This window comes from Litoreibacter sp. JB4-2 (genome assembly GCF_055693445.1).
In genome coordinates this window covers 906,587-962,542 of the sequence record NZ_CM146334.1, presented here as the reverse complement: position 1 = coordinate 962,542, position 55,956 = coordinate 906,587, and the positions used below count along the sequence as shown (strand labels likewise).

Sequence of the window (55,956 nt, the reverse complement as noted above, 5' to 3'; positions counted from 1 at the left end):
GGCCTTGTCATCGCACCCACATGTCAATCAAATCGTCTTCACCGGCTCCGTGCCCTCCGGTATTGCAATCGCCACGGCGGCTGCGCAAAACGTCGTGCCTTGCGTGTTGGAACTGGGCGGTAAGTCCGCCGCAATTGTTCATAATGACGCCGATCTCGACGCATTTGAGAATGACATCCGCAGGGGTATCTATTTCAACGCGGGGCAGGTCTGCTCTGCCATGTCGCGCGTCATTGCGCATGACAGCATCCATGATGCGTTGGTGGAGCGTATGGTTTCCGTGGCCAAGTCGCTGACGGTGCTGCCGGGGGTGGAACAGCCCGAATTCGGCCCGACCATGGGCGCGATGGTGTCCGAGGCACAGCGCGACCGTGCCGCAAACATGGTCAGCGCGGCGCAAGCCGAGGGAGCAACCGTCGCGACCGGCGGGCGCAAGCTCAACATCCCCGGTGCGTTTCTGGAGCCGACTGTGATCAAGGACGTCACGCCGGGCATGACCATCGCGCAGCAAGAGGTCTTTGGGCCCGTCTTGTCGGTTCTAAAATTCAGCTCCGATGCCGAAGCAATCGAGATCGCGAATGGGACGCCCTACGGGCTGGTCGGTGGCGTGTTCACGCGCGATCTGGACCGCGCAACCTCAACTGCACGCCATCTAAAAGCCGGGCAGGTCTTTGTGAACGAATGGTTCGCAGGTGGCGTCGAGACGCCGTTCGGCGGATACGGCAAGTCCGGCTATGGCCGCGAAAAGGGTCGGGAAGCGCTTTGGAACTATGTGCAGACAAAAAACGTAGCAATTAAGCTTAGGGGGTAGAACATGAGCATTTTTGACGAGGACCTATTCCTCAAAGGACTGGAGCAACGCAAAGCCACACTAGGCGCGGAATATGTCGAGAAAAACCTCGCCGCTGCAGATGATTTTACCCTACCGTTTCAAGAAGCGATGACCGCTTGGTGCTGGGGCTTTGGTTGGGGCGACGACGTGATCGACGCCAAAACCCGCTCCATGATGAACCTTTCGATGATTGGTGCGCTGGGCAAGATGAGCGAATGGGAAATTCACTGTCGCGGCGCGATCAGCAATGGGGTCAGTCAAGACGAAATCCGCGCGATCATTCATGTGATCGGCATCTATTGCGGTGTCCCCCAAGCGCTGGAGTGTTTCCGTGTCGCGAGCAAAGTGCTGGCTGAAGCGGAATAGGCTGGAAGTGCCACGTCTAACTGATTAACAGCCCCGGTCATGACCACTTTCCTTGCGGGCTACGCGCTCGGCTTCTCTTTGATACTGGCCATTGGCGCGCAAAATGCATTTGTGTTGCGGCAAGGATTGCGCCGCAACCACGTCTTTGCGGTATGTGTCACCTGTTCTCTATCTGAGGTGGTGCTTGTCAGCATCGGGGTTTTCGGGTTCGGGCGCATTGCCGATTTAGCGCCGTGGTTCTCAACAGCTATGTTGTGGGGCGGGGCGCTTTTCTTACTTGTCTATGGCGCGTTCTGCTTTCGCTCCGCCTGGCGCGGGTCGGACGGGCTGAAAGCCTCAGACGGCGCAGAGATGAGCTTGAAGGCCACCATTTTGGCTTGCCTTGCATTCACTTGGCTCAACCCGCATGCGATCCTTGATACGGTGGTTTTGCTGGGCGCGCTTTCGGCGCAATATGGTGAGGCGCGCGGTATGTTCGGGGCAGGGGCGATTGCTGCAGCCGCAAGCTTCTTTTTCATGCTGGGGTACGGCGCGCGCTTGCTTGCACCGTTCTTTTCAAAGCCTGTCGCGTGGCGGGTGCTCGACACGCTGGTCGGTATCACGATGTGGTCAATCGCATTGGCGCTGCTGTTGCGGCATTGATATTTTCCTGCGGCGCACGATTGGGCTTGCGGCTGGCGCGCGCAGGCGATCATCTGGCGCTATGAACCCCCATGCGCAAAACCCGGTCCTTGGCGTCTTTTGGATGTTTGTTACTGGCGTGCTGTTCGTTGGCGTGACGGCTGTTGTCAAATATGTGGGCGACGGGCTTCCTGCGGCGGAGGCTGCTTTTTTGCGCTACCTGCTGGGGTTGGTGTTTTTGATCCCGATGATCCCCGCGATGCGGCAGGCCGTGTTTACCAAACGGATCTGGACGATCTTCGGGCTGCGTGGCATCGCCCATTCGCTGGGCGTGACCCTATGGTTCTTTGCGATGACCCGGATCTCCATTGCGGAAGTCACGGCAATGAACTTCCTGAACCCCATCTACGTGACAATTGCCGCCGCATTGTTTCTGGGTGAGAAGCTCGCCCTTCGCCGCATCCTTGCGATCGCCGCGGCTTTTGTGGGCGCTCTGATCATCTTGCGCCCCGGCTTTCGTGAGCTGTCCCCAGGGCATATCGCCATGATTTTCGCGGCATTGTTTTTTGCGGGCTCCTACCTGAGTGCCAAAGTGATGGCAGATGAGGTGTCCCCCGCCGTAGTGGTCTTCATGTTGTCGGTCACGGTGACAATTGGTCTGGCGCCCATGGCCTGGGCGGTTTGGATCACGCCCACTTGGTCGCAAATAGGGTGGATGTTCGTGCTCGCTGCGTTGGCCACGGGCGGGCATTACACCATGACTTTGGCCTTTGCCGCCGCGCCATTGACGGTGACGCAGCCGGTGTATTTTTTGCAACTGGTCTGGGCGGTACTTCTGGGCTGGCTGGCCTTCAACGAGGCGGTCGATATTTACGTGGTACTGGGGGGTGTCCTGATTGTCGGTGCGGTCAGCTTCATCACCTGGCGCGAACATCAGCTCAAGAAGCGCCAGATCACCCCCACGGCGTCGGCGACCAAAGTATAGACGTCGCGAACGGCGTTGACCGTTTATGGTCCCGCGCGCGATTTTGTCCCAAATTCCTACAGCGGAGCGCGTCATGTCCCAGCCCAACATCCTGATCATCATGGTCGACCAGCTCAACGGCACGCTTTTCCCAGATGGCCCGGCGGATTGGCTACATGCGCCCAACCTTAAGAGGCTGGCGGCACGCTCCACACGGTTCAAAAACAGCTATACCGCGTCACCGCTCTGTGCCCCAGGTCGCGCAAGCTTCATGTCTGGGCAGCTGCCGTCGCGCACAGGCGTTTATGACAACGCCGCAGAGTTTTCCTCCGCCATTCCGACCTACGCCCACCATTTGCGCCGTGCGGGTTACCAGACCTGTCTGTCGGGCAAGATGCATTTCGTGGGGCCTGATCAATTGCACGGGTTTGAGGAGCGGCTGACGACGGATATCTACCCGCCAGATTTTGGCTGGACGCCGGATTACCGCAAGCCGGGCGAACGGATTGATTGGTGGTACCACAATATGGGCTCCGTTACTGGCGCTGGGGTAGCCGAAATCACCAACCAGATGGAGTATGATGATGAGGTCGCCTATCACGCGACGCACAAACTCTATGACCTGTCGCGTGGCCATGATGCGCGGCCCTGGTGCCTGACTGTCAGCTTCACCCATCCGCATGACCCCTACGTGGCGCGCAAGAAATACTGGGATCTGTATGAAGATTGCGAGCACCTGATGCCGGAAGTCGGGCCAATCCCATACGCCGATCAGGACGCACACTCGCAGCGCATTCTCGATGCCAATGATCGCGACAATTTTAACATCACCGACGAGCACATCCGCCGTGCCCGACAGGCCTACTTTGCCAATATCAGCTATCTCGATGACAAAATGGGCGGGGTGCTGCAAACGCTGGAAGACACCCGCCAAGAGGCCACAATCCTCTTCGTCTCCGACCACGGTGACATGCTCGGGGAGCGCGGGCTTTGGTTCAAAATGTCATTCTATGACGGCTCCGCCCGCGTGCCGCTTATGGTGTCCTCACCTACGATGGAACCGGGTTTAGTCGAGACGCCCGTCTCCAACATCGATATCTGCCCGACGCTATGCGATCTGGCAGGCGTGGATATGTCAGAAGTGATGGAATGGACTGACGGCGAAAGCATCGTGTCGCTGGGCCAAGGCGGCGGCCGCGACACGCCTGTCGCCATGGAGTACGCGGCTGAAGGCTCCTACGCGCCGCTGGTGTCACTGCGCTACGGCAAGTGGAAGTTCAACCGCTGCGCGCTGGACCCCGACCAGTTGTTCGACATGGAGGCCGACCCGCATGAGCTGACCAATTTGGCCGCAGAGCCTGCCCATGCAGGTACTTACAATTCGCTTTCTGCCAAGGCCGATGCGCGCTGGGATCTGCCCCGGTTCGACGCTGATGTGCGCCATTCCCAAGCGGGTCGCTGGGTGGTCTACGAGGCACTGCGTCAGGGCGGCTACTTCCCGTGGGATTACCAACCGCTGCAAAAAGCCTCCGAGCGCTACATGCGCAACCATATGGATTTGAACGTGCTCGAAGAAAACCAGCGGTTTCCGCGCGGTGAATAGGTTTTGGGGTTTCGACGCGCTTGGCTTGTAAAGCCGTGTGTTATTCACGCACGCTTAGCTGCACAAGTCGATGCTCACACACAAAGCCCGCATTCTCCAACGCAGCTTTTGAGGCTAGGTTTCCTTGCGCGCAGCCGCAAATCGGTCTTTTGCCCTCGCGCTCCAGCTGGTCTGCAAGCTCACAGATGATCAAACTGGCGAAACCCTTGTTTCGCTGGTCTGGACGAACAACCATCCCGACATCGACCACCTTGCCTGATCTATCAATCGGCAATGCCGTTCCGCTGCCAACCAACTGCCCGTCGTAACGGGCTATCCAAAGTCCGCTTTGGTGAAAAAGCTGTTTGATCTCTGCTTGGCTGTCGTAGAAATCCAGACCTGTGTCCCAAGCTGCGCTCAAGTCTGAACATTGGGCATGCGCCAGCTCAAAACGAGCGGGCTTTTGCAAAGAAACCGCGACGCGTTTGCGAAACAAGAACGCGGTGTCAGTCCTGTCCCAACCCAGCGCATGGGCGGCTTCCATCAGGCCTATATCAAAAGACTTGGCCAATGCGCTGCTGAACGGGCGCTGCGCGATCAGGTCGCGCAGAAGCGAGGCGCTATCTGGGCGGTTCTGCGCATAGAACTCGACAAGCCTGCCCTCATGAAAGACCGCATATCCCGCGTCGTCAGCTTGCAAGACCTCGCCTACAAGGACCAGCTCCTCCAGAAACCATTCCTGTGGCTCTGGCAGGGAGGCCAAATATGCGTTCCGCAACGATGCTGGCAGCTTTGAAACGTGGGCGAACTTAGCCACGGCGCCTGCTCCCCGTCACACCACCAACCGCCCCAGCATGATACGTGCTTGTTGCCGCGCCGCACCTGGATCACATGCCCCCGATTGTGCGGCTTCCAGCCAGACGCCATCCATATAGGCTTGTACCGTGGCGGTGACTGTTTGAAGTGCGTCCGTCGGCACCAAGTCACGCAGCGCCGCCTGCAGGTGGCTGTGCACGCGGGAACGGTTGATACGGTGCAGCCGTGACAGGCTGTCGGAATAGGGTGCGTTCGACCAGAACTGCACCCAGAGCGAGCATTGGGCGGGCGTAAACAGGCGGTCGTCGAAATTGGCCTCAACTAATGCTTGGAGCCGCGCATGCGGACCTGTCGCATCGGTCAGACGCTCCAAAGCGGCCTGTCTCAACACGCCTAGAAGCCGGCGCATTGTGGCTTCCATCAGCTTTTCTTTGGTGCCGAAGTAGTAGTTGATCGATGCGGCTGAGGCATTTGCTTCAAGTGCGATGTCGTTCATCGTGACCTGCGCATAACCATGTAGGTGCACTGCACGGATTGCGGCGGCGGTCAGTTCCTCATTTCGGATATCGCGGATGCGGGACATGGGGCAGCTATTGCAGGTTCCAGGCGAAATTGCAAAACTTGTATGACCATACAAGTTTTCTTGCTGGCTTGAACAAAAGCTGATACGAACACGTGTCATTCTATGCAGGAGAGTCGCCATGCGCGCCCAACCCACCGCCAGCCATTTCATCAACGGTGCCTATGTCGAGGATACTGAAGGCGCCGAAATTGAATGCATCTATCCTGCAACGGGGGAGGTCGTGGCAAAGCTGCATTCGGCAACACCTGCGATCATCGAACAGGCATTGGAAAGCGCCAAGGCAGGGCAGAAAATCTGGGCGGCGATGACCGGCACGGAACGCGGACGCATCTTACGCCGCGCTGCGCTGATCATCGAAGAGCGCAATCATGAACTTTCGGTTTTGGAAACGCTCGATACTGGCAAGCCTTTGTCCGAAACGCTCTATGTCGATGCCACTTCGGGGCGCGAAGCTTTGGAATATTTCGGCGGGCTGGCAGGAAGTCTGACGGGGGAGCATATCCAGCTGGGCCAGGACTGGGTCTATACGGTGCGGGAGCCCTTGGGCGTTTGTGTAGGCATTGGCGCGTGGAACTACCCCACCCAAATCGCCTGCTGGAAAGGCGCGCCCGCGCTTGCCTGCGGCAATGCGATGATCTTCAAACCGTCTGAGACGACGCCGATTTGCGCCCTGAAAGTCGCGGAGATTTTGCACGAGGCGGGTTTGCCCGCAGGCGTTTACAATGTCGTGCAAGGCTACGGCGATGTGGGTGCCGCTTTGGTGGCAGACGTCCGCGTCAACAAGGTTTCCCTCACAGGGTCGGTGCCGACAGGCCGAAAGGTCTACGCGGCCGCCGCCGAAGGCATGAAGCATGTCACGATGGAGCTGGGCGGCAAATCCCCGATGATCGTTTTTGATGACGCGGATCTTGAAGACGCGGTAAGCGGTGCGATCCTAGCGAATTTCTACTCCTCCGGGCAGGTCTGTTCGAACGGTACGCGGGTGTTTGTCCAGAAAGGCATAAAGGAGGCCTTTCTAAAGCGCCTTAAAGAGCGGACTGAGCAAGCCGTCATCGGCGATCCAATGGATGAGGCTACAAATTTCGGGCCCATGGTGTCGGCCAACCAGATGAACATTGTGCTGGGCTACATCGATAAAGGCGTTGAAGAGGGGGCCAAGCTGATCACCGGTGGAAAAATGGCGCAGCGCGACGGGTTTTTCATCGAGCCCACAATTTTTGCAAATGTGACCGATGACATGATTATTGCGCGTGAAGAAATCTTCGGCCCGGTGCTGTCCGTGCTGGATTTCGAGGATGAGGAAGAGGTGCTAACCCGCGCCAATGACACGGAATTTGGCCTTGCTGCTGGGGTGTTCACCAAAGACCTTACTCGTGCCCATCGCGTCGCAGCCGCGTTCGAGGCTGGGACTTGCTACATCAACACCTACAATCTCGCGCCGGTTGAAGCGCCCTTTGGCGGCTCCAAAGCCTCAGGTGTCGGGCGTGAAAATTCCAAGGAAGCCATTAACCACTACAGCCAGGTCAAATCGGTCTATGTTGCCATGGGCCCGGTCGAGGCCCCGTTCTGAGATGAAGGCCGACTACGTTATTGTTGGGGCAGGCTCGGCGGGCTGTGCCATGGCCTACCGCATTGCGGAGGCGGGGCGATCCGTCATCGTCATTGAGCATGGCGGCTCCGATATTGGGCCTTTCATCCAAATGCCCGGCGCGCTCAGCTTTCCGATGAACATGGCGCGCTACGATTGGGGCTACCGCTCAGAGCCTGAGCCGCATTTGAATAACCGCCGCCTCGCCACCCCGCGCGGCAAGGTCATTGGCGGGTCCAGCTCTATCAACGGGATGGTTTATGTGCGTGGCCATGCAGGTGACTTTGATCACTGGGCCGAGATGGGGGCTGACGGGTGGTCCTATGCCGACGTGCTGCCCTATTACAAACGCATGGAAAGCTGGAGCTCTGGAGGGCGCGGCGGCGACCCGGCGTGGCGCGGCACGGATGGGCCTTTGAACGTCTCACGCGGGCCGGGGAGTAACCCGCTGACGCAGGCCTTTATCGATGCGGGCGTGCAGGCGGGCTACCAGATGACGCCGGACTATAATGGTGAGCAGCAAGAAGGCGTCGGGCCATTTGATGCAACCATCAAGAACGGCCGCCGTTGGTCTGCGGCGAATGCCTATATGCGGCCGGCAATGAAGCGTGAAAACTGCTCTCTTATCAATGCATTCGCACGCAAAGTTGTTATAAAAAATGGCCGCGCCACTGGGGTTGAGGTCGAACGCGGCGGCAAGATAGAGGTGATAGAGGCGGGCGCAGAGGTGATCGTGTCGGCATCTTCCATCAACTCCCCCAAGCTGTTGATGCTTTCGGGTATTGGTCCGGCCAAACATCTACAAGAGCATGGCATCGACGTCATTGCCGACCGTCCCGGTGTCGGTCAGAACTTACAGGATCATTTGGAGCTATATATCCAAATGGCCGCGTCCAAGCCGGTGACCTTGTATAAATACTGGAACATCCCGATGAAGGGCTGGGTTGGGACGCAATGGCTGCTGGCCAAGCTGGGGCTGGGGGCATCAAACCAGTTTGAAAGTGGCGGCTTCGTCCGGTCGAAGGCAGGGATCCGTTATCCTGACATCCAGTTCCATTTCCTGCCCATCGCCGTGCGCTATGACGGACAGGCGGCTGCTGAGGGACATGGCTATCAGGCGCATGTCGGCCCGATGCGGTCGAAGTCGCGGGGGCATGTGACGTTGAACAGCGCTGATCCAAACGATGCGCCGAAGATTGAATTCAACTACATGTCCCATCCCGACGACTGGGACGAATTTAGAACCTGCATCCGCCTCACGCGGGAAATTTTCGGCCAGGACGCGTTCAAGCCTTATTCAAAGCACGAAATCCAACCCGGAAGTGACATTCAAAGCGACGCGCAACTTGATGATTTTATTCGTGAACATGCTGAAAGTGCGTATCATCCCTGTGGCACAGCTCGGATGGGGCGGCGCGATGATCCGGGCGCGGTGGTGGACCCGCAATGCCGTGTCATCGGCGTCGAAAACCTGCGGCTGGCGGATAGTTCGATCTTTCCCCGGATCACCAATGGCAATCTGAACGCACCCTCGATCATGGTGGGTGAAAAGGCGGCGGATCATATTCTGAACAAGGGCCCGCTGCCCAAAGACAATGCAATGCCTTGGGTTCATCCCAATTGGGAAACGCAGCAGCGTTAGCCGCCGACTTTGTAGGGAAGCGTTCCGCGCAAATTGTGATCGACGCTCAGCTTGCTTTCCAAAGGCGGCACAGAGCGTTGGTGGCAATTCACCCGCTCGCAAATCCGGCATGATACGCCTATTGGTTCAAAGACAGGCCGTTTGGCGGGCAACAAATCATCGGCGTAGACGATCTCGGCGGCATGGCTGATTTCACAACCAAGCGCGATCGCGAAGCGGCGTGTCGGCGCGTGGAAACTGCCGCCGGGCTTGGAAACATCACGTGCGAGCGAGATATATTGCACTCCGTCCGGTGTCTCTGCCAATTGCCGTAGAAAGCGCCCTGGCGTCTCAAAGGCCCGATGCACGTTCCACAAGGGGCAAGCGCCGCCATACCGTGCGAATTGCAGATGGGTCGCCGAATGGCGCTTGGTGATCGTGCCCGCCTGATCGACGCGAACAAAGAAGAACGGAATACCCTTCGCGCCGGGGCGCTGCATCGTTGACAGCCTATGGGCCACCTGTTCGATGGAGGCCCCAAATTGGTTGGCCAGATGTTCCAGATCATACCGGCAGTTTTGGGCAGCTTGTAGAAATCGAGTGTATGGAAGCAACGCCGCACCGGCGAAGTAGTTAGCAAGCCCGATCTTGGCGATTTGACGAGCGGCTTCGGTTTGGAAGCGGGCGAGATCAAGCGTCGCCTCAAGCAGCTCGTCATGTGTGACCAGCGCTACCTGATGCAGAATTTGGAACCGTTGCGTGGCTGGGTCCGCGCGCGCGGACAGGCTCAGCTCACCAAGCTCGGGGTCAAACGCGCGCAATATTTCTGCTTCAACAAACTGAACGCCAAAGGGTAGGGACTGTGTGCGCAGGACGTCACCCACCAGCGTGCTTGCAAAATGCTCGGCGGCACGGTCGACAGCATCAATGTAGTTGTCGCAGTAATGGAAAAAGTCGCGTACTTCCTCCCAAGGGCTGGGTTGCAATGCGGCGTCTTCGCGCCCCAATGCCTCATCAAGCGAAGCAAGGCGTTCGTGATTTTGGCGATATGCGCGGTGCAGTTGCAAGAACGCATGCGCCAGACCCGGTGCGTTTGATGCGGCGAGCTGAAGCTCAGCCAAGGGCGGGCCAAGCTGGTCAAAAACCGGATCGCTCAGCGCTTCGCGCATATCGCTGACCATGCGGCCAGCCTCCCCGGTTCGCAGCTCGGTAATGTCGAAGCCAAATTCTTGCGCCATGGCCAACACAACCCCCGTCGATACCGGCCGGTTATTGTTTTCCATCTGGTTGAGATAGGGCAGGGATACACCCAGCTTGGCCGCAAAGGCTTTTTGCGTCAGCCCGAGTTTGGTGCGTAATTCGCGCAGCTTAACGCCGGCATAGAGCTTTTGTTGGGCCATAGGCTCCTAGGGTTTGCAATTTTGCGATTGCCTTGTGTACGATTTGCAAATTCCAAATTCAAGCCTACTCGGATGTTGCAACCTCCGCCTCACGGCGTTTGACATAGATGATCGCAATAAGGCAGGCGATAGCGCTCAGGAACATGATCCATTGCAGCGGCAGGCTGCTGTCGCTGCCTTCAAGAGCTGCACCAGCAAGTGCTGCCAATGCTGCACCGCCGCCGATCATAATCGCACCGCCCACGCCTGACGCGGTGCCTGCCAGATGCGGCCGCACTGACAGGAGCCCTGCATTGGCATTCGGCAGGACCATCCCGTTGCCCAATCCGACGAAGCTGCAAAGCAGAAAGAAGCTCATCGAGCTGCCAAAGCCAAGCGCGGTTATCAACACAGATGTGGCCATTCCGCCTGCCAAAACCAAGCTGCCGATCCAGATCATCCGATTGATGCCGAGGCGTACAGACAGGCGGCCTGACAGCAAGCTGCCAAAGAAATATCCTAAAGCCGGAATGCCTAGGAACATCCCGACTGCCGCCGCCGGATGGCCGTAAACCGTTGTAGCCACATACGGTGCTCCGCCCAAGAAGGCAAAAAAAGCACCAGATGAAAATGCCGCGCAAAGGGCGTAACCCCAGAACCGCCGAGACATAAAAAGCTCTGGATAGTCAGAGAGTTGAGAAGCGAAGCTCTGACCTTTTGACCTGTTTGTTTCGCCCTGATCGAAATAGCAAAGCGCAAAGATGGCCAAGCCGAACGCCGTCATGAAGACAAATGTTGCTCGCCAGCCAAAAGCTGTGTCCAAAACCCCGCCAATTGACGGGGCGATCATCGGAACCAGTGACATACCCATGGTCACGTAGCCGATCATGGCAGCACTTTGCTCCTGCGGCACGATATCGCGCACGATAGCGCGGCTTAGCACCATTGTTGTCGCAATGCAGGCTTGCAACATTCTGAAAATAAGAAACACTTCAACACTGGTCGACAACATGCAGCCAATGGAAGTCAGCACAAAAATCGCCAATGCACCCAAAATAATCGGGCGTCGTCCATATTTGTCCGAGATCGGCCCGACCATCAGCTGCACAATCGCCGTGAAGGCAAGGTAGAGCGACACAGACAGCTGCATCACGCCATAGGAGGTGCCGAATTCCTGCGTCATCGCGGGCAGAGACGGCAAAAACACACTCATGCTCAGCGCTGAGATGGAGGCAAGCAAAACAAGCGTTAAGATATGAGGCGGGGTGGTGCGGTCCAAAAAACGGACCGGCCGGTTTTCTATCATGCTATGGTTGTAACGCGTGACACAGAGATGTCCATGGACCGCGCCGCACAGGCGGGTTGCGGGAATGCGGATAGTTTGCGAATTTGCAATTTGAATTCGACTGCTGCGAAGATATTTGCAAATTTGCTGTTTTTGGCTTTTTTGCGCTGCAGCATTTCTCTAGGTTGCAGAACAATCAGGAGGAGGACGCCAGATGAAAGATATTCTCAACGAGCTTGAGGCACGCCGCGAGGTTGCCCGCAAGGGTGGCGGACAACGCCGGATCGATGCGCAGCACGCCAAAGGCAAGCTGACTGCGCGCGAACGGATCGAATTGTTGCTCGATGAGGATTCTTTCGAGGAGTTCGACATGTTCGTAGCACATAGGTGCACCGAATTCGGGATGGAGTCAGAGCGGCCGTCAGGCGACGGCGTTATTACGGGTTGGGGCACGATCAACGGGCGCTTGGTTTATGTATTCAGTCAGGACTTTACCGTATTTGGCGGCTCTCTCTCTGAGACACATGCCGAGAAGATTTGCAAAATACAGGACATGGCCATTCAGAATGGCGCCCCCATAATTGGCATCAACGATTCCGGCGGCGCACGGATCCAAGAAGGCGTTGCGTCACTTGCTGGCTACGCGGAAGTGTTTCAACGCAACATCATGGCCTCGGGCGTGGTGCCGCAGATCAGCTTGATCATGGGGCCTTGCGCGGGTGGCGCGGTCTACTCGCCTGCGATGACAGACTTCATCTTCATGGTCAAAGATACTTCCTACATGTTTGTCACCGGGCCTGACGTCGTCAAAACGGTGACGAACGAGGTTGTGACTGCGGAAGAACTTGGTGGCGCGTCCACCCATACCAAGAAATCTTCCGTGGCAGATGGCGCGTTTGAAAACGACGTCGAAGCGCTTGCCGAAGTGCGCCGGCTGTTCGACTTCTTGCCGCTCAACAATCGCGAAAAACCTCCGGTTCGCCCCTTCTTCGATGAGGTGGCGCGTGCCGAGAGCTCGCTGGACACGCTGGTGCCGGATAACCCGAACACGCCCTATGATATGAAAGAGCTGATCGCCAAACTGGCAGATGAAGGCGATTTCTACGAGATTCAGGAAGATTTCGCGAAAAATATCCTGACTGGTTTCATTCGTCTCGAAGGGCAAACCGTGGGTGTCGTTGGTAACCAGCCAATTGTCTTGGCGGGCGTGCTGGATATCGACAGCGCCCGCAAGGCTGCACGCTTTGTGCGGTTTTGTGATGCGTTCGAAATTCCGATCCTGACGCTGGTCGACGTGCCGGGCTTTCTGCCGGGCACCAGCCAGGAATATGGCGGCGTGATCAAACACGGCGCGAAGCTGCTCTTCGCTTACGGGGAGGCGACAGTACCGAAAGTCACCGTGATCACCCGCAAAGCCTATGGCGGCGCCTATGACGTGATGGCGTCCAAACACCTGCGCGGCGATTTCAACTACGCCTGGCCCACTGCCGAGATCGCGGTCATGGGGGCCAAAGGTGCGGTCGAAATCCTATATCGTTCCGAGCTGGGCGATGCAGACAAAATCGCGCAGCGCACTGCCGACTATGAAGAACGCTTCGCCAACCCGTTTGTCGCTGCCGAAAAGGGCTTCATCGATGAGGTCATCATGCCCCATTCGACCCGCAAACGCGTAAGTCGCGCCTTTGCGTCCTTGCGCGGCAAGCAACTGAAAAACCCTTGGAAAAAGCACGACAATATTCCGCTGTGAGACAGTATTTCTGGGAAATCTTGCTAGGCCTCACGGCACTTGTTGTGATCGTCTCAATTGCGTTGATGACTGGTGCATTCGGCTTGATTTCAGACATGTGGCCTGAACGTGGGCGTGCTGGTCCTGACATCGAGGCGTTTGGTCACATCTGGGAAACAGAAATTTTCGAAGGCGAAGGTGATCACAATACGTTTGCCATCTGGGTCAATCTGGATACGACAAAAGGACTTAAGCTGCCTGAAAACGCGATGGAATCAACGCTTGTGCCGTTGTGCAATGCGGTCCTTGAGGCTTTTGAAGATTTTGTGCCCGAGGGCGTTTCATTCGCTGACCTTCACCATGTCGATCTGAATTTCAGTATTGGCGGGGAGGAAGCACTGCCGCATGATGTGACGATCTACGTGCAAGAAGGTTTATGCGTCGATCAAGTCGATTTTGATGTGATCCTGTCCCGTCCAGATACAAAATGGTCCACTCATGAGGCTGGCACCGAGATTGCAGCCATTCTCGCTTCTTGGGGGCTTCAGCGCAACGAAACCACGTTTTCCAATAGCAATGGCAAAAGAAGTCTAGAAATTGAATTTTTGCGGCTTCCGAACTTTAGTCGCCCACCAGAAACGATCAGCCCGCTCGCGCTTTGCGTCTTAACTCTCGTCGAACTTGATAATGATCCCAGCGTTTTCGGTATCAAAATTGAATCCTCAAAATATTCTGAAATGGAAATCTCGGTCGTTGATCGCAGCGGCTTCGGGCTCATGAGTTTCAGCCGTGGCGTTGGTAGCACAACGCTCCCGATCAAAGATGGCAAATGCGACGGGGTGCAGGCATGACGCCTTTGCAGTATGTGCCGTCCGCAGCCCTGCTCATCGGGGCGATTATGTGTTTTGCAAATGCTGCCGACAGTGCAGTGGCTGATAGCGCGATCCATATGCCGTCGGGCCTAGTGGTTGAGCCGTTTGAAACACGCCTCGAGCCCGTTGGCGCACCGACCCATGCGGTGCAGACGGTGCGGTTGCGCTACGTGTCGGAACAGCTGTCGCAGCCGGAGTTTGCGTTTGAGAAAATCGAGGGTGATTTTGCGCATCTTTGTGCGACGGCGGGGTTAGAGACTCGGGCGCGCTCTGCGCCCAAAGCGGCCCAAATTATTATCTCGATTGCGTCAGAACCGAGCGCTTTCGGGGAATTTTCGCCGCAAATCGTCCAGTATTTCGATGCGTTCGATGTCGAAAATGATGCCTGTATATGGGCCGGGCTATGAATAAAATGGTGTGTTTTCATGAAATTAGGCGGAAAGTCGCAAAAAATGATGCATTCGCGTCACATCGTGAATTAGGCAACGCTGGGCGGTATTATTCCGTCACAGATACAGATAGCTTGCATCAAGGTCGCATTTCTGTGACCCATACAACGTGTGTTAATGAAATCCGGGGTGACTCGGGCCAGTTAGCGTATGAACTTAATAGGAGACAGACATGTCGAAGAGCATCAAAGCTATCGTTGCACTTGCCTTCGTTGCGACCATCGCAGCCTGCGCACAGCAAGAAGAAGAAGTGGTTGTTGTTGAGCCAGTGGTTGAAGAGCCCGTATACAGCAAGTTCTAATACCTTTGCGGGGCGCTCAATTTCGCGCGCCCCGCAAAACCCCTCCGCTCCGCTCCGCGCGTTGAGCAACCTTTCCATTACATTGAACTGACCAGCCGTTTAGGGGCGATCTCTGCGCCGTGCTGTGACGGAAGGATTCGTTATGCTTAAGCACAAAGGCTTTCCCGGACGGCTGCCTGGCACCGACTTCCAATTCACCATTCGTCGCGACAACAAGAAAGGCGCTACGCCTTTGATCGCACGAGAACGTTTTGCAGACCGCAAACCGCCGGACCGCCGTGCCGATGAAGGCTTCATGTGGGCGCTTTGGGACTATTTTGGCGATGCACCCTTTGAACGTGGCAATCTGGATGCTGGCAGACTGAGCTGGCTGTTTGGCAGGGAAGTCGTGGCCGCCGAAGACCCGTTTGATCCTGCAAGCTACGACGCACTTCTAAGAATCGATGAAACCCGCGCCCGTGCCTCCTTTCCGGCAGCATTCGACGGGAGCTATGAATGAAAATCGGCGCTTCCATGCTAACGCTCGGTAATTATGGGCAAAAATACGCTCAAACCGCGCGCCGGGTGTCATCAGCCTTTGCGATTGGCGGTGTAGGGCGCAGATTGGCGATGTGGCTCCGCTTCTCCAGCACAGATGCCCAGCCACGTGTACAAAACCGTTACCCTTCCCCTCTGAAGAGGTCCGTTAGCATTGACGGACCTCTTCTTCCTATTGTAGCAGCGGATTTTCGCCGAAAAACCGACTGCGACAACGACGGGGAATCTTTTTCCGCACCGATATGCTTACGTCCTTTCAAAAATCAAAAAGGAGAGCGGGAATGCGGAAAACACTTACAGGAACAGCACTTATCGTCACATTTGGCCTTTTGGCCGCTTGTGATACGGACACGGAACGCGGCGCGGTTGGCGCAGGCGCAGGCGTGGTCGTCTCGAAAGCCCTTGGCGGCGATGCCCTTACTGGCGCATTGGTCGGCGGACTGGCTGGCGTGTTCTGCGACGACGCAGGCGTCTGCAAGTAGGCTTGACCATCAACGGCGGGATTTAGCGCAGCGCGACCTAGGGGTTCGCGCGGCTCATCGCTCAAATACGGATATAGCGCAATTTCTTGTGCAGCTGAGGGACGCGGTGTGGTCACCTACCGCGACCCAATCAAGAGGTGCATCATGCGCAAACCCATTTTCTTCATCGCTGTTCTCAGCGCAACGACATCCTTGGCGGCCTGTGACAATGACTTCGAGCGCGGCGCGCTTGGGGCGGGGACGGGCGCAGCGGTTGCTGTCGCGACCGGTGGCAGTGTTGGAACCGGCGCCTTGGTCGGCGGCGTCGCTGGCGTCTTCTGCGACGATTTGGGCGTCTGTAAATAACACCACCATCACAGCGGCGCACGCGTCGTATCAAAATTATCAGCCGGATGCGCCGTTGGGCGCACCCGGCTTTTTCTATGCGCAGCGGGTAAATCCAGCGCAGCAATACTCGGGGACATGCAAAAATGTTTAAGAAAATCCTGATCGCCAACCGGGGCGAGATCGCCTGCCGCGTCATAAAGACTGCACGCAAGATGGGTATCAAAACCGTGGCGATTTATTCGGAAGCCGACCGAAACGCGATGCATGTCAAAATGGCGGATGAGGCGGTTCACATTGGCCCACCGCCCGCCAATCAGTCCTACATTGTGATCGACAAAGTCATGGCCGCGATCAAAGAAACGGGCGCCGAAGCCGTGCATCCGGGCTACGGATTCCTGTCAGAAAACGCCAAATTCGCTGAGGCCTTGGAAGCCGCCGGCGTTGCTTTCATCGGACCGCCCGTTGGTGCGATTGAGAAGATGGGCGACAAGATCACCTCCAAGAAAATTGCCCAGGACGCCAAAGTCTCGACAGTGCCGGGCCATATGGGGCTGATCGAGGATGCTGAAGAAGCTGTCAAAATCTCGACCGGTATCGGCTACCCTGTGATGATCAAAGCTTCCGCTGGCGGCGGCGGTAAGGGGATGCGGATCGCTTGGAATGATGATGAAGCGCGCGAGGGCTTCCAATCGTCGAAGAACGAGGCCGCAAATAGTTTTGGCGACGACCGCATCTTCATCGAGAAATTCGTCACACAGCCGCGTCATATCGAAATTCAGGTGCTTTCAGACGGGCAGGGAAACACGATTTATCTGGGCGAACGGGAGTGTTCGATCCAGCGGCGCAACCAGAAAGTGATCGAGGAAGCCCCGTCACCGTTCCTTGATGAAAAGACCCGCAAAGCCATGGGCGAAGAGGCCTGTGCGCTTGCTGACGCTGTGGGCTATTCCAGTGCCGGGACGGTTGAATTCATCGTCGACGGAGACAAAAATTTCTATTTCTTGGAAATGAACACGCGCCTTCAGGTGGAACACCCAGTGACGGAACTGATCACCGGTGTTGATCTGGTCGAGCAGATGATCCGCGTCGCTTACGGTGAAAAGCTCAAGATCAAACAAAGCGACATCAAGCTGAACGGCTGGGCCATGGAAAGCAGGCTCTACGCTGAAGACCCGTATCGCAATTTTTTACCGTCCATCGGCCGTCTGACCCGCTACCGCCCGCCTGAGGAAATCAGCAAGAAAAGCATCGTAGTGCGGAACGATACGGGCGTCTATGAGGGCGGCGAGATCAGCATGTATTACGACCCGATGATCGCCAAGCTTTGCACGTGGGGCCCAGATCGGGCCTCCGCGATTGAGAATATGCGCGTGGCTCTGGACAGTTTTGAGGTGGAAGGTATCGGACACAACCTGCCGTTCTGTTCTGCCGTGATGGATCACCCAAAATTCGTATCGGGCAACATCACTACCGCGTTTATCGAGGAAGAATATCCTGATGGGTTCGATGGGGTCGCACTTGATGACGAGGCGTTAGCCCGTGTCGCGTCGGCGGCGGCGGCAATGAACCGTGTGGCTGAGATCCGCCGCGCACGCATTTCAGGGCGGATCGACAACCATAAGCGCAAGGTCGGCAAAAAATGGGTTGTCACGCTGCAGGGCCAAGAGTTTCGGGTGAAGGTGAAGGCCGATTTGGATGGCTCGACTGTTAAACATAAAGGCGGCCCTGCGCATCGCGTGACGTCTGATTGGACCCCCGGCGACAGCTTGGCAGAGTTGGAAATCAACGGGGAGCCGTTGATCCTGAAAGTTGATAAGAAAACCTCCGGCTTCCGGTTGCGCACCCGTGGTGCTGATTTGCGGGTGCATGTGCGCACCCCGCGTCAGGCCGAACTGGCCGCCCTGATGCCGGAAAAAGTGGCTCCAGATACGTCCAAGCTGCTTCTGTGCCCGATGCCTGGGCTGATCGTGAAGCTCGATGTCCAAATCGGCGACGAGGTTCAGGAAGGCCAAGCGCTTTGTACGGTCGAGGCGATGAAGATGGAAAACATCCTGCGCGCAGAGAAGAAAGGCGTCGTGTCCAAGGTCAACGCCGCCGCTGGCGACAATCTGGCCGTTGATGACGTGATTTTGGAGTTCGAATAAGTCGCGATGCTGGGCCTGAACACCATCATCGATCCGCGGGTGCAGCAGGCCATTGTGGCCGGGCTGTTCATTGCGGTGGGTTGGTGGTTCAATGGGCGTCAAAATCGGCAACGGGATCGCAGACGGCGGCTGGAGCGGCAGCAGGACGTTCAAACCGCGCTGATCGCCGAAATCCGGCAGTATGTGCAAACTTTGAAACTGTTCGATCTGAACGCGACTTGGTCACGGATCGTCGGCGCGATGGAGGAAGATAACAGCTACATTCCTGTGGTGCCTAGTGAGCGCAACGACACGATATTTGCAGCGTTGATTTCAGAGATACATGTGCTGCCCGAACCGGTAATTGAGCCGGTAGTCAGCTACTACAATCAGGTCTTTGCAATTGAAGCGATCATTGACGATCTACGTGCAGATCAATTTCGCAAAATGGCCCAAGTTCAGCGGATCGGAATGTATACCGACTATATCGCGTTGAAAAAGGAAGCCCTTGCGCGTGGCGAGATCGCGGTTGCAGCCCTAAAACAGAGCGTTAATAGCCCGGGCGTGGCCCCGTTTGGCCGGTCATAGGGGGCGGTGATTTCGGTGTCGTTGACATATCTCGCTCCTCCGTCGCAGGTGAGGCTGCAAACTGCAGCTTACGCCCATAATATAAAGGCTCAGACGTTACTTTACAATGAAGAATGCCTTTACCCGCCTGTATCTGACGCGTTGCTGCGCCGGTCACGCAATTCCTGCTGGCGCATGGGCATTTTGTCGATGGCTCGCGATAGCTCACGCACCGACCACGGGAAGGGTTTGCGCAGTTTCACATCGCCATCTTTGCCGATCAGCACCAGCATAAAACCGCGGGGCCGCAACTTTTCGCGCAATGCCGACATTTCGTTTGGATCCGTGTCCGTCAGCACCACCACATCGCGCTCTAAAAGGGCCTCGGGCCGGGCGTTTAGAAGCTCCAATTGCCGGATAAACGCAGGGTCGCGTTCCGTGTCAGCAAAGACAACAATGGGTCGGTTTTCCCATAGGAATTCGTTCAGATCGACCTCGCCCATCGCTTGCGTAGAGAGATCGGTCTCAGTCTGTTCAGAGGTTTGCGCCCATGTCGGAGCGATTGCCGTCAAAGATAGTGCTGTCGCGACGCTCAAGAAAAATCTGCTAGTCATTGGAACTCCCGTTCACGCGTATATAGGGGCGCTGAGCGGCAATTCTACGGCAAATCACGCAAATTTGGCGTCCATCTCCGCGATTAACCGCTTTAACAAGGTTTTGTCGCAAAGTCAGAGTTTGAACGGTGCCAAAGGCACATGCAACTCAAGGACAAGTGCATTAATGGAAATTTGTTTGCACATCGGAGCACATCGCTGCGCGTCGACCAGTTTTCAAACCTATTTGCAGGACAATCGGCGGCAATTGGCGCGTGACGGGACAGCATATTGGGGACCTGAGCGGACGCGTGACGGGCTGTTCGCGGGTCTTCTGTCGGATGCTCCGCGCCCGGCGCCTTTGCAGGCCAAACTGGCGCAACGTTCGGTCGGGCGTATCCAAATCGCTTTAGCCGGATTGCGGGCGGACGGGTTTGAGCGTTTGATCGTCAGTGACGCAGGTTTCATGGGCGGGTTGGGTGCGAATTTGCGGGGCGCCCGGTTCTATCCTGATGCCCAACCGCGCCTGTCCCGGATCGCGGCCGCATTTGGCGGGCATGCGTTGCGAGTTGGGCTGACTGTCCGGTCATATGACACCTACTGGGCTTCAGCCCACGCGATGCGCGTTGTGCAAGGATGTGCACTGCCTGACCAAGATCGCCTGGACAAACTCACAACGCAACCGCGCCGCTGGCGCGACGTGATCATTGAGATCGCCCGCGCGATACCTGAAGCGCAAATCGCGGTCTGGAGCTTTGAGGCTTGGGCCAGCCAGCCGTCAAACGCGATGTCAGCTCTGACGGGACGCATGCCGCCAAACGGAATGGTCGATGCAAAAGCGCGCAAACGTCAATCAGCATCTGCGAACAGCATTGCCAAAATAGCGGCGGAGCGCGGTCAGGGCGCGCTCACCAAAGACTTGAGCGCCCGGACGGGCCGCTATCAGCCGTTCAACGCGGCACAAATTGAGAAAATGCGACAGGACTACGCCAAAGATATCGACTGGCTGAACAACGGCAGCGACGGCTTGGCAACTTATTGTGACCCGATTGGCGAAAACGCCGACGGATCAGAAAATGTGAGAGGAAGACGAGATGACCAAGAAGACAGATTGGCAAGACCGCGCCCGCGCCGAATTGCGCGGCCGCTCACTGGATGAACTGACCTGGGACAGCCCTGAAGGCATCCCAATCCAGCCGGTTTACACCGCCGAAGATGCTACAGAGCTCGACCATATGGGTTCCATGCCGGGCGAGGGGCCATTCACCCGTGGCCCGCGCGCGACCATGTATACCGGTAGGCCATGGACGATCCGGCAATATGCGGGCTTTTCAACGGCTGAGGAAAGCAACGCCTTCTACCGCAAAGCTTTGGAAGCCGGTCAGCAGGGCGTCTCAGTGGCATTCGATTTGGCCACGCATCGGGGTTATGACAGCGATCACGAACGGGTTGAGGGTGATGTTGGCAAGGCTGGCGTGGCGATTGACAGCGTTGAGGACATGAAAATCCTCTTTGATGGGATCCCGTTGGACAAGATCAGCGTCTCTATGACGATGAACGGCGCGGTGATCCCGGTGCTGGCGTCGTTCATTGTGGCGGGTGAAGAACAGGGCCACGACCGCGCGGTTCTGTCAGGCACTATTCAGAATGACATTCTGAAGGAATTCATGGTGCGCAACACCTATATCTATCCGCCAGAACCGTCGATGCGGATCGTGTCCGACATTATTGAATTCACCGCATCGGACATGCCCAAATTCAACTCGATTTCAATCTCCGGCTATCACATGCAGGAAGCGGGCGCGAATCTGGTGCAAGAGCTGGCTTTCACTATCGCGGACGGCAAGGAATACGTGCAGGCCGCCATCGATAAGGGCATGGATGTCGATAAATTTGCGGGACGTCTCAGCTTCTTCTTCGCCATCGGCATGAATTTCTTCATGGAGGCCGCCAAGCTGCGCGCGGCGCGTTTCTTGTGGCACAAGGTCATGACCGATTTCGGAGCTCAGAAAGAGGGCTCCAAAATGCTGCGCACCCATTGCCAGACCTCGGGCGTCAGCCTGCAGGAACAAGACCCCTATAACAACATTGTGCGCACAGCTTATGAGGCGATGTCGGCTGTGTTGGGCGGGACGCAAAGCCTGCATACCAACAGCTTTGACGAGGCGATTGCCCTGCCAACCGCCTTCTCCAGCCGAATTGCCCGCAACACGCAACTGATCTTGCAGAACGAGACCAAAGTGACCAAGGTCGTCGACCCGCTGGCGGGCTCTTACTACGTCGAAAAACTGACCGCTGATCTTGCCGATGAAGCCTGGAAGATCATTGAGGAAATTGACGAAATGGGCGGCATGACCAAAGCCGTTGCCTCCGGCATGCCTAAATTGCGCATCGAAGAGGCGGCAGCGCTGCGACAAGCGCAGGTGGATCGGGGCGAAGAGGTTGTTGTCGGGGTGAACAAGTTCAAGCTTGAGGAACAGGAAGACCTCGAAATCCGTGATGTCGACAACATGGCCGTTCGTGCCAGCCAGATCGAACGGCTGGACCGCATCCGGGCGACCCGCGATGCCGCGGCAGTCGATGGCGCCCTTGTGGCGTTTGAGAATGCCGCGACCACTGGTGAAGGCAATCTTCTTGCCCTCGCCGTAGAAGCTGCCCGTGCCCGCGCAACCGTAGGGGAGATTAGCATGAGTATGGAAAAAGTGTTTGGTCGTCACCGTGCGGAAGTCAAAACGTTGGCGGGTGTCTATGGTGCCGCATATGAAGGCGACGAAGGCTTCGCTGCCATTCAGAAAGACGTCGAGAAATTCGCCGAAGACGAAGGCCGACGCCCGCGCATGTTGGTCGTCAAAATGGGCCAGGACGGGCATGACCGCGGTGCCAAGGTGATCGCCACGGCCTTTGCTGATATCGGCTTTGACGTTGATGTGGGCCCTCTGTTCCAGACACCGGCAGAGGCCGCGCAAGACGCCGTCGACAATGATGTGCATGTGGTCGGCATCAGTTCCCAGGCGGCGGGTCACAAGACGTTGGCACCCCAGTTGGTCAAGGCATTGGAGGAAGCTGATGCCAGCGAGATCATTGTTATTTGCGGCGGTGTCATTCCGCAGCAGGATTACGAATTCCTTCAAAAGGCAGGTGTCAAAGCGATCTTTGGGCCGGGCACAAATATTCCTGAGGCTGCCAAAGACATTCTCGATTTGATCCGCAGCGCTCGCAGTTAACGCGCGCAATCTGCGGTTTTCCCCGCCCGTCACATATGCCATTCTGCGCCCAAACAATGATTTGAGCGCAGAATGGCATTACCGGTTCAGGATCAAGCGAAATATTGGGGCATAGTGGCAGTGGTGTTCTGTCTTGCCCTTTGGTTTCTGGGCGAAGTCCTGCTGCCTTTCATCGTTGGCGGCGCAATAGCCTATATGATGGATCCACTGGCCGACCGCTTGGAAAGGCTGAAATTCAGCCGTGTGGCGGCGACGGCGACGATTTCGCTGATTGCGGTTTTGGTGATCATTCCAGTTGCGATCTTCGTGTTTCGGGAGGTCACCGTCCAAGCGCTGCAACTGTTTGAAGTTGCGCCGGATTATTTTGCAAGCTTGCAAAAATACCTGTCAGAACGTTTCCCAGCGCTGCTGGATGAGGGCTCCCAGTTGCGCCGCATTTTGGCATCCATCGGTTCAACCATACAGGAACAGGGCACGAATTTTGCCAAGACCGTGTTCAGCTCCGCCATTGGGGTGATCAATGCGGTGGTCTTTATTGTGGTCGTCCCCGTCGTGGCGTTCTACCTGCTTCTCGATTGGGACAAAATGATCGCGCGGATCGACGCGCTTTTGCCCCGCGATCATCAACAAACGATCCGCAACATCGCCAGTGAAATCGACACGACGCTTGCCAGCTTCGTGCGCGGCCAACTGACTGTCTGCGGAATACTCGGCACATTCTATGCGGTCGCATTGATGCTGGTTGGCTTGCAGTTTGGGCTGGTTGTGGGCGTCGTTGCCGGGCTAATCACATTTATCCCCTACGTGGGCGCGCTGGTTGGCGGTGCGCTTGCGATCGGTCTTGCGCTTTTTCAGTTTTGGGCGGAACCACAATGGATTGCCGTTGTTGCCATCATTTTCGGTATTGGCCAGTTTCTGGAAGGCAATATCCTGACCCCAAAACTTGTGGGCGAAAGCGTCGGTCTGCACCCAGTCTGGCTGCTTTTCGCATTGTCGGCCTTTGGCACTATTTTTGGCTTTGTGGGCATGCTGGTGGCGGTCCCTGTCGCTGCCATGTTTGGCGTGCTGACGCGCTTCGGGATCCTGCAATATCAGGGTGGCAGGCTTTATCGCGGGCTGGACAATAGCGACCCGGAAGACGAGGGCTAACATGGCCGAGCAGCTTGCCTTCCCGCTCCCCACCAAAACGGCTTTGGGGCGCGACAATTTCTTTGTCTCTGAGGCCAACCAACTGGCTGTAGCCACGCTGGAAAACGCAGAAAATTGGCCCAACGGAAAGTTGATCATTTGCGGTCCGGCGGCGTCAGGCAAGACCCATCTGGCGCATGTCTGGGCAGGGGAGACGGGCGCGCGGATCATCCCAGCTACAAGGCTCGCAGATCGAGATATCGCGGCAGAAGTCGATGGCCCTTTGGTTGTCGAAGACATCGACGCGCTTGGCCGCGCAGACGAGACCGCGCTTTTCCACCTACACAACCTGATGCTGGCCGAAGGCCATAGGCTGCTGATGACAACGACGCGCCCGCCTGGACAGCTTGGAATCGTGTTGCCTGATCTGCTTAGCCGTCTGCAAGGCACAGCCTTGGTCGCGTTGGAAGCGCCAGATGATGCGCTTTTGAGCGTGGTTTTGATGAAGATGTTCGATGATCGGCAAATCAACCTGCCCGCCGGTTTGATGGACTATGTCCTGCCCCGGATCGAACGCAGCTTTGCCGCCGCGCGCAGCTTTGTCGACGAGATTGACCGCCGCGCATTGAGCGAACGAAAACCGATTGGCAAGCGTTTGGCCGGTGAAATTCTGAACCGCCCTGCCGAGGGCGTGATTGGACAAGCAGATGAAAAATAGGGCATAAGTCACTGTGACGTTACATTCAGACATCAAAAACGCCCCCATGACCGGATCAGATTTTCTTAATGCGGCGTTCCCTGCAGCCGTCAGTGTGGACGGGCTCGACATTTTGGGGCCCGAACGCTTTTTCAACCGTGAGTTGAGCTGGCTGGCCTTCAATTGGCGCGTGCTGGAGGAGGCCTCGAACCCCAAAGTGCCGCTTCTGGAACGTGTACGCTTTCTGGCAATCTCGGCCAATAACTTGGATGAGTTCTACTCGGTTCGCGTGGCGGGTCTGCGCGAGCTGATGATCGAAGGAAACACGACACCTTCCGCCGATGGCCGTAGCCCGGCGCAGCAATTGGTTTTGATCGACGAAAATGCCCGCGCGCTGATGGAACGCCAAGACACGGTGCTGGATGAATTGACACCGCTCATGCATGCGGCTGGCATTTCTGTCCTGACGGGCGGGGATCTGAGCAAAGAAGATGACGCGTTTTTGGAAGGCTACTTCATCTCGAACATTTTCCCGGTGCTTTCGCCACTAGCGATTGACCCGGCGCACCCGTTTCCGTTCATCCCGGACACCGGGCTTTCGTTGGCATTGCAGCTCCGTCGCAAATCCGACGGGCGCAACCTTCAAGCTCTTTTACCGATCCCCAAACAGATCGAGCGCTTTGTCACACTGCCGCCGGTGGATGGCCAGACGCGCGTTGTCGCGATGGAAGAGCTGTTGATCGACCGCATCGGCGAGATTTTTCCCGGATATGAAGCAACAGGCCATTGTACGTTCCGGGTGCTGCGAGACAGCGATCTGGAGGTTGAGGAGGAGGCCGAAGACCTCGTGCGGGAATTTGAAACCGCGCTCAAACGCCGCCGCCGCGGGGAGGTGGTTCGGCTAACACTCAGCATCGACGCGCCGATCACGCTGCGCGCGCTTGTCATGGACGCGCTCGAAGTGACAGAAGCTGACGTGATCGAGATTTCGGGCATGTTGGGCTTGTCCGATATTTCGGAACTGGTCAGCATTGGTGGGCATGGGCTTTTGTGGCCGCATTTTACGCCACGCGTGCCCGAGCGCGTGCAAGACCACGACGGCGATATGTTCGCAGCGATCCGTCAAAAGGACATGCTGCTGCATCACCCGTATGAGACCTTTGATATGGTGGTGCGCTATCTCGCACAGGCGGCGCGCGACCCCGATGTTGTCGCTATCAAACAGACGCTTTACCGGACCTCCAACGAAAGCCCGATTGTCGACGCTCTGTGCGAAGCGGCTGAGAATGGCAAATCGGTGACCGCCCTTGTTGAACTGAAAGCGCGGTTTGATGAGGCTGCGAATATTAGGCAGTCGCGTAAACTGGAACGCGCAGGTGCGCATGTCGTTTACGGTTTTATCAATTACAAAACACATGCAAAAATCAGTGCTATCGTGCGCCGCGAAGGCGGCAAGCTTGTGACCTACACCCATTTTGGGACAGGCAACTACCATCCGATTACCGCCAAGTTCTATACCGACCTCAGCCTGTTCACATGCGATGCGGCTTTGGGCCGTGATGCGACGCGCGTGTTCAACTATGTCGGCGGATATGCACAGCCCTCAGAGCTGGAAAACCTGTCGATCGCGCCACTTACGCTGAAATCCACGCTGATTGCCAATATTAAGGCGGAGATTGCCTACGCCAAGGATGGCAAACCGGCGGAGATCTGGGCGAAGATGAATTCCCTGATCGAACCCGATGTGATCGACGCGCTTTATGAGGCGAGCCAAGCAGGCGTTAAGATCAGTCTTGTCATTCGCGGCATTTGTGGGCTGCGACCCGGTATCAAAGGTCTGAGCGAAAATATTCGTGTCAAATCCATTGTCGGTCGGTTCCTAGAGCATTCCCGCATTGTCTGTTTCGGAAACGGACGTGGGCTGCCATCCAAGAAAGCACGCGTCTATATGTCCTCTGCCGATTGGATGGGGCGCAACCTGAACCGCCGGGTCGAAACGCTGGTCGAGATCACCAACAAGACCGTTCATGCGCAGGTTATGAGCCAGATTATGGCGGCCAACCTTGCCGATACATCCCAAAGTTGGGTCTTGGGGGCCGATGGAAGCTTCGCGCGGCAAGATTTTGTTGAGGGCCAACAGCTTTTTAACTGCCACAGGTTCTTCATGGAAAACCCGTCTTTGTCGGGTCGTGGGTCAGCAGGGGCAGGGGATGTGCCCGAGTTAACGCATAGTAAAGATTGATTGACCGACGGGTTTTGCTGGATCAGTGTCCTGCTTGGGGATAACTGAGACACGCTAAGAGACCAATCGGGGATCAACACTGTGGCAATGGACGGCGCGCAATCGGATGCGAGCAGCGAAGATTTTGGCCCCTTCGGACGGCCTCTTTTTGACGACCCTAAAGCGAAGGCGCTGAGCCGGGTAGGGACGATTGACGTCGGTTCAAACTCGGTCCGTCTCGTGGTGTTTGACGGGGCTGCCCGCTCGCCGGCTTATTTTTACAACGAAAAGATCATGGCAGGTTTGGGCGCAGATATGCGTGAGACGGGGCGTTTGTCTGTTGAAGGCCGAGCCCGGGCCATGGCGGCGCTGAAACGCTTTGCACTGCTGTGCCAAGGCATGAATGTGCACCCGATGACGGCTGTCGCCACGGCTGCCGTGCGCGACGCCGAAGACGGCCCCGACTTTTGCGAAGAAGTCGCCCGCGAAACCGGCATCAATCTTTGGGTGGCCTCAGGAAATGAAGAAGCGCGCCTGTCCGCCCAAGGGGTGTTTTTGGGCTGGCCCGAAGCCAAAGGATTAATGTGCGACATCGGCGGGTCTTCTATGGAGTTGGCGGAAATCGGTGAGGGTGTGGTCGGCAAGCGCGTCACCTCCGATCTTGGGCCGCTCAAGCTTATGGGCATGAAAGGCGGGTATGACGCGCGCAAGGCGGTGATTGACGGCACTATGGACGGCCTTGCTGAGGACATGCCAAATTCATATGATACAATTTACCTTGTCGGCGGGTCGTGGCGCGCGATTGCGCGATTGGACATGGAACGGCGCGGATACCCGCTGAAAGTGCTGCATGAGTATCGCATGACGCCGGGATCAGTGTTGAAAACGGTCAAATGGATGCGCGGCAAATCAATTGATGAGCTGCGCGCGATCACTGGCAATTCTGAGGCGCGCATGCGGCTGGTCCCGATCGCAGCGCAAGTGCTGAAGTCATTGATCCAGCGGTTCAAGCCCAAGGCGCTTGCGACCTCAAGCTACGGTATCCGCGAAGGGTTGCTCTATGAGCAGATGCCTTTTGAGCTGAAGCGCCGCGACCCGTTGATTGAGGCCTGCCGTTGGGATGAGGCCAAAAACGCGCGTATTCCCGGCTTTGGGCGACAGTTGCATAAATTTATCGAGCCGATTTTTGGGCAGGTCAAACATGAACGCGCCCGGCTGATCCGCGCGGCGTGTTTGTTGCATGACGTCAGTTGGCGCGCGCATCCTGACTACCGCGCAGAGGTGTGTTTCGACAACGCGACGCGCGCCAATCTGGGGGGCTTGGATCATCCCGGCCGTGTCTTTTTAGGGGTGGCATTGTTGCACCGCTACAAAAACTCCCGCGACGGCACACGGTTTGATGAGTTGTTTGAGCTGCTGCCCGAGAAAGAGCTGAAAGCAGCCGAAATCTTGGGCAAGGCAATGCGGTTTGGGGCGATGTTCTCGGTCGAGCGGTCGGAGATGATGGGGCGTTTGGATTATCGACCAAAGAAGCGGGTCTTATCCCTGCGGTTGCACCCTGAGACCCGTGGTTTGTTCGGCGAAGTTGCTCAGGCTCGGTTCAATTCGCTGGCAAACGCAATGGATGCAACGGTCGAAGTTATCTGATTGTGCGCTGACGCGCCCATGATTTTTGCGCTCTTGCGGGGCCAGCCCCGCGCCGCGTGGGCAAATCCCCGGAATATTTATGAAACAATGAAGGATGATTGCGCGGCGTGGGGACATCGCGTAATCGGTTGGGTGATGAGTAACCTGAGAGCCTTTGCCCCATGCGCCTGACCCGCTACTTCCTGCCCGTCCTGAAAGAAACGCCCAGTGAGGCGCAGATCGTGTCGCACCGATTGATGCTGCGCGCAGGGATGATCAAGCAAAGTTCTGCGGGCATTTACTCATGGCTGCCTTTGGGTTTCAAAGTTTTGAAAAACATCGAAAACATCGTGCATGAAGAACAGGCTAGGGCTGGCCACATGGCTATGCTGATGCCCACTATTCAATCAGCTGATCTGTGGCGTGAAAGCGGGCGCTACGATGACTATGGCGAGGAAATGTTGCGCATCAAGGACCGCCATGACCGTGACATGTTGTTCACGCCGACGGCTGAGGAATTGATCACCGATATTTTCCGCGCCCATGTGTCCAGCTACAAACACCTGCCGCTGACCATGTATCAAATTCAGTGGAAATTCCGTGACGAACGCCGCCCGCGCTTTGGTGTCATGCGTGGGCGCGAGTTCTACATGAAAGATGGCTACAATTTCGACCTGACCAAGGAAGACGCGCTGCACGCTTACAACCGTCATCTGGTCAGCTACCTGCGCACCTATGAGCGGATGGGGCTGCAGGCGATCCCGATGCGGGCCGATAGCGGGCCGATTGGTGGCGATGATACGCATGAGTTTTTGGTGTTGGCGGAAACGGGCGAGTCTGAGGTGTTCTATGACAGCGCGGTGACTGAGCTTACATTCGGGGATCGCGACATTGACTATGATGACCACGCGCAATGCGCCGGCGTGATGGAAGAGTTTACGACCAAATACGCTCGGACCGATGAGACGCATGATGAAGCGCTGTTCAATGAGGTGCCAGAAGAGCGGCGCCGGGTCGCGCGCGGCATCGAAGTGGGACAGATTTTCTACTTTGGCACCAAGTATTCCGAGGCGATGGGCGCGACAGTACAAGGGCCCGATGGCAAGCCTGTGCCGGTGCATATGGGCAGCCACGGCATTGGCGTGTCGCGGCTTCTGGGAGCAATCATTGAGGCGAGCCATGACGATAAAGGCATCATCTGGCCCGAAGGGGTGACGCCGTTCCATGCGGGTATTGTGAACCTCAAACAAGGTGATGCTGAGGCCGATGCCGCTTGTGAGGGGCTCTATGCCCAGCTGACTCAGATGGGTTTGGAACCGCTGTATGATGATCGCAATGAACGGGCGGGCGGCAAGTTCGCGACAATGGATCTGATCGGGCTGCCGTGGCGTATCACTGTGGGGCCGCGTGGGTTGAAAAACGGTGTGGTCGAGCTGACATCGCGCAAGACCGGCGAAAGTGAAGAGCTGACGCCAGAGGCTGCGGTTGCCAAGCTGGCCGCGATTTACGGTAAATGAAAACCGTTCTTGTATTTGGCGACAGCCTGACTTGGGGCTCGCGCCCTGATGGCGGCGGGCGTCACGCGTTCGAAGACCGCTGGCCGAATGTTTTGCAAGCGCGGTTGGGCGCAGGTGTCCATGTTGTGGCCGATGGGTTGCGCGGGCGGACCACGGCTATGGATCAACATGCAAGTCCAGCAAATATGAACGGGGCGGCGCTGCTACCCTCAGCGTTGCACAGCCATGGCCCGGTGGATTTGGTGCTGATTGCGCTTGGGGCCAATGATATCTTTTGGGGGTACTCTCTGGCGCGCGCCTTGCGTGGGCTCGAACATCTGGTCGAGATTGTTCAAACACATCCGATCCGGGTTGGGGGTGCTGTCATGCCAAAGGTTCTTTTGGTGCTGCCGCAGCCTTTGGTGGACTGCGATGATCCTTTGGTGACGCCTGAACTGATCGAACGCTCTCACAGCTTCATTGAACTCGCCCGCGAAAAGGCTAACGCACTTGGCGTTGACTGCTTCTGTTCGGGCGATGTTGCGCAGAGTTCGCGGCTTGATGGTATCCATCTTGATGCCAAAAACACCCGCGCGCTCGGTGAGGCCTTGGTGCCGGTTGTGGCAAGCCTTCTTAACTAGCAAAATTTGATTCTAATTTTAATTGCCTTGGTTTTGACCAAAATGGACAGCTATGTTTCGTTTTTGGAAACAGTCATGATGGGCACTATGCATTGTTTGAGGCGTGCCTTTTTCTGGTCTCATTTTAGCCCGATGAAAATTTGAGCACATCTGTATTTTTCCAACATATCAAAAGCGGAATGCCTCAAAGTTGAAGTTTCTTAAGTAAATGAAAAATAACAATAAAATACATTGATTCTTGATCGCAGCTCACCAAAGATTGAGCTTCGGAAAAAGCCGAGCCTGCCGAAAACAGTGTGTTTCCATCTTTGAAAGATGGCGAAATATTGCGCTGAATGTGTCGCATCTATAGCGTCATTTCTGGGGGCACCGGAAGGGTGTGGTAATGAGTTTGTTTTTTATCGCGGCGCGGGCAACCGACGACGCACATAAGAAATCCGGTTCCGAGGGATCGCATGAGGACGCTGTGTTGGAGCGGTTCTCGAGCGCGAAAGTCGTACCGCTGAACGCGGAGGCCGCAGTTGCGGCTCTCACTGCGCCAAGCGAGTTGAAGGCTTTCAGAGCATCCTTGGATGACGCATCGGGTGTCGGGTCATTTGCGACCCGGCGTCCGCTTGCGCGGCTGCGTAAATCGGTGAGAGACGGGCGGATAGCTGCCCTGAAATCACTGAAAGCCAAGCAAGCAGTAGGCCTAGTGGATCGCCGACCCGAGATGGCCTTTCTTAAAGAGTTGCAGCGGTAGTCATCGGCCCATGTTGGGCAGATGATACTCAGTCGGTGGGGGAAGGGCTCGGCGCGTGCGCCGAGCCCGACTTATTTTTTGGGGCCGCCTTACAGCGAGATGCGGAACCGTGCGAAGCCATCCGGGCCGTCGCCGGCTTCCTCGATGTTCAAATCAACATCTTCCATATAGGCTTTCGCCGCCGGACCGGTATCGAAGAGAACCGTGGTCTTGTCCAAAGGCAGGAAGGACCAATTGCTGTCGGCGCGCGGGCTGATTGTACCTTGCTCCACAATGTAGCGCACGATCACATCACGGTTCGTGTCGGGGCCTTCGAAGACAATTGTTTCATTGTTGGCGCCCGGAAAATTGCCGCCGCCACTGGCGCGATAATTATTGGTTGCGATGATGAATTCCGCATCCATTTCAACTGGTTGCCCCTGATAGGTCAGGTTCACAATGCGGTTGGCATCTGGGTTGAGCAGCTCACCCTTCGGTGCAAACATTGACGGTTGCGACAGGTCAATTTGGTAACTTACTCCGTCTATCACGTCAAAATTGTAACTTGGGAAGTCAGGGTTCAGCAAAACGACATCCTGCGCCCCTGGCTCTACCTGATTGAACATGCCGGCGGAGCGTTCAAGCCAGTCTTTCAGCTGCTGCCCTGTCACCCGTACCGCGCGCGCGGTGTTGGGGTAGAGATAGAGGTCCGAGACGTTCTTGATCGCCACATCACCCTTGGGGACGTCGGTGAAATACTCGGGGCCACCACGACCACCAGCTTTGAACGGGGCGGCAGCCGACAGGATCGGCAGGCCTTCATGTTCGGTGCCTTTGAGCATTTGTTCAATATACCAAAGCTGCGCGATTGAGACAATTTGCACCGACGGATCGTCTGCCACCAGCGAGAAATAGCTGTGCAGCGGCGCGTCGGTTTTGCCCACGGCTCGGCGCACATATGACAATGTCTCGTCATGTTCTTTCTGGACGGAGGCCAGCACGGTCTCGTCGCTTTCGACCAAAGCCGTGATCGACCGGTCTTCATTGCGTTTGGAAATTGGGCGGGCTTCGCTTTCAGTGGTCACAACACGCCACTCATTGCCGTCTTTCTCGATCAGTAAATCGATCAGGCCCATATGGCTGCCCCAGAACCCACCCATCGTGGCAGGCGTTCCCATCACAGTGCCCGCGTCCACGTCAACGCCTGCGAAATCGCTATAGGCGGGCGAGGGGAAGACAAGGTGGCTGTGCCCGGTCAGGATCGCGTCGACCCTGTCCATGCCCGCAAGTGGCACGGAGGCATTCTCCATCCCCTCAACTTCATTCGCAGCACCAATGCCCGAATGGCTGAGCGCTATGATGATGTCGGCGCCAGCTTCTTTCATCTGCGGGATATAGGCGCGGGCGACTTCCATGATGTCGCGGGCTTGCACATTGCCTTCCAGATGACGGCGGTCCCAGTTCATGATCTGGGGTGGCACGAAGCCGATCAGACCCACCTTGATGTTATGGTCCACCCCCGCACCATCGGTCACTTTGTGATCCAAAATCGCGTAGGGCGGTACCAGCGTCGTGTCTTTGGTCGGGTCGCTGCCCATTTCTTTGACAACGTTGGCGCTGACGACCGGGAAGTCTGCGCCAGCAAGCGCTTTCATCAAGAAGTCGAGCCCGTAGTTGAATTCATGATTGCCCAAGGTAGAGGCGTCAAAACCAAGTGTGTTCATCGCTTGGATGACCGGGTGCATGTCGCCTTCTTTCATGCCGCGCTCATAGGCGATGTAGTCGCCCATTGGATTGCCCTGCAGGAAGTCACCATTGTCGATCAGGAGGGAGTTCGAAGCTTCGGCCCGGATGTCATTGATCAGGGCCGCAGTACGCGCCAGTCCAACAGTATCGCGCGGCTTGTCCGCATAGTAGTCATAGGGGAACACGTGGACGTGCAGATCGGTCGTCTCCATGATGCGCAGATGCGCTTGGTTCGTCGCCGCATTGGCCGAGAAGGGGTGCAGGGCGATGAAGCCCGCAGTGCTGGCCAGGAAATGGCGGCGGTTTAATTTCATAGACATGTAGGAATCCCCCATAAATGTGTGCAGCTTCTTGAGCATTGCTTTGTAATCATTTGTTAACAAAATGCGCGCCTCAAGTCGTTTCGTCTGAAAATAGGACAATCGTCGCCGAACTCTGTGCGTGAGCAAAAGGATGCGGTCTTGTCGGGCACAATGCAATGGCAATCGGCGCTTTACGAAGCGCCACGTCCAAAGAATGCTATGGCTTCATCGATCACCATTTCGGGCAGTTCTTCCGCAAGGTAGTGCCCGCCAGGTAAGGATTTTCCCATCACCGTCTCGGCACGCAGCTTCCATAGGCCAATGCAATCAAAATAGGCCTCGATCGCGCCATTTGCGCCCCAAAGCACCCGAATAGGGCAAGTCAGCTTCCGGTCTTCGTCGTCATTGTCATGGAGAATGTCGATGGTCGCGGCGGCGCGGTAATCCTCGCAGCTGGCATGGATCACATCCACATTGTCAAAGGCTGTGTGATAGGCGGACCGCGCATCGTCTGTAAAAGGTCCATCACCGGCTGCCCCGAACAAGCATTTTTTATCCCAAAAGTCGCGCGAGTCGGCCTCGATCATGCGCTCGGGCAGGGGGAATTTTTCGGTCAGATAAAACCAATGCGCATAGGTCCGCGCAAATCCCAGAGACGTGTTCTCATACATCTCTCGCGTCGGCGCTATGTCGAGGATGATCATTTTGCGCACCACCTCCGGACAATCCATCCCCAGCCTATGCGCCACCCGTGCGCCGCGGTCATGAGCGATGATGTCGAAATGATTGAACCCGAGGCGCGCCATCAGACCAACCATATCTGCGGCCATCTCGCGCTTTGACATCTGGCTGTGGTCAGGCTGCGTAGGCGGGCAAGTAGAGCGTCCATAGCCACGCAGATCAGGGGCAATAACAGTGAACCGCTCAGTCAAAGCAGGGGCCGTCAGGTGCCACATGACATGCGTTTGAGGGTATCCATGCAGCATTAACAGTGGCGGGCCGGAACCGCCCATGCGCCCATGAAGCGTTACATCGCCGAGCCGATGGTCGAATGTTTTAAAACCTTCAAACATGGACCGAGCTTATCCATGAAAAAGGGCGCGCGCCAGTGATGACGCGCGCCCGATTTTAGGTCGCTTTAGTGTGAGAACTTCTTGATCTCGCCCGATTTCAAGCGCGCGGCGTAGCTTTGCAGCTCCTTACGCACAATCTTCATCAGGAAGTAGAGCGCGAAGATATTGACCACGGCCATGGCGAAGATCGCCGCATCCGAGAAGTCGATCACAGGTCCAAGCGAGGCCGCCGCGCCGATCACGATGAAGATACAGAAGATCACCTTGAAGATCAGCTCAGACGTTTTGCCTTCGCCAAAGAGGTAGGTCCAGGCCTTCAGCCCGTAGTAACTCCAAGAGATCATGGTAGAGAAAGCAAACAGGATGACAGCAATCGCCAACACGAACGGGAACCAGCTGATGGCGGACCCAAATGCGGCGGCAGTGAGCGCCACACCAGTGTTGCCGTCAACGGTTGCAATCGCGCTGCCTGCTTCGTTCAGCATATAGTTTCCGGTCGCCTGATCGATGATGAGTTGCTGCGAGATGATGATCACCAACGCGGTCATCGTGCAGATCACGACCGTATCAATCAGCGGCTCAAGCAAGGAGACGAACCCTTCGGTGATAGGCTCTTTGGTTTTCACCGCAGAGTGCGCAATCGCCGCAGAACCAACGCCCGCCTCATTCGAGAATGCGGCCCGTTTGAACCCTTGGATCAATGCACCAACAAAGCCGCCAGCGACACCCAGACCTGTAAAGGCACCTGCAAAGATTTGACCAAAGGCCCAGCCGATCATGTTGAAGTTGACGAGCAGGACGATCAGCGCAGCGCCCACATACATCACGCCCATGAATGGCACGACCTTCTCGGTAACCTTGGCGATGGATTTAACCCCGCCGACGATCACGGCAAAGACCACTGCCGCGAAGACAAGGCCAGTTATGACACCGGGGTAGTCTCCGGTGATCCCTGTGATCGCCGCATGCGCCTGGTTGGCCTGGAACATGTTGCCCCCACCAAATGCGCCCAGAATACAGAAGATCGAAAACAGGACCGCGAGGATCTTGCCGCCCGGCAGGCCGAGCTCATTGAACCCTTTCGATATGTAGTACATCGGGCCACCCGAGACGGTGCCGTCAGGGTATTCGTTCCGATATTTCACACCAAGCGTACACTCGGTGAATTTTGAAGCCATGCCCAACAGACCCGCGAGGATCATCCAGAAGGTGGCACCAGGCCCACCGATGCCGACCGCCACGGCAACACCCGCGATGTTACCGAGGCCAACGGTTCCAGACAGCGCAGTGGCTAGTGCTTGGAAATGGCTCACCTCGCCTGCGTCATCGGGATCGGAATAGTCGCCTTTGACCAGCCCGAGTGCATGGCCGAAAAATCTAAACTGCACGAAAGCAAAATAAAGGGTGAACACCGTAGCCCCAATCACGAGCCACATCACGATCCATGGAAAGCTCGTACCCGGAATGGGTGCGAAGATGAAGCTCACAAACGGACCAGTGGCGGCGGCGAATGCGGCATTAACCTTTGCATCAAGGCTTTCAGCTTCTTGCGCGAGGCCTGGTACTGCGATGACGCTTGCGGCTGTAGCGGCCGCTGTTTTCAAATAAGTTTTCATGATGTTCCCCTTAGCCCACGACCGTCACAGGCACGTCGGCTTCCATGACCAATTGTGCGGTCGAGCTGCCGAAAATGCGCTTCGCAAGGCTTTTGTCGGATGAGCGAGCGACAATAATTTGCGCGGCCCCTTCTTTTTTGGCCACAGCGTTGAGCGTGTCAGCCACGTCGCCATGTTTGACGATGCCTGTGGCTGTGAACCCAGCTTTAGTCAGGCTTTCAACCGCGGGCGTCACCACGCGATCCTGAGCGGTTGAAATCTCCTCTTCGCGGCGTTTGTGGCGTTGCTCATTCTCTTCGGCGGTTTGGAAAGAGTAGGGCGACCACTCGATCACATAGACGACCAAAAGCGTGCAGCTATCGATCTGTTTGGCCAAGTCTGAGGCAAAGGCAACGGCACGTTCGCCTGAGCTGTCCCCGTCAAGCCCGATTACTAATTTTGTCGACATAGAAATGTCCTCCAGTCAGCTCCGTCCTGTCCAAGAAGTGGCGTCGAAACAGACCGGAAGACGCTGGTTGGAAGCGCTTTCAATGCCAAATGAACGAAGTTTATAAATTTTACGGTCCCTTAGCATAAAATAGAGAATTTCGCTGGTTTAACGTCCTAAATCTGGGTTTTTCGCAACGAAAAGAGCCAAAATGCTGGTCAAAATCAGGAAATTCCCTCTCTTTCTTAGTTTTAATGAAAAGCAACAAACTCACTAATAATGGTACCCTAGCAGCTTTTTTATCGAGCGCCATGCATCTGTTGATCGGTTGAATTTGGGCGGCAATTTCGAGCTTGCCTTGACCCTCGGCGCGCAAAAGCGCACATCTTTGATACGTAAGGCATGAGCAGCCGGGAGAGAGCCGTGAGCCAAATCACGCCAAACATGACGGGCGCCAGTACAGGACCTTTCGCGCGGTTCGAATGGATGATCGCCTGGCGCTATCTGCGTGCCAAACGGGCGGAGGGCGGCGTGTCGGTAATGACATGGATTTCGCTCATCGGGATCACCCTTGCCGTCGCCGCGCTAATCATCACTTTGGCGGTACGCTCGGGTTTTCGGTATGAATTCGTGGACACGATCCTTGGCGCGAATGCCCATGTCACGGTCTACAATGCAGGCCGGGTTACGGATCAGGGCACCTTCGCGCAAACCATTGAGAATTATGAAGAACTGACCGCCAAAGTCGCCGCGGCCCCGGGCGTGGTTCGCGCTGCTCCGTTGGTAAAGGGCCAGGTGCTGGCAGCGGCCGCCTCCACCAATGCAGGCGTGCAAGTGTTCGGCATCCGCCCAGAGGATTTGGTCAACATTCGACGCGTGGCCGAGCCGGAGGATTTTGCGGGTGATATCAACCGCTTCTCTGAAGGCATTGCCATAGGCGCGGGTGTCGCAAGGGAGCTGCGGGTGCGTGTGGGCGACACGATCAAGCTGATTTCCCCGAACGGTGTCAAAACAGCATTTGGAACCAGTCCACGCGTCGCAGCATACGAGGTAGTCTACATCTTCCAAGTGGGCCGGTTCGACATAGATTCCGTGCGCGCATATCTCCCATTTGAGCAGGCGCAAAGTTACTTCAACCGCGAAGGTTATGCCGATGAAATTGAAGTGATTTTAGATGATCCAGAAGACTTGTTGCGCGCCGAAACCAATCTGCTAAGCGCAGCCGATCAAGAAATCCTGCTTTGGACATGGAAAGACAGCAATGGCGGCTTTCTGAACGCGCTTCAGATGGAAGACAATGTGATGTTTCTGATCCTATCGATCCTTGTATTGATCGCATCGATGAATATCGTCTCCGGGCTGATCATGTTGGTCAAAAACAAAGGACGTGACATCGGCATTTTGCGCACGATGGGGCTGTCAGAAGGCTCGATCCTACGCGTGTTTTTCATCTGCGGCGCTTCAACCGGTGTGATCGGCACCATCGCTGGGCTGATCATCGGGTGTTTGTTCGCAATCTATATTGATCCGATTTTTGATTTCGTGAACTGGATTGCCGGAGGTGGCGTTTGGGACCCGTCTGTACGGTTAATTTCCAGCCTACCAGCGCGACTGGAAATGGGCGACGTGCTGTCCGCCATTTCTTTGTCGCTGTTCCTGAGCTTTGTTGTCACGATTTTTCCCGCCCGCCGCGCCGCGCGCATGAACCCGGTGGAGGCCTTGCGCTATGAGTGATGTCGCGCTCAACCTTGACGGTATCGAGAAGACGTACAACTCGGGTAAACCCAATGAGATCAAAGTACTAAGCGGCGTCTCTGCCAGCATTGCACGTGGCGAAGTCGTCGCACTTGTCGCGCCGTCCGGTGCTGGTAAATCGACGCTTCTACACATCGCAGGCCTGCTGGATACGCCCGACACTGGCACCGTCCAAATCGCGGGCGAGGACCTGACAGGACGGTCGGACCGCGTACGCACCAACGCGCGACGGTCCCAGATCGGGTTCGTGTATCAGTTCCACCATTTGTTGCCCGAATTCACGGCTGCGGAAAACATCATCCTACCGCAGCTTGCCGCTGGTATGTCGCGCGCCGCCGCGTATGACCGCGCAATAGATCTGCTTGGGAAAGTTGGCGTGGCCGAGCGCGCAGATCACCGCCCCGGAGCATTGTCCGGCGGGGAGCAACAGCGCGTCGCCTTCTGCCGCGCGCTTGCTAACAGTCCGGGTCTATTGTTAGCGGATGAACCCACTGGCAACCTTGATCCAGCGACCTCCGATCAGGTGTTTGAAGCTTTGATCAAACTGGCGCGTGAAACGGGCCTTGCTGCGCTCATAGCTACGCATAACATGGAGCTTGCGGCCCGTATGGATCGCACAGTCCGGTTGGAGCAGGGCGTTCTGGTTTAACCGGCTTTCGCGGCAACCGAATTGGCCGAAAACAACGCATCAGCCTCGTCAAAGACACGCTCCCGTATTTCGGGGCCTTCCATGATGATTTCATGCTCGCCCGCTTCAATCATTTCCAGCGCGCCATTGGGCCAGCGGGACATGCGATCATGTATGGTGGGCGTGTCGACGATGCGTTCATTGGTACCCAAATAGCAGATGCAGGGCACGTTTGGCGTCGGGTGGGCTTTAAGTGCGCGGCATTCGCGTAGTGCTTCGTTCAGCCAGCTCAAGCTGGGTCCGCCCAAAGCCAAATCCGGGTAGGCGCTGACTTGGGTTTTCATCATGTCGAACATCTCAGGATCAGTCGTCAACATGTTGTCTTCAAACGGATTTGCCAGCACATAGGTCTGTGGCAGCGTGCCGGGTGACATCACCGCGCCAAAGCCGAGTTGATGCGCTACGGTAGAGGCGACCCAGCCCAGATTGCGCTTGCCCGGCGGCAACAAGATGTCCCACATTGGTCCTGAAAAAACGGATGCTTTTGCGGGCAGGCCCTCAATCAGGGCACGCAACCCGATGCAGCCGCCCATCGAATGCGCGAACAAAAACAGCGGTTCTGGCAAGTTGCACTCACGCACAACATCCATCACCGCGGCCACATCCAATTGATAATCTTTGAATGCACCGACATGGCCCAACATCCGGTCCTCGTGCAGCCGGTCAGCCAAGCCCTGTCCGCGCCAATCGATCACGACCACTGCATATCCGCGCGCGACGAACCCGGCTGCCGCGACGCCGTATTTCTCGATATATTCGGTCCGGCCCGGAAACAGAAGCAATGTGCCTTTGGTGGCCGTGTCGCGGCCCCAAACGGCCACGCGAATTTTTATCCCATCAGTGCAGGGCACCCAATAAGCGACCCCGCCGTCAGGCGCGCGCGCCACATCTTCATAAAGCGGGGCCGGAGCGAAGGTCACGACAGGACGGACCCCAGCTTCATGGCTTGACCCATATCACCGTCGACGGCCAATTTTCCGGACATAAAAGCGGCGGTCGGGTTCAGATCACCGTCCAGAATCGCTTCGAAGGTTTCCGCGTCGGCAGACAATGTACATTCGGCATCAGCGTCATCGGCGCGCACACCGTCGCCATCGATTATGATGCTGCCTTCGCCGGCGATGTCGAATTTTACGGAGCCATCAAAGCCCCCGTCCAATTTGGCTTGAAGCGCCTCGACGGCCTTGTTGATGACGTCGCTCATATCGTGTCTCCCGAAAAAGTGTTGGTCACAGGCTCGATTTTAGCCCGCATACCGCTAGAATTAGATTCGTTATGAAATTTTGCAAACTGCTTCTCAATGCTGCCGTTGCGGCATTTATCATGATCCACCCTTCGCATGCGGGGGAGGATGAGCTCAACTCTTTATTTGAACGTCTGCAAACGCCGGACCTGCAAGACTGGGAGACTGTCGAAAGCGCCATCTGGCGCGAATGGTCTGACAGTGGATCGCGGTCGATGAACCTGCTGCTGCAACGCGGGCGCAAAGCGATGAGCGACGGCGATATGAAAGCTGCCATAAACCATTTCACGGCGTTGACGGATCATGCGCCCGACTTTGCCGAAGGCTGGAATGCGCGGGCGACCGCCTATTTCGGGGCCGGACGGTATGGGCTTTCAATTGTGGATATCGGCCGCACCCTGGCGCTTAACCCGCGCCATTTTGGTGCGATGCAAGGGTTGGGCCGCATGCTTGAAGAACTTGGGCAGTCAGAAGACGCGCTTGAGGCCTACAAGGCCGCTTTTGCTATACATCCCTATAGGCCGGGGTTAGAAGAAAGCATTGAGCGGCTTGAGGCTGAAGTCTCCGGTCAAGACATCTAACGCGCGGCCCATTTGGGCCCCTAAACAGGCGGCGTCCATGACTGGCCAGCCCTTATGAATAGTGGGGCACGGGTCACGGCGGTCTTAGGGCCGACCAACACCGGCAAAACCCATTACGCAATTGAACGAATGCTGGCCCACCGCACAGGTGTGATTGGGCTTCCATTGCGGCTGCTTGCGCGCGAGGTCTATGACAGAATTGTTGCGATCCGGGGGCCGTCTGTTGTTGCGCTGGTGACAGGCGAAGAACGTATTGTTCCCGAGCGAGCCCAGTACTGGGTGTGTACGGTTGAAGCGATGCCCGAAGGCATGGGCGCGGATTTTGTGGGTGTCGATGAAATCCAGCTTTGCGCTGACCCTGAACGCGGGCATGTCTTCACCCAACGTCTTTTCAAAGCGCGCGGTCAGCTTGAAACGCTGTTCATGGGCTCAGATACAATGCGCAGCGCCATTGCCGCGATTGAGCCGCGCGCCCAGTTCTTGAAGCGGGAGCGGTTCTCCGAGCTCAGCTATACCGGTTCCAAGAAGATCAGCCGGTTGAAAGCACGCTCCGCGATTGTCGGGTTTTCGGTCGAGAATGTGTACGCAATCGCTGAGCTGATCCGCCGCCAAAAGGGCGGTTGTGCTGTTGTCATGGGGGCATTGTCGCCCAGGACCCGCAACGCGCAGGTCGAAATGTACCAAAATGGCGACGTGGATTATCTTGTTGCGACCGATGCGATTGGGATGGGATTGAACCTCGATATTTCCCACGTGGCCTTCTCAGCTTTGCAGAAATTTGACGGGCGAAGGATGCGGTATTTGCACCCCAATGAACTGGCGCAGATTGCGGGCCGGGCAGGGCGCTACATGCAGCCGGGCAGCTTTGGGGTGACAGGGGAAGCGGAGCCGCTGGATGATCAGGTCGCGCAGGCAATCTTGCAGTCGAAATTCCGCCCTGTGACCAAGCTTCAATGGCGCAATGACCGGCTGGAGTTTGGATCGATCGACCGGCTGGTGCGCTCGCTTGAGATGCGCACCGATGATGAATGGCTCAGCCGGGCACGCGACGCCGATGATGTGGTGGCGTTGAAATCCTTGCGCGACAGCGCTGACGTGACCGCGCGCACCAGCACCCCGCAGGATGTGAAACTGCTTTGGGATGTCTGCCGTATCCCAGATTTTCGCGGCATTTCCAGCGGCGAACATGCCGCGATGCTTGAGGTGATCTACGGCTACCTGCATGACAAGGGGCAGGTGCCGCAAGACTACCTCGCGCGCCAGATTGCCCGTATCGACCGTTCCGACGGTGACATTGACACATTGTCGAAACGCTTGGCCTTTATTCGCACTTGGACCTATGTCGCGCAGCGAAAGGGTTGGGTGCCTGATGAAAGCCATTGGCGCGGGGAAACCCGTGCGGTAGAAGACCGCCTATCGGACGCGCTGCATGGCGCACTGACGCAAAGATTTGTCGACCGGCGCACAAGCGTGCTGCTGCGCCGGTTGAAGCAGAAGGAGAGCCTCGTGGCTGACGTGAACGACAAGGGTGAAGTGACTGTAGAGGGCGAAATGATCGGCCGATTGGACGGGTTCCGATTCCGTCAGGACGCGTCCTCCACCCCCGACGAGGCGAAGACTTTGAAGCAGGCCGCCGTCGCGGCGCTTGCGCCACATTTCAATCTGCGCGCCGACAAATTTTACAACGCGCCAGACACAGAAATGGATTTCACCGAACAAGGTGGTCTGATGTGGGGTGACATGGCTGTCGGCAAGCTGGTCAAAGGCGATGACCCTTTGAAGCCGGGCATCGAGCCTTTTGTCGATGACGAAGCGGGCGCGGATGTGGCCGAGAAGGTCAAGCGCCGTTTGCAGCATTTCATTGACCGGAAGATTGCTGCCGCGTTCGAGCCCATGATTGCGATGTCCGGTGACGAAACGCTGGCCGGGCTCGCAAAGGGCTTTGCATTCCAGATGGTGGAGGCTTTGGGCGTGATCTCTCGCGACAAAGTTGCCTCTGACGTCAAAGAGCTTGATCAAGATGCGCGCGGCACGCTGCGCAAACACGGTATTCGTTTTGGGCAATTCACGATCTTCATGCCGCTTTTGTTGAAACCCGCGCCGACCCGTCTGCGACTGGTGCTTTGGTCGTTGCAGCAAGACCTCGGCGAATTCCCCGAAGCGCCGCCCCCTGGTCTGGTCACAGTACCTGCAGTTAAAGACGCGCCCGAAGGGTATTACACGCAAGCAGGCTACCGTTTGGCAGGCGAGCGCGCGATCCGCATTGATATGTTGGAGCGTCTGGCCGACCAACTGCGCGCTGAGGACTCGCGCGGTGGGTTTGAGGCAAAGGCAGATATGCTCTCTATCACCGGGATGACTTTGGAGCAGTTCTCCAATCTCATGGAGGGGCTGGGCTACAAGGCCGAGAAAGGCGAGCGCGAGAAATTGAAACCGGTCGCAGAAGCGCCTGAGAAACCTGCTGAAGACGCGGTCGTAGCGCCGACATCTGATGCCGCGCCCGAAGCTGAGACGCCGTCTGAGCCCAAAGATGAAGGCCCAGAGATGGAAGTGTTCTACACTTTCCGCTGGGGTGGCAATCGCGGAGGCAAGCCACAAGGTAACCGCCAACCGCGCAAAGAGGGTGGCAAGCCAAATCGCGGTCCGAAGCCAAAAGGCAAAGGCCCACGCCAAGACAAGGCTCAGACCTTCAAAGCGCGCCCGCCCAAGAAAGAAAAGCCTATTGATCCTGACAACCCGTTTGCGGCGGCCCTTATGGGGTTGAAAAAGGACTGACTTGCTTTGACTCAATAGGGCGCTTGCGCGCGCGCGATATTTTGCGTTCTTGGAGAGCTTCGCTCTCCGCCACGCGAGCATCCTCTCAGAGTATTTGTGACAAAACGAAGCATGTCTGAGGGGCGCGAAACTATCCGGCTCGACAAATGGTTGTGGCAAGCGCGGTTTTTCAAGACGCGAACGCTAGCGGCCACGGTGGTGAAGGGAGGCAATGTACGGGTCAATTCGCTCAAAATTTCAAAGCCTGCCTTTCAGGTCGGTGAAGGCGATGGGATCACCTTTCCACAAGGCGCGCAGACGCGGGTCGTTGTTGTGCAGGCCTGTGGAATACGGCGTGGACCGGCGCCGGAAGCGCAGGGGCTGTACCTGGACAAGACGGTCTATGAGGAAAAAATACCGCGTAGCGTGACGCCTTGGGGAAAAGGGCGTCCAACCAAGAAAGATCGTCGCATACTGGACCTTTCGCGCAAGCCCCCGCTTGAATGATTGTTCGGCTCGGACTAGGACTGGCGCTGTTATAAATTTCGGACAATGCCCATGACCTATATCGTCAATGATGCCTGCATCGCCTGCAAATACACCGACTGCGTTGAAGTATGTCCTGTAGACTGCTTCTACGAAGGTGAGAACATGCTCGTGATCCATCCCGACGAGTGCATTGATTGCGGCGTCTGCGAGCCTGAATGTCCCGCTGACGCGATCCGGCCCGACACGGAGCCGGATATGGAGAAATGGGTCGAGTTCAACCGCAAGTATTCTGAGAAATGGCCGGTGATTATCACCAAGAAAGACCCCCTGCCAACCGCGGATGAGATGGATGGAAAAGAGGGCAAGATGGAGCTGTTTTCTGAAAATGCCGGCGAAGGCGGCTGATTCGCTATTTGGCAGAAATGCTAACTACGCTTGGACTTGGCGGTGCTTTCACTGATGTCGTTTTTGTGCTATATGTTACGTCAAGATGACAGCTGACCGGGCTATGACGCGCCCGGTATGAGGACAATAGCTGAAAGTAGGATTATGGACGGGACCGGGGGCGCGCCTCTGGCTTCGTCCTTTTTGCGCGAAATGGAAGTGAGTGCTGCATGAGTAAGAAAAAACAAGATTTTAGCCCCAATGAGTTCGTGGTGTACCCGGCGCATGGTGTGGGCAAGATCGTGAATATTGAGACCCAAGAAGTGGCCGGTATCGAGCTTGAGCTGTTTGTTGTCGCCTTTGAAAAGGACAAGATGACCCTGCGGGTGCCCACACACAAGGCACTGGAAGTGGGCATGCGCCCATTGGCATCGCCCGATTTGGTGGGCCAAGCGTTTAAGACACTCAAGGGCAAGGCACGGGTCAAGCGCGCGATGTGGTCGCGCCGGGCGCAGGAATATGAGCAAAAGATCAATTCAGGCGACCTAATCGCGATTGCGGAAGTGGTGCGCGATTTGCACCGGCATGGCGATCAACGCGAGCAGAGCTACTCGGAGCGCCAGCTCTATGAGGCCGCGTTGGAGCGTCTGACACGCGAAATCGCGGTTGTTCAGGGCAATGACGAGCCGTCTGCGATGAAAGAAATTGATGACGTTCTGATCAGTCGCGCTGCCGCCTGATTTTTTCAGATGGTTGGATTTTGGCGCCGCGCTTCACCTAAGCGCGGCGTTTTTTTGTACTAGATCATGATGCTGAGCGCGCAAAGCAACACAGTTTCGACACCCATCTGGGTGGCACCCAAAACATCGCCGGTCTGTCCGCCGATCTTGCGTTTTGCCAGCCATGCGATTGCAAGGGTTGTGGCCACGGCCAGCAGCACCAGAGTAGCGCCAACAATGAGCCCCAAGGTAATTATCGTGGCGACACCTATCGCGAGGGCACCCCACATTGCCGCCGTCCCGGGCTGACCGGTGCTGCGCGACAAGCCCGTGCTGCGAGCATTCGGCAAAAACTCCATCACCGGCGCGATCATTGCGCGTGATAAAGTTGGTGCGACCAGCAGCACCCAAATTGGGGCTGACCTCAGGACCTCATTCAAAGCGATACCCTTTGCTCCGAGGCACAAAATCAATGCAAGCACCCCGTAAGTGCCGATCTGGCTGTCTTTCATGATGTCGAGGCGGCGCGCGGGTTCCCACCCGCCCCAAAACCCGTCGGCGCAATCGGCCAGGCCGTCTTCATGCATTGCGCCGGTGGCAAGGATCGTGGTGGCGAGAAAAAGACACGCTGCAAGGGAAGGGGAAAGGCCCAGCCAAAGCCCGATGCTCGCCAAAACGGCGCCAAGACCACCAACGACAAGACCCACCAAAGGATACGCCCAGGCGGCGCGTGCAAGTGGTCTGGTGCTAGCCTCCCAATCGGCCATTGGCAGCGGCAGCCGGGTCAGCAGGTGAAACGCAATCAGCAGGTCATTGATCGCGGCGTCGGTTTTCGCCATTGGCGGGGCGTCCTTGGGTCTTTTGGTCATGGCAGGTTAGGGCTAGGAAGGTGGGGAAGACAATGATTAACGGATCCCGTTACGATGACTGCGCCCTTTACCACCCTAGCCGAGTTTCAATCGCTACTCGCGGTCCAATCTGGGCCTAATGAGGCCGCAAAAGAAGCGGCGGAGGCACGCAATGGGCAGCTGACCAAGCCCCCCGGCGCGCTGGGGCGGCTGGAAGAGCTGGCCATTTGGTATGGCGCTTGGCGCGGCGAAGCGCGGCCTGAATTCTCTGCGCCGCAAGTGATTGTATTTGCAGGTAATCACGGGGTCACTGCGCAGGGTGTTTCCGCCTTCCCGGCGGAAGTTACCGCGCAAATGGTTGCCAATTTTGAACAAGGCGGAGCTGCGATTAACCAGCTCAGCCGCACTTTTGGGGCGAAAATGGATGTCCATGCGCTTCAGCTGGACCGCCCCACTGCTGATTTCACGAAGGCGCCTGCAATGAGCGAGGCGGAGGTGGTGGCCGCGCTTGCGACGGGATGGGCGGCCGTCGACGCAGAGGCTGACCTATTGGTTGTGGGTGAGATGGGTATTGGAAATACCACCAGTGCGGCCGCTTTGGGAGCGGCTTTGTTCGGCGGTGCGTCTGAGGAGTGGGTCGGGCGCGGCACCGGAGTGGATGATACAGGGCTCACGTTGAAGGCCCGGGTCGTTGCGGAAGGTTTGGCCGCGCATGACGTGTCCCAACCGTTGGAGGCGCTGCGTTGCCTGGGCGGACGGGAGCTGGCGGCAATGGCCGGTGCAATCGCAGCGGCCCGTGCGCATCGCATCCCTGTAATCCTTGATGGGTTCATCTGCACAGCGGCGGCAGCGGTATTAGAAAAAGCGCAAGCGGGCGCGTTGGATCACACGGTTGCGGGGCATTTATCCGCTGAGGGTGCGCATGGACGTTTGCTGGACGGTCTTGGCAAAGAGCCGCTCTTGTCGCTTGGGCTACGCTTGGGCGAAGGGTCGGGCGCTGCCTTGGCGATTGGTGTCCTAAAGGGCGCGATTGCTTGCCATTCCGGGATGGCAACATTTGCTGAGGCGGGCGTCACAGACGGCGAGTAACCCAATTGTGTGCGCTGCCGCGCACCCACGATATTTTTTGATGAGTGGGTCTCACCCCCTCAAACACCCCCAGAGTATTGCCGATCCAACGAAGATGCAGGCGTTGAACTGTGACGTCTATTCTGCAGCGTCATTGGCGTGACGTTCGTTCATCAGGCCCAATAGTGCTGCTTCAAGATCGCGATTGAGCTCTTTGGCCTTTTCGACATAGGCCTCATTTTCGCCAGCCGGGATGTCGGCACGCCAAAGCTCGGCCAGTTGCTTCAGGGCATCGCGATCCATGTCATAGAATGTCGTCGTTTGGCGATGCGCCTCGTAGTCGGTCAGGCCCATTTGTTCTAGGACGTAGCGACCGGCACGTAGGCTGCTATCAAACATCTCCCGCACGATGTCATTGGCGCCCGCCGCATACATTTGAAACACCATCGATCGGTCATAGGCACGCGCAATGATATGAATATCTGGGCGCACCTTGCGGGCGTATTTGATCAGCCGCAACGCGGCTTGCTTATCATCCAACGCCACGACCAACACATGCGCCTCGTCAATACCCGCTGAATGCAACAAGTCTGGCCGCGTCGGGTCGCCAAAAAAGCCTTTGAAGCCGAAACGGCGCATCAGCTGGATCGTCTCAATGTCGTGATCAAGTACGGTTGTGGTGAACCCTGACTGGCTGACCAACCGGTTGACGACCTGCCCAAAGCGACCGACACCAGCAATAATCACCGCGCCTTTCTCGTCGATTTCATCGGGCTCTAAGTCTGCCCCGCTTGCGTTCATGCGTTTGTGCAGTTGGTCATAGACAATGAAAAGTAGCGGCGTCAGCAGCATCGACAGGGCTACGACAAGCAATAGTGTCTCCGAAAGCGCGCGCGGGATCACGTTCTGACTGACGGAGGTGCTGACCAGCACGAAGCCGAATTCACCAGCCTGCGCCAGGCTAAGGGTGAATAGCGCTTTGTCGCGGGACCGGATCTTGAACATCAACGCGAGCGCAAACAAGACCGCCGCCTTGATCGCCATCACCCCGATGGTCATGCCCAGAATGCTTAAGGGCGCACTCCAAAGCACCCCAAAGTTGATACCGGCGCCAACGGTGATGAAAAACAGGCCAAGAAGCAAGCCCTTGAAGGGTTCAATATCGCTTTCCAGCTCGTGGCGGAATTCGGAATTGGCCAGAACCACGCCTGCCAAAAATGTGCCCAAGGCGGGCGAGAGGCCCACCAGCAGCATCAAGACGGCGACGCCTACGACGAACAGAAGTGCGACGGCGGTGTACATTTCGCGCATGCGGGCCCAGCCGATATAACGAAAGACAGGGCGTGTCAGAAAATGGCCGCCCAAGATGACGGCGACAATTGCTACGAGCGTCACAAGCATCACCCCCCAACCCGGCAGCGTGTCGACATAGGACATCATCGATGCAGCGGCGCCCTCGGCCCCGTGGCCGGCATCCTCCGCCGCGCCCCCCGCATGGCCGCCGCCCTGAATGCCGTTGAGACCGGGCATGGCCAATAGCGGGATCAGAACCAGCATAGGAATGACCGCAATATCCTGCGTAAGCAGCACCGAAAACGCAGAGCGCCCGCCGCCTGTATTCATCAACTCCTTCTCATTGAGCGTTTGCAAAACGATTGCCGTTGAGGAGAGCGCGAAGATCATGCCAATGGCGATCGCAACGCTGGTAGACTGGCCCAATACCATAGCCGCCCCCGCAATCAGTGCTGTGGTGACCGAAACCTGCAATCCACCCAGACCGATTAGCTTATGGCGCATGTCCCAAAGCGCGCGCGGCTCCAGCTCCAACCCAATAACGAAGAGCATCATCACCACGCCAAATTCTGCAAAATGCTGCAAGCTTTCGGTCTCTGAGCCGACGAGCCCCCCAATTGGGCCGATGATCACGCCCGCCACCAGATAGCCCAGCACTGACCCCAATCCGAAACGCACCGCTAAAGGAACAGCGGCGCAGGCGGCGAGCAGGTAGATGGTGGATTGGAACAGGAAGGATTCCATCGGGGCGCGCTCCTGATCAAAGTGTGGTTGTACAATCGGACAGAACAGGTGCTACGTCCACGGCTTTTGTCTTAACGCGGCGCGCTTAACGAGCTGTCAGCCTCCAACCGTTTCGTCATAAGAAAATTGGGAAGCGTGATACCCGCGCGCGTTACCATATGCTCTGTTTCTAAAATCCAGGCGTGCTTCAGGAAGAATGCTTTCGCCATATGGCTGGCATGGGCGTTGAGTTTTGGGATTGCCTGTTTGCGGGCCTCTGCCTCTAAAGCGGTGTAAAGCGCGTCAGCGGTCCCGTCGCCGCGCCGCTCAGGCAAAACGAATGCCATTTCGACCATGCCATTCGCGAGCAACTGCATGAAGCCCGTGATCTGCGCCTCACCTTCGGCCACGAAAGTCGTGCCTCTGGCGCGTTTGTCGGGCCACGTGTCAGGCATCTTCGTGTCAGGCGCCCAAACTGTGCGTTGCGCGAAATCATAATGCGCGGCAGCACCCTCATGTACAGCGCGGTAAAATAGCTCATAGATCGGGACGGCATCGGCCGGAACGTAGCGCCGAATACGGGCCTGCGTCACATCTGCCCGCCTGCGATTTGGATGCTTTGACCATTCACACTGCCTGAACCCGGCCCACAAAGCCAAAGCGCGGCCTCAGCGATTTCCTCGGCGGCAATCAAACGCTTGTGGCGGTTGGCTTTAACCATCACATCCAATGCGGCGTCTTTTGAAATGTCGGCACGGGCGGCGATACTGTCGACGTTTCGTGTGATGATTTCGGTGTCCACATAGCCGGGGCACAGGGCGTTGAAGGTCACAGGTCCGCCCATGAAATCCTCACTGAGCGCGCGCAGAAGCCCGATCAATCCGTGTTTGGAGGCCGTGTAGGCCGGCGCGCCGCGCAATCCCCGCACCCCCGCGATGGAGGACATGCCAATCACCCGCCCCCAGCCAGCATCCAGCATCGACGGCAGGCAGGCTTGTATTGTCAGCATGGCGCCATCCAGGTTGGTGGCCATGGTTTCGCGCCAGAAGGCTAAATCCATCTTGGCCAGTGATTTGCCTTGCGCGATGCCTGCGTTCGCAACGCAAATCTGAACCGGGCCTTGCGCGGCGATTGCTGTGTTGACGACATCATGTGTGGCCGACGGGTCCGTTACGTCAAGCGCAAGCGGCAATGCGCCAAAATCCTTGGCGGCGTCATCCAGAATCTCTTGTCTGCGCCCTGTGATCGTTATTTTTGCGCCTCGCGACGCAAGCCCGCGCGCGATTGCCAATCCGATGCCCGTACCGCCGCCCGTGATAAAGGCATGTTTGCCACTCAAGTCCATCTTTGATCCCTACCTTTTGATTCAGTTTAGCAACGGCAGTGATAAGATCTAGGGCGATAGATTAGTGCGTCATCGCGATCAATTGCGACATTTTATGACTTGCGCTTTGTCTCTGCTTTACGTTTCCGATAGGCAACGATATGGGGAACGGTACAAGTTAATTTTTCATTTGAGCCACAAAAGGAGGGCCACATGAAAATAGGGGCACCTAAAGAGACATTTGCGGGCGAGAACCGGGTCGCAATGACGCCAGAAAGCGCCGGGTTTATCGCCAAGCTAGGCCATGAATGCATGATTGAGGCTGGCGCGGGCGCGAATGCAGGCTTCTCAGATGCGGATTACAAGGCGGCAGGCGTTGAGGTGGTCAAAACCGCCGCAGCTTTGTGGAAAGCGGCCGATGTGGTCGTAAAGGTGCGCCAGCCAGATGCGTCGGAGATGAAAAAGCTGCGCGACGGTCAAACACTGATCTCCTTTTTCAACCCGGCGGGCAATGAAAAGGGCCTCGCAGACGCCTCCAAAAAGGGCGCGACAGTTATCGCCATGGAAATGGTGCCGCGTATTTCGCGCGCGCAGAAGATGGATGCGCTCAGCTCCATGGCCAATATCGCGGGCTACCGTGCGGTCATCGAAGCGGGCAACAATTTCGGCCGCTTTTTCACTGGTCAGGTAACGGCGGCGGGCAAGGTGCCGCCAGCCAAAGTGCTGGTTGTCGGCGCGGGTGTGGCAGGGCTTGCTGCGATCGGCACATCCACGAGCCTTGGCGCAATTACCTACGCGTTTGACGTGCGCCCCGAAGTGGCCGAGCAGGTCGAATCCATGGGCGCCGAGTTCGTGTTCCTTGATTTCGAAGAAGAGCAACAAGACGGCGCGGCGACGGGTGGCTACGCCGCCGTCTCCAGCCCCGAATTCCGCGAAGCACAGCTGGCAAAGTTCCGCGAGTTGGCCCCAGAGATTGACGTTGTCATCACGACGGCCCTGATCCCGAACCGCGAAGCACCTGAGCTGTGGACCGAAGATATGGTCAAAGCGATGAAGCCGGGCTCGGTCATCGTGGATCTTGCAGCGGAAAAGGGCGGCAACTGCAAGCTGACCCAGATGGACAAGAAAATCGTGACCGACAATGGCGTTACGATCATCGGCTATACCGACTTCCCGAGCCGAATGGGCGCACAGGCCTCCAGCCTTTACGCCAACAACATCCGCCACATGCTGACAGACCTGACGCCTGAAAAGGACGGGGTCATCAACCAAAATATGGAAGATGACGTGATCCGCGGCGCGACCGTGACGCATGACAAGGAAATCACCTGGCCGCCCCCGCCGCCCAAGGTTGCGGCAATCGCCGCTGCGGCCCCGAAGGAGAAGCCAAAAGAGCTGACGCCTGAGGAAATTCGCGCCAATGAGACCGCGGCTTTCAAAGCGGAGACCAAAACCCAAGTTACCCTTATCGCCGTAGGCGCGGCGCTGCTATTGGCCGTAGGGCTCGTAGCACCCGCCAGCTTCATGCAGCATTTCATCGTGTTCGTGCTGGCCGTCTTCGTTGGCTTCCAGGTGATCTGGAACGTGGCGCATTCGCTGCACACGCCGTTGATGGCTGTGACGAACGCGATCTCCTCGATCATCATTTTGGGCGCTCTGACGCAGATCGGGTCGGGGTCCTTCCTCGTTGTCATTCTGGCCGCCGCGTCGGTCTTTATGACCGGCATCAACATCTTCGGCGGGTTCCTCGTCACACGGCGCATGCTTGCCATGTTCCAGAAGTCTTAAGGGGTAGGGATCATGGAATTCGGATTTACAACAGCGGCCTACGTCGTCGCGGCTATCCTCTTTATCTTGTCTTTGGGCGGATTGTCCGGGCAGGAAAGCGCGAAACGCGCGGTTTGGTACGGCATTGCCGGTATGGCACTTGCCGTGGCCGCGACGCTGATCGGGCCAGGCTCAGGCTTCTGGCTTTTGTCGCTGGTCTTGATCGCGGGTGGCGGTGCAATCGGCTACCAATTGGCCACCAAGGTGCAGATGACACAAATGCCGGAACTGGTCGCGGCGATGCACTCGCTCGTTGGTCTGGCGGCCGTCTTTGTGGGCTTCATTGCGCATTTTGAGCTGAACCGCGTCATGGGTCTGTCGGCTGATGAGACCAAGGACCTGGGCACATTTGCAGCCCTTCTGGCCAAGAAAACCGGTGTTGAGGTTGCGATCCTGCGGGTCGAGCTGTTCCTGGGCATCTTCATTGGTGCTGTCACATTCACCGGCTCCGTTATTGCCTATGGCAAGTTGGCGGGTAAAGTGGACAGCGCGGCAACGAAACTGCCTGGCGGCCACATGCTCAACATCGCAGCTGCTGCTGTCTCTCTCGTTACGCTGATCTGGTACTTCAACACTGGCGGCTTCTTCCCGCTCTTCATCATGACGCTGGCGGCGCTGTTCATCGGCTACCACCTGATCATGGGCATCGGCGGCGCCGACATGCCGGTCGTCGTTTCTATGCTCAACAGCTATTCAGGCTGGGCGGCGGCGGCCATCGGCTTCTCACTCGGCAATGATCTGTTGATCGTGGTGGGAGCGCTTGTGGGCTCATCGGGGGCAATCCTCAGCTACATCATGTGTAAAGCGATGAACCGTTCCTTCGTGTCGGTCATCCTCGGCGGTTTCGGCGGCCCGGCAGGTGAACAGATGGCGGTAGAGGGCGAACAGATTGCCATTGACGCAGACGGTGTGGCCACGGCTTTGAACGAAGCCGATAGTGTTATCATCATACCCGGCTACGGCATGGCGGTTGCACAAGCGCAAACGGCAGTGGCCGAACTGGTCAAAAAGCTGCGCGCCAAGGGCAAGAATGTACGTTTCGCCATCCACCCCGTTGCGGGCCGCTTGCCCGGCCATATGAACGTGCTGCTGGCGGAGGCGAAGGTGCCTTACGACATCGTCATGGAGATGGATGAGATCAACGAGGACTTCCCCGACACGGACGTCGCGATCGTCATCGGCTCCAATGATATCGTGAACCCGGCGGCCCAAGACGATCCCAACAGCCCCATCGCTGGCATGCCGGTGCTGGAATGTTGGAAGGCCAAGCAGGTCTTCGTCTCAAAACGTGGGCAGGGGACCGGCTATTCGGGCATCGAAAACCCGCTCTTCTTCAAGGACAACACGCGGATGTTCTATGGCGATGCGAAAGCATCCCTTGATACGCTGCTGCCCAAGATCGACTAAAGGGGGCTGCATAGAACGCAAAAAAAGGCGGGGCATTGGCCCCGCCTTTTTCATTTGAGTGTGATGCCTTTAGTTGGTTTTCGTGGCCTCAGTGCCGCTGTCCAGCTTGCCGTCATACTTGTGCTTTGAATATTCCACATACATTTTTTCGATTTTTTGCATGTGATACATCGCGTCCTTGAGATGGGTGAACAGAGTTTCCTTATGGGCATCACCCACCTCGGCGCTTGTCAAAACGACGTTCAGGTCACCTTGGATACGGTCCCAGTCTGAGTTCGCTTGTTCCAACTCGGCCGCCAACTCAGGCGTTGGAGCGGCCAAAATGCCCATGGCGGGCATACCGTTGATCAGAGCGCTCAGGGTGATGTCATACATACCCATCGTGCTTGTCAGCAGTTCAAGCCGGTCATCGCTGCGGTTGCCGGCCCAAATTTCGCAGGCGATCTTGCCCATTTTCTGGGTTTGCATCGCCTGACGAGCCGTGAAATCAAGCAGCAAAACGTCGTTTTGCAGTAGCTCGGCTGGGTTGGCATAGGCGCCGGCGATCTCGCTGGTCAGCAATGCGGCGGCGTTAAGGACGTCCTCGTTGTTGGCCTTGACATAGGCCAAGGCAGCGGCGTCTTGCGGCGCGTCCACAAGAACCACGGCTGCGTCATGCAAAGGCGCCCAAGCCGCGCGCACATCATGAATTTTTTCCAGCGTTTTGCGGCGTGTCTCTGCGCCGTTGATGTTCATTGTCGCATTGCCAAATTCTAGGGCATCAAGCAGCAACGTGAATTTTGCTTTGGCCTCAACCATGAGCTTGCGGGCCTCGTCGGGCGACACGCCCATGCCCATGTGACAAGCCGCATTGGCAGTTTCTTGGGATAAGACGCGTAAAAGTCCGGCGGCTTCAACGCGCTCAGACGCGCCCACATCCGCAATGTAGCTTGCGAGAGGAGCCTCCTCGTTTTCTGAGGCGTGGGCGGCTAGGGCAAACCCAGTGGCAGCGGCGACAAATAGAAAACTCGATACACCATTTTTAACTCTTTTCATCGAATTGCCTTTCAAAGAAGGAAGCCTGTTCGGCATTTGGTGTTAACAATCGTTGCGCTAATTAAGGATTGTGTTGAAACTACGTCAAATCTTCGCGATTGGAGTGACCTTTGGGTTTTAAGCCCATGAACTTGCGTGGTTTTCCAGTTGACGCTAGGGCAGTGCCAAAGAAATGTGCACTCACGAAAAAGTTTTCACGCCTGCGAAAATTCCACAGCTGACTTGGCTTGCACATTTGTGCCGGTCGGGCTCTGGTAATGCCAAATGCTCCCAACAAGGATTGACTTGATGAAAGACGAATACACTCCGCCGAAGGTTTGGACTTGGGAGAGCGGGAATGGTGGCGAATGGGCCAGCCTGAACCGCCCCATTGCGGGTGCGACGCATGACAAAGAGCTTCCAAAAGGGAAGCACCCGTTGCAGCTTTATTCCCTAGCTACGCCCAATGGGGTCAAGGTCACAATTATGCTGGAAGAGCTTCTCGCGCTGGGTTTCAGCGGTGCGGAATACGACGCATGGTTGATCCGCATTGGTGAGGGGCCCCAGTTCGGATCTGGTTTTGTCGAGATCAATCCAAACTCGAAAATCCCGGCAATGCTGGACACGACAACTGGTCTACGGGTTTTTGAAAGCGCCTCGATCCTCGTTTATTTGGCTGAAAAATTTGAAAACGCGTTCTTGCCGACGGATCTGCCGACACGCACCGAGACGATGAATTGGCTGTTCTGGCTACAAGGCTCCGCGCCTTATCTTGGCGGCGGCTTCGGCCATTTCTACGCTTATGCGCCCTACAAGATGCAATACCCGATTGATCGGTTTACGATGGAGACGAAGCGGCAGCTTGACGTGCTCGACCGGCATTTGGCCGAAAACGAATATTTGGCGGGTTCCGAATACACCATTGCCGATATGGCGACGTGGCCCTGGTATGGGCGTACCGTCGCGGGCGAAAGCTATGATGCAGGCGAATTTCTTGATGTCGGGATCTATAAAAACGTCATCCGCTGGTCGGAGCAGGTTGGCGCGCGCCCGGCGGTTATCCGCGGGCGCAAGGTCAACCGAGTAGCCGGGCCGCCCGAAGATCAGCTACATGAACGCCATGACGCCACCGATTTCGACACCAAAACGCAAGATAAGCTGCAATAGAGAAAGGCTGTTTGCGACACGAAGGAGCGCGACATGATGACACCAAAAGCTCCGTTCTTCATGGTTGCGTTTGCAGATGGCACGGAAAGCCTCGCGTTTCGGGAAGTAGGCGCGCTTGAGGCCCAATTTGATGTCGAAAA

At 56.8% G+C, this 55,956-nt stretch carries 53 protein-coding genes (2 of these 53 only partly in view); 37 read left to right on the top strand and 16 right to left on the bottom strand.

Annotation, left to right across the window (positions count from 1 at the left end; genetic code table 11):
* The 5 genes from ACZ1G7_RS04765 to betC all read left to right on the top strand — a co-directional run.
* Positions 1-811 carry the 3' portion of an aldehyde dehydrogenase family protein gene (locus ACZ1G7_RS04765; protein WP_472662698.1) on the top strand. Its footprint begins 635 nt before the window's first position, so the window shows 811 of its 1,446 coding nt (coding positions 636-1,446); the start codon falls outside the window, past its left edge; it ends in the stop codon at positions 809-811.
* Positions 812-814: 3 nt separating this feature from the next.
* Entirely contained in the window at positions 815-1,198 is a 384-nt protein-coding gene (locus ACZ1G7_RS04760) for a carboxymuconolactone decarboxylase family protein (protein ID WP_472662697.1), read from the top strand.
* A gap of 39 nt (positions 1,199-1,237) precedes the next feature.
* Positions 1,238-1,840: a LysE/ArgO family amino acid transporter gene (locus ACZ1G7_RS04755; RefSeq protein WP_472662696.1), complete on the top strand. Its 603-nt coding sequence runs from the start codon at positions 1,238-1,240 to the stop codon at positions 1,838-1,840.
* A 61-nt stretch (positions 1,841-1,901) separates the two neighbouring features.
* Complete coding sequence (locus ACZ1G7_RS04750) at positions 1,902-2,804, top strand: DMT family transporter (protein ID WP_472662695.1); 903 nt, start codon at positions 1,902-1,904, stop codon at positions 2,802-2,804.
* Between the two features lie 73 nt (positions 2,805-2,877).
* On the top strand, positions 2,878-4,386 hold the full coding sequence (gene betC, locus ACZ1G7_RS04745) for a choline-sulfatase (protein ID WP_472662694.1): 1,509 nt from the start codon (positions 2,878-2,880) through the stop codon (positions 4,384-4,386).
* 40 nt (positions 4,387-4,426) lie between these two features.
* Here betC and ACZ1G7_RS04740 read toward each other — a convergent pair whose 3' ends face one another.
* On the bottom strand, positions 4,427-5,182 hold the full coding sequence (locus ACZ1G7_RS04740; protein ID WP_472662693.1) for a GNAT family N-acetyltransferase: 756 nt from the start codon (positions 5,180-5,182) through the stop codon (positions 4,427-4,429).
* 15 nt (positions 5,183-5,197) lie between these two features.
* Positions 5,198-5,764 (bottom strand): choline-binding transcriptional repressor BetI, encoded by a 567-nt coding sequence (gene betI, locus ACZ1G7_RS04735; protein ID WP_472662692.1) that lies wholly within the window; start codon positions 5,762-5,764, stop codon positions 5,198-5,200.
* Between the two features lie 118 nt (positions 5,765-5,882).
* Here betI and betB point away from each other — a divergent pair, with 118 nt between their 5' ends.
* Together betB and betA are read left to right on the top strand one after the other, a co-directional pair.
* Positions 5,883-7,334, top strand: a complete 1,452-nt coding sequence (betB, locus tag ACZ1G7_RS04730) for a betaine-aldehyde dehydrogenase (RefSeq protein ID WP_472662691.1) — start codon at positions 5,883-5,885, stop codon at positions 7,332-7,334.
* 1 nt (position 7,335) lies between these two features.
* Positions 7,336-8,994, top strand: a complete 1,659-nt coding sequence (gene betA / locus ACZ1G7_RS04725; RefSeq protein ID WP_472662690.1) for a choline dehydrogenase — start codon at positions 7,336-7,338, stop codon at positions 8,992-8,994.
* Here betA and ACZ1G7_RS04720 read toward each other — a convergent pair.
* Positions 8,991-10,373 carry a helix-turn-helix domain-containing protein gene (locus ACZ1G7_RS04720; RefSeq protein ID WP_472662689.1) on the bottom strand — a complete coding sequence of 461 codons (1,383 nt, stop codon included), beginning with the start codon at positions 10,371-10,373 and terminating at the stop codon, positions 8,991-8,993. The genes betA and ACZ1G7_RS04720 overlap by 4 nt on opposite strands.
* 64 nt (positions 10,374-10,437) lie before the next feature.
* Complete coding sequence (locus tag ACZ1G7_RS04715; RefSeq protein ID WP_472662688.1) at positions 10,438-11,565, bottom strand: multidrug effflux MFS transporter; 1,128 nt, start codon at positions 11,563-11,565, stop codon at positions 10,438-10,440.
* 286 nt (positions 11,566-11,851) lie between these two features.
* Here ACZ1G7_RS04715 and ACZ1G7_RS04710 point away from each other — a divergent pair, with 286 nt between their 5' ends.
* The 9 genes from ACZ1G7_RS04710 (at position 11,852) to ACZ1G7_RS04670 (ending at position 19,042) form a co-directional block, all read left to right on the top strand.
* Positions 11,852-13,384 (top strand): acyl-CoA carboxylase subunit beta, encoded by a 1,533-nt coding sequence (locus tag ACZ1G7_RS04710; protein ID WP_472662687.1) that lies wholly within the window; start codon positions 11,852-11,854, stop codon positions 13,382-13,384.
* The gene (locus tag ACZ1G7_RS04705; protein ID WP_472662686.1) at positions 13,354-14,214 is read left to right on the top strand and encodes a hypothetical protein; all 861 of its coding nucleotides are present in this window, start codon (positions 13,354-13,356) and stop codon (positions 14,212-14,214) included. The genes ACZ1G7_RS04710 and ACZ1G7_RS04705 overlap by 31 nt, the downstream gene beginning before the upstream one ends.
* The gene (locus tag ACZ1G7_RS04700) at positions 14,211-14,642 is read left to right on the top strand and encodes a DUF6497 family protein (protein ID WP_472662685.1); all 432 of its coding nucleotides are present in this window, start codon (positions 14,211-14,213) and stop codon (positions 14,640-14,642) included. Before ACZ1G7_RS04705 ends, ACZ1G7_RS04700 begins: the two co-directional genes overlap by 4 nt.
* 214 nt (positions 14,643-14,856) lie before the next feature.
* The gene (locus ACZ1G7_RS04695) at positions 14,857-14,985 is read left to right on the top strand and encodes a hypothetical protein (protein WP_472662684.1); all 129 of its coding nucleotides are present in this window, start codon (positions 14,857-14,859) and stop codon (positions 14,983-14,985) included.
* A gap of 142 nt (positions 14,986-15,127) precedes the next feature.
* Positions 15,128-15,484 (top strand): hypothetical protein, encoded by a 357-nt coding sequence (locus tag ACZ1G7_RS04690; RefSeq protein WP_472662683.1) that lies wholly within the window; start codon positions 15,128-15,130, stop codon positions 15,482-15,484.
* 319 nt (positions 15,485-15,803) lie between these two features.
* The gene (locus tag ACZ1G7_RS04685; RefSeq protein ID WP_472662682.1) at positions 15,804-16,004 is read left to right on the top strand and encodes a hypothetical protein; all 201 of its coding nucleotides are present in this window, start codon (positions 15,804-15,806) and stop codon (positions 16,002-16,004) included.
* A 144-nt stretch (positions 16,005-16,148) separates the two neighbouring features.
* Entirely contained in the window at positions 16,149-16,349 is a 201-nt protein-coding gene (locus tag ACZ1G7_RS04680; protein WP_472662681.1) for a hypothetical protein, read from the top strand.
* Positions 16,350-16,474: 125 nt separating this feature from the next.
* The gene (locus ACZ1G7_RS04675) at positions 16,475-18,475 is read left to right on the top strand and encodes an acetyl-CoA carboxylase biotin carboxylase subunit (RefSeq protein ID WP_472662680.1); all 2,001 of its coding nucleotides are present in this window, start codon (positions 16,475-16,477) and stop codon (positions 18,473-18,475) included.
* A 6-nt stretch (positions 18,476-18,481) separates the two neighbouring features.
* Complete coding sequence (locus tag ACZ1G7_RS04670) at positions 18,482-19,042, top strand: hypothetical protein (RefSeq protein WP_472662679.1); 561 nt, start codon at positions 18,482-18,484, stop codon at positions 19,040-19,042.
* Between the two features lie 119 nt (positions 19,043-19,161).
* Here ACZ1G7_RS04670 and ACZ1G7_RS04665 read toward each other — a convergent pair whose 3' ends face one another.
* Complete coding sequence (locus ACZ1G7_RS04665) at positions 19,162-19,635, bottom strand: DUF4174 domain-containing protein (protein ID WP_472662678.1); 474 nt, start codon at positions 19,633-19,635, stop codon at positions 19,162-19,164.
* Between the two features lie 166 nt (positions 19,636-19,801).
* On the opposite strand from ACZ1G7_RS04665, the gene ACZ1G7_RS04660 reads away from it, so the two are divergent.
* From ACZ1G7_RS04660 to ACZ1G7_RS04620, 9 genes are all read left to right on the top strand, one after another.
* On the top strand, positions 19,802-20,773 hold the full coding sequence (locus ACZ1G7_RS04660) for a hypothetical protein (RefSeq protein ID WP_472662677.1): 972 nt from the start codon (positions 19,802-19,804) through the stop codon (positions 20,771-20,773).
* Complete coding sequence (gene scpA / locus ACZ1G7_RS04655; protein ID WP_472662676.1) at positions 20,709-22,838, top strand: methylmalonyl-CoA mutase; 2,130 nt, start codon at positions 20,709-20,711, stop codon at positions 22,836-22,838. Before ACZ1G7_RS04660 ends, scpA begins: the two co-directional genes overlap by 65 nt.
* A gap of 72 nt (positions 22,839-22,910) precedes the next feature.
* Entirely contained in the window at positions 22,911-23,987 is a 1,077-nt protein-coding gene (locus tag ACZ1G7_RS04650; protein ID WP_472662675.1) for an AI-2E family transporter, read from the top strand.
* A 1-nt stretch (position 23,988) separates the two neighbouring features.
* Positions 23,989-24,684: a P-loop NTPase family protein gene (locus ACZ1G7_RS04645; protein WP_472662674.1), complete on the top strand. Its 696-nt coding sequence runs from the start codon at positions 23,989-23,991 to the stop codon at positions 24,682-24,684.
* A 46-nt stretch (positions 24,685-24,730) separates the two neighbouring features.
* Positions 24,731-26,905 (top strand): RNA degradosome polyphosphate kinase, encoded by a 2,175-nt coding sequence (locus ACZ1G7_RS04640; protein WP_472662673.1) that lies wholly within the window; start codon positions 24,731-24,733, stop codon positions 26,903-26,905.
* Positions 26,906-26,992: 87 nt separating this feature from the next.
* On the top strand, positions 26,993-28,531 hold the full coding sequence (locus ACZ1G7_RS04635; protein WP_472663667.1) for a Ppx/GppA family phosphatase: 1,539 nt from the start codon (positions 26,993-26,995) through the stop codon (positions 28,529-28,531).
* Positions 28,532-28,692: 161 nt separating this feature from the next.
* The gene (gene proS / locus ACZ1G7_RS04630) at positions 28,693-30,027 is read left to right on the top strand and encodes a proline--tRNA ligase (protein WP_472662672.1); all 1,335 of its coding nucleotides are present in this window, start codon (positions 28,693-28,695) and stop codon (positions 30,025-30,027) included.
* Positions 30,024-30,647, top strand: coding sequence for a GDSL-type esterase/lipase family protein (locus tag ACZ1G7_RS04625; protein ID WP_472662671.1), 624 nt, complete (start codon positions 30,024-30,026; stop codon positions 30,645-30,647). Before proS ends, ACZ1G7_RS04625 begins: the two co-directional genes overlap by 4 nt.
* 385 nt (positions 30,648-31,032) lie before the next feature.
* Positions 31,033-31,389: a hypothetical protein gene (locus ACZ1G7_RS04620; RefSeq protein ID WP_472662670.1), complete on the top strand. Its 357-nt coding sequence runs from the start codon at positions 31,033-31,035 to the stop codon at positions 31,387-31,389.
* Positions 31,390-31,478: 89 nt separating this feature from the next.
* Here ACZ1G7_RS04620 and ACZ1G7_RS04615 read toward each other — a convergent pair whose 3' ends face one another.
* The 4 genes from ACZ1G7_RS04615 to ACZ1G7_RS04600 form a co-directional block, all read right to left on the bottom strand.
* A complete protein-coding gene (locus tag ACZ1G7_RS04615; protein WP_472662669.1) occupies positions 31,479-33,434 on the bottom strand; it encodes a bifunctional 2',3'-cyclic-nucleotide 2'-phosphodiesterase/3'-nucleotidase in 1,956 nt (651 codons plus the stop codon).
* A 173-nt stretch (positions 33,435-33,607) separates the two neighbouring features.
* Positions 33,608-34,489 carry an alpha/beta fold hydrolase gene (locus ACZ1G7_RS04610; RefSeq protein ID WP_472662668.1) on the bottom strand — a complete coding sequence of 294 codons (882 nt, stop codon included), beginning with the start codon at positions 34,487-34,489 and terminating at the stop codon, positions 33,608-33,610.
* Between the two features lie 65 nt (positions 34,490-34,554).
* Positions 34,555-36,105: an alanine/glycine:cation symporter family protein gene (locus ACZ1G7_RS04605; protein ID WP_472662667.1), complete on the bottom strand. Its 1,551-nt coding sequence runs from the start codon at positions 36,103-36,105 to the stop codon at positions 34,555-34,557.
* A gap of 10 nt (positions 36,106-36,115) precedes the next feature.
* Positions 36,116-36,553, bottom strand: coding sequence for a universal stress protein (locus ACZ1G7_RS04600; protein WP_472662666.1), 438 nt, complete (start codon positions 36,551-36,553; stop codon positions 36,116-36,118).
* Positions 36,554-36,976: 423 nt separating this feature from the next.
* Between ACZ1G7_RS04600 and ACZ1G7_RS04595 the strand changes: the two genes are divergently transcribed.
* Together ACZ1G7_RS04595 and ACZ1G7_RS04590 are read left to right on the top strand one after the other, a co-directional pair.
* Positions 36,977-38,266: a lipoprotein-releasing ABC transporter permease subunit gene (locus tag ACZ1G7_RS04595; protein ID WP_472663666.1), complete on the top strand. Its 1,290-nt coding sequence runs from the start codon at positions 36,977-36,979 to the stop codon at positions 38,264-38,266.
* On the top strand, positions 38,259-38,936 hold the full coding sequence (locus ACZ1G7_RS04590; protein ID WP_472662665.1) for an ABC transporter ATP-binding protein: 678 nt from the start codon (positions 38,259-38,261) through the stop codon (positions 38,934-38,936). Before ACZ1G7_RS04595 ends, ACZ1G7_RS04590 begins: the two co-directional genes overlap by 8 nt.
* On the opposite strand, the gene ACZ1G7_RS04585 is transcribed toward ACZ1G7_RS04590, so the two are convergent.
* A complete protein-coding gene (locus tag ACZ1G7_RS04585) occupies positions 38,933-39,895 on the bottom strand; it encodes an alpha/beta hydrolase (protein WP_472662664.1) in 963 nt (320 codons plus the stop codon). The genes ACZ1G7_RS04590 and ACZ1G7_RS04585 overlap by 4 nt on opposite strands.
* Entirely contained in the window at positions 39,892-40,179 is a 288-nt protein-coding gene (locus ACZ1G7_RS04580) for an SCP2 sterol-binding domain-containing protein (RefSeq protein WP_472662663.1), read from the bottom strand. The genes ACZ1G7_RS04585 and ACZ1G7_RS04580 overlap by 4 nt, the downstream gene beginning before the upstream one ends.
* A gap of 71 nt (positions 40,180-40,250) precedes the next feature.
* On the opposite strand from ACZ1G7_RS04580, the gene ACZ1G7_RS04575 reads away from it, so the two are divergent.
* The 5 genes from ACZ1G7_RS04575 to ACZ1G7_RS04555 all read left to right on the top strand — a co-directional run bounded on the left by ACZ1G7_RS04575 (position 40,251) and on the right by ACZ1G7_RS04555 (position 45,166).
* Entirely contained in the window at positions 40,251-40,799 is a 549-nt protein-coding gene (locus tag ACZ1G7_RS04575; RefSeq protein ID WP_472662662.1) for a tetratricopeptide repeat protein, read from the top strand.
* Positions 40,800-40,853: 54 nt separating this feature from the next.
* Positions 40,854-43,574 carry a helicase-related protein gene (locus ACZ1G7_RS04570; protein WP_472662661.1) on the top strand — a complete coding sequence of 907 codons (2,721 nt, stop codon included), beginning with the start codon at positions 40,854-40,856 and terminating at the stop codon, positions 43,572-43,574.
* A 111-nt stretch (positions 43,575-43,685) separates the two neighbouring features.
* The gene (locus tag ACZ1G7_RS04565) at positions 43,686-44,060 is read left to right on the top strand and encodes an RNA-binding S4 domain-containing protein (protein ID WP_472663665.1); all 375 of its coding nucleotides are present in this window, start codon (positions 43,686-43,688) and stop codon (positions 44,058-44,060) included.
* A 51-nt stretch (positions 44,061-44,111) separates the two neighbouring features.
* Positions 44,112-44,447, top strand: a complete 336-nt coding sequence (fdxA, locus tag ACZ1G7_RS04560) for a ferredoxin FdxA (RefSeq protein WP_472662660.1) — start codon at positions 44,112-44,114, stop codon at positions 44,445-44,447.
* Positions 44,448-44,656: 209 nt separating this feature from the next.
* The gene (locus tag ACZ1G7_RS04555; protein WP_472662659.1) at positions 44,657-45,166 is read left to right on the top strand and encodes a CarD family transcriptional regulator; all 510 of its coding nucleotides are present in this window, start codon (positions 44,657-44,659) and stop codon (positions 45,164-45,166) included.
* A gap of 59 nt (positions 45,167-45,225) precedes the next feature.
* On the opposite strand, the gene ACZ1G7_RS04550 is transcribed toward ACZ1G7_RS04555, so the two are convergent.
* Entirely contained in the window at positions 45,226-45,984 is a 759-nt protein-coding gene (locus ACZ1G7_RS04550) for an adenosylcobinamide-GDP ribazoletransferase (protein ID WP_472662658.1), read from the bottom strand.
* 84 nt (positions 45,985-46,068) lie between these two features.
* Between ACZ1G7_RS04550 and cobT the strand changes: the two genes are divergently transcribed.
* Positions 46,069-47,082, top strand: coding sequence for a nicotinate-nucleotide--dimethylbenzimidazole phosphoribosyltransferase (gene cobT, locus ACZ1G7_RS04545; RefSeq protein ID WP_472662657.1), 1,014 nt, complete (start codon positions 46,069-46,071; stop codon positions 47,080-47,082).
* A gap of 117 nt (positions 47,083-47,199) precedes the next feature.
* Here cobT and ACZ1G7_RS04540 read toward each other — a convergent pair whose 3' ends face one another.
* From ACZ1G7_RS04540 to ACZ1G7_RS04530, 3 genes are all read right to left on the bottom strand, one after another.
* The gene (locus ACZ1G7_RS04540) at positions 47,200-49,098 is read right to left on the bottom strand and encodes a cation:proton antiporter domain-containing protein (RefSeq protein WP_472662656.1); all 1,899 of its coding nucleotides are present in this window, start codon (positions 49,096-49,098) and stop codon (positions 47,200-47,202) included.
* Between the two features lie 71 nt (positions 49,099-49,169).
* A complete protein-coding gene (locus tag ACZ1G7_RS04535; protein WP_472662655.1) occupies positions 49,170-49,670 on the bottom strand; it encodes a GNAT family N-acetyltransferase in 501 nt (166 codons plus the stop codon).
* The gene (locus tag ACZ1G7_RS04530) at positions 49,667-50,422 is read right to left on the bottom strand and encodes an SDR family NAD(P)-dependent oxidoreductase (RefSeq protein WP_472662654.1); all 756 of its coding nucleotides are present in this window, start codon (positions 50,420-50,422) and stop codon (positions 49,667-49,669) included. Before ACZ1G7_RS04530 ends, ACZ1G7_RS04535 begins: the two co-directional genes overlap by 4 nt.
* 192 nt (positions 50,423-50,614) lie before the next feature.
* On the opposite strand from ACZ1G7_RS04530, the gene ACZ1G7_RS04525 reads away from it, so the two are divergent.
* Positions 50,615-52,189, top strand: a complete 1,575-nt coding sequence (locus tag ACZ1G7_RS04525; protein ID WP_472662653.1) for a Re/Si-specific NAD(P)(+) transhydrogenase subunit alpha — start codon at positions 50,615-50,617, stop codon at positions 52,187-52,189.
* A 12-nt stretch (positions 52,190-52,201) separates the two neighbouring features.
* Positions 52,202-53,635, top strand: a complete 1,434-nt coding sequence (locus ACZ1G7_RS04520) for an NAD(P)(+) transhydrogenase (Re/Si-specific) subunit beta (RefSeq protein ID WP_472662652.1) — start codon at positions 52,202-52,204, stop codon at positions 53,633-53,635.
* Between the two features lie 69 nt (positions 53,636-53,704).
* Here the strand turns inward: ACZ1G7_RS04520 and ACZ1G7_RS04515 are convergent, their stop codons facing one another.
* The gene (locus ACZ1G7_RS04515) at positions 53,705-54,670 is read right to left on the bottom strand and encodes a type IV pili methyl-accepting chemotaxis transducer N-terminal domain-containing protein (RefSeq protein WP_472662651.1); all 966 of its coding nucleotides are present in this window, start codon (positions 54,668-54,670) and stop codon (positions 53,705-53,707) included.
* Between the two features lie 288 nt (positions 54,671-54,958).
* Here ACZ1G7_RS04515 and yghU point away from each other — a divergent pair, with 288 nt between their 5' ends.
* Positions 54,959-55,816 carry a glutathione-dependent disulfide-bond oxidoreductase gene (yghU, locus tag ACZ1G7_RS04510; protein ID WP_472662650.1) on the top strand — a complete coding sequence of 286 codons (858 nt, stop codon included), beginning with the start codon at positions 54,959-54,961 and terminating at the stop codon, positions 55,814-55,816.
* A gap of 33 nt (positions 55,817-55,849) precedes the next feature.
* Positions 55,850-55,956, top strand: partial view of a phage tail protein gene (locus tag ACZ1G7_RS04505; RefSeq protein ID WP_472662649.1) — the start only. It continues 325 nt past the right edge of the window; the window shows 107 of its 432 coding nt (coding positions 1-107); the start codon lies at positions 55,850-55,852; its stop codon lies off the right edge, out of view.

What these genes read in the sequence shown, in the direction of transcription:
- ACZ1G7_RS04760 (WP_472662697.1), top strand. Translation starts at nt 815, where the DNA reads ATGAGCATTTTTGACGAGGACCTATTCCTCAAAGGACTGGAGCAACGC.
- ACZ1G7_RS04755 (WP_472662696.1), top strand. Translation starts at nt 1,238, where the DNA reads ATGACCACTTTCCTTGCGGGCTACGCGCTCGGCTTCTCTTTGATACTG.
- ACZ1G7_RS04750 (WP_472662695.1), top strand. Translation starts at nt 1,902, where the DNA reads ATGAACCCCCATGCGCAAAACCCGGTCCTTGGCGTCTTTTGGATGTTT.
- betC (WP_472662694.1), top strand. Translation starts at nt 2,878, where the DNA reads ATGTCCCAGCCCAACATCCTGATCATCATGGTCGACCAGCTCAACGGC.
- betI (WP_472662692.1), bottom strand. Translation starts at nt 5,764, where the DNA reads ATGTCCCGCATCCGCGATATCCGAAATGAGGAACTGACCGCCGCCGCA.
- betB (WP_472662691.1), top strand. Translation starts at nt 5,883, where the DNA reads ATGCGCGCCCAACCCACCGCCAGCCATTTCATCAACGGTGCCTATGTC.
- betA (WP_472662690.1), top strand. Translation starts at nt 7,336, where the DNA reads ATGAAGGCCGACTACGTTATTGTTGGGGCAGGCTCGGCGGGCTGTGCC.
- ACZ1G7_RS04720 (WP_472662689.1), bottom strand. Translation starts at nt 10,373, where the DNA reads ATGGCCCAACAAAAGCTCTATGCCGGCGTTAAGCTGCGCGAATTACGC.
- ACZ1G7_RS04715 (WP_472662688.1), bottom strand. Translation starts at nt 11,565, where the DNA reads ATGAGTGTGTTTTTGCCGTCTCTGCCCGCGATGACGCAGGAATTCGGC.
- ACZ1G7_RS04710 (WP_472662687.1), top strand. Translation starts at nt 11,852, where the DNA reads ATGAAAGATATTCTCAACGAGCTTGAGGCACGCCGCGAGGTTGCCCGC.
- ACZ1G7_RS04700 (WP_472662685.1), top strand. Translation starts at nt 14,211, where the DNA reads ATGACGCCTTTGCAGTATGTGCCGTCCGCAGCCCTGCTCATCGGGGCG.
- ACZ1G7_RS04695 (WP_472662684.1), top strand. Translation starts at nt 14,857, where the DNA reads ATGTCGAAGAGCATCAAAGCTATCGTTGCACTTGCCTTCGTTGCGACC.
- ACZ1G7_RS04690 (WP_472662683.1), top strand. Translation starts at nt 15,128, where the DNA reads ATGCTTAAGCACAAAGGCTTTCCCGGACGGCTGCCTGGCACCGACTTC.
- ACZ1G7_RS04685 (WP_472662682.1), top strand. Translation starts at nt 15,804, where the DNA reads ATGCGGAAAACACTTACAGGAACAGCACTTATCGTCACATTTGGCCTT.
- ACZ1G7_RS04680 (WP_472662681.1), top strand. Translation starts at nt 16,149, where the DNA reads ATGCGCAAACCCATTTTCTTCATCGCTGTTCTCAGCGCAACGACATCC.
- ACZ1G7_RS04675 (WP_472662680.1), top strand. Translation starts at nt 16,475, where the DNA reads ATGTTTAAGAAAATCCTGATCGCCAACCGGGGCGAGATCGCCTGCCGC.
- ACZ1G7_RS04670 (WP_472662679.1), top strand. Translation starts at nt 18,482, where the DNA reads ATGCTGGGCCTGAACACCATCATCGATCCGCGGGTGCAGCAGGCCATT.
- ACZ1G7_RS04665 (WP_472662678.1), bottom strand. Translation starts at nt 19,635, where the DNA reads ATGACTAGCAGATTTTTCTTGAGCGTCGCGACAGCACTATCTTTGACG.
- ACZ1G7_RS04660 (WP_472662677.1), top strand. Translation starts at nt 19,802, where the DNA reads ATGGAAATTTGTTTGCACATCGGAGCACATCGCTGCGCGTCGACCAGT.
- scpA (WP_472662676.1), top strand. Translation starts at nt 20,709, where the DNA reads ATGACCAAGAAGACAGATTGGCAAGACCGCGCCCGCGCCGAATTGCGC.
- ACZ1G7_RS04650 (WP_472662675.1), top strand. Translation starts at nt 22,911, where the DNA reads ATGGCATTACCGGTTCAGGATCAAGCGAAATATTGGGGCATAGTGGCA.
- ACZ1G7_RS04645 (WP_472662674.1), top strand. Translation starts at nt 23,989, where the DNA reads ATGGCCGAGCAGCTTGCCTTCCCGCTCCCCACCAAAACGGCTTTGGGG.
- ACZ1G7_RS04640 (WP_472662673.1), top strand. Translation starts at nt 24,731, where the DNA reads ATGACCGGATCAGATTTTCTTAATGCGGCGTTCCCTGCAGCCGTCAGT.
- ACZ1G7_RS04635 (WP_472663667.1), top strand. Translation starts at nt 26,993, where the DNA reads ATGGACGGCGCGCAATCGGATGCGAGCAGCGAAGATTTTGGCCCCTTC.
- proS (WP_472662672.1), top strand. Translation starts at nt 28,693, where the DNA reads ATGCGCCTGACCCGCTACTTCCTGCCCGTCCTGAAAGAAACGCCCAGT.
- ACZ1G7_RS04625 (WP_472662671.1), top strand. Translation starts at nt 30,024, where the DNA reads ATGAAAACCGTTCTTGTATTTGGCGACAGCCTGACTTGGGGCTCGCGC.
- ACZ1G7_RS04620 (WP_472662670.1), top strand. Translation starts at nt 31,033, where the DNA reads ATGAGTTTGTTTTTTATCGCGGCGCGGGCAACCGACGACGCACATAAG.
- ACZ1G7_RS04615 (WP_472662669.1), bottom strand. Translation starts at nt 33,434, where the DNA reads ATGTCTATGAAATTAAACCGCCGCCATTTCCTGGCCAGCACTGCGGGC.
- ACZ1G7_RS04610 (WP_472662668.1), bottom strand. Translation starts at nt 34,489, where the DNA reads ATGTTTGAAGGTTTTAAAACATTCGACCATCGGCTCGGCGATGTAACG.
- ACZ1G7_RS04605 (WP_472662667.1), bottom strand. Translation starts at nt 36,105, where the DNA reads ATGAAAACTTATTTGAAAACAGCGGCCGCTACAGCCGCAAGCGTCATC.
- ACZ1G7_RS04600 (WP_472662666.1), bottom strand. Translation starts at nt 36,553, where the DNA reads ATGTCGACAAAATTAGTAATCGGGCTTGACGGGGACAGCTCAGGCGAA.
- ACZ1G7_RS04595 (WP_472663666.1), top strand. Translation starts at nt 36,977, where the DNA reads ATGACGGGCGCCAGTACAGGACCTTTCGCGCGGTTCGAATGGATGATC.
- ACZ1G7_RS04590 (WP_472662665.1), top strand. Translation starts at nt 38,259, where the DNA reads ATGAGTGATGTCGCGCTCAACCTTGACGGTATCGAGAAGACGTACAAC.
- ACZ1G7_RS04580 (WP_472662663.1), bottom strand. Translation starts at nt 40,179, where the DNA reads ATGAGCGACGTCATCAACAAGGCCGTCGAGGCGCTTCAAGCCAAATTG.
- ACZ1G7_RS04575 (WP_472662662.1), top strand. Translation starts at nt 40,251, where the DNA reads ATGAAATTTTGCAAACTGCTTCTCAATGCTGCCGTTGCGGCATTTATC.
- ACZ1G7_RS04570 (WP_472662661.1), top strand. Translation starts at nt 40,854, where the DNA reads ATGAATAGTGGGGCACGGGTCACGGCGGTCTTAGGGCCGACCAACACC.
- ACZ1G7_RS04565 (WP_472663665.1), top strand. Translation starts at nt 43,686, where the DNA reads ATGTCTGAGGGGCGCGAAACTATCCGGCTCGACAAATGGTTGTGGCAA.
- fdxA (WP_472662660.1), top strand. Translation starts at nt 44,112, where the DNA reads ATGACCTATATCGTCAATGATGCCTGCATCGCCTGCAAATACACCGAC.
- ACZ1G7_RS04555 (WP_472662659.1), top strand. Translation starts at nt 44,657, where the DNA reads ATGAGTAAGAAAAAACAAGATTTTAGCCCCAATGAGTTCGTGGTGTAC.
- ACZ1G7_RS04550 (WP_472662658.1), bottom strand. Translation starts at nt 45,984, where the DNA reads ATGGCGAAAACCGACGCCGCGATCAATGACCTGCTGATTGCGTTTCAC.
- cobT (WP_472662657.1), top strand. Translation starts at nt 46,069, where the DNA reads ATGACTGCGCCCTTTACCACCCTAGCCGAGTTTCAATCGCTACTCGCG.
- ACZ1G7_RS04540 (WP_472662656.1), bottom strand. Translation starts at nt 49,098, where the DNA reads ATGGAATCCTTCCTGTTCCAATCCACCATCTACCTGCTCGCCGCCTGC.
- ACZ1G7_RS04530 (WP_472662654.1), bottom strand. Translation starts at nt 50,422, where the DNA reads ATGGACTTGAGTGGCAAACATGCCTTTATCACGGGCGGCGGTACGGGC.
- ACZ1G7_RS04525 (WP_472662653.1), top strand. Translation starts at nt 50,615, where the DNA reads ATGAAAATAGGGGCACCTAAAGAGACATTTGCGGGCGAGAACCGGGTC.
- ACZ1G7_RS04520 (WP_472662652.1), top strand. Translation starts at nt 52,202, where the DNA reads ATGGAATTCGGATTTACAACAGCGGCCTACGTCGTCGCGGCTATCCTC.
- ACZ1G7_RS04515 (WP_472662651.1), bottom strand. Translation starts at nt 54,670, where the DNA reads ATGAAAAGAGTTAAAAATGGTGTATCGAGTTTTCTATTTGTCGCCGCT.
- yghU (WP_472662650.1), top strand. Translation starts at nt 54,959, where the DNA reads ATGAAAGACGAATACACTCCGCCGAAGGTTTGGACTTGGGAGAGCGGG.